Source organism: Pseudomonas sp. CFBP13508 (assembly GCF_005233515.1).
GTDB lineage: Bacteria > Pseudomonadota > Gammaproteobacteria > Pseudomonadales > Pseudomonadaceae > Aquipseudomonas > Aquipseudomonas mercuritolerans.
On record NZ_QFZZ01000009.1, the window covers coordinates 228,253 to 272,489 of the forward strand.

Consider the following 44,237-nt stretch of genomic DNA (forward strand, 5'->3'; position numbering starts at 1 on the left):
TTCTTGTCCAGGCCTGCCGCCAGCCCCACCGGGTTCGGGAACTCCAGCCCCATGACGGTCACCGGCATTTTCGCCGGCGCCTTGCACAGCAAGCCGTTGAGGCCCAAACGTCCACCCGCGCCGATCAGATCCAGCGACAGATCGTGGGAGGTTTCCGGGGAAAGTTTGAACAACAGCTGACGGGCCAGGGTGTACATGGGCGGCAATGACTCGGGCGGCGAAAAGAGGCGGCGATTATAGCCGGGCATCGTCCCCCGGCGCGAGGCGCCTGTACGAATCAGGCGACTGGCATATGCCTTGCACCACCCCGCTCATCAGTCTGCCGCCAATGACGGCGCGCAGGCCAGGACAATGGCGTCGTCCCCGGGTTTTGCCTGCGCAGAATCCGGGACGACGTTTTTTTTGAGGTAGCGTATGAACGAAACGTCCTTGGGGCCTCTGGCCTGGGTCAATGGCAGCGATGCGCCGGAAAAGGGCGCGATCGATCTCGGCTTCATGGCGCTGAGCGACTGCGCCTCGGTGGTGGTCGCCGCCACTCAGGGCTTCGCCCAGCCCTACGGCTTGACCCTGAACCTCAAGCGGCAGGCGTCATGGGCCAACCTGCGCGACAAACTGGTCAGCGGCGAACTGGATGCCGCGCACAGCCTGTACGGACTGATTTATGCGGTGCACCTGGGCATCGGCGGCGTCGCCCCGACCGACATGGCAGTGCTGATGGGCCTGAACCAGAATGGCCAGAGCCTGAACCTGTCCCATGGTTTGCAACAGGCTGGCGTGAACAGTCCTGAAGCGCTCGATCGGCGTGTGCACCAAAGCCGCGCAAAACTGACCTTCGCCCAAACCTTCCCCACCGGCACCCATGCGATGTGGCTTTATTACTGGCTGGCGAGCCAGGGCATTCATCCGTTGCAGGACGTCGACAGCGTGGTGGTGCCGCCGCCGCAAATGGTTGCGCACCTGCAAGCCGGGCGCATCGACGGTTTTTGCGTCGGCGAACCGTGGGCGGCCAGCGCCGTGCAGCAGGATCTCGGCTTCACCCTGGCGACCAGCCAGAGCATCTGGCCCGATCACCCGGAAAAAGTCCTCGGCTGCACCCGGGAATTCGTCGAGCAATACCCCAACACCGCGCGGGCGCTGGTCATGGCCATTCTTGAGGCCAGTCGCTTCATCGAAGAAAGCCCGGAAAACCGCCGCAGTACCGCGCAATTGCTCAGCGCCACCGAATACCTCGACACCCCCGCCGCGTGCATCGAGCCGCGTTTTATGGGTGACTACGCCGATGGCCTCGGCAATCGCTGGCAGGATCCGCATGCGCTGCGTTTTCATGGCGATGGCGAGGTCAATCTGCCCTACCTTTCCGACGGCATGTGGTTCATGACCCAGTTCCGTCGCTGGGGTCTGTTGCGCGAGGATCCGGATTATCTGGCCGTCGCCCGCCAGGTTCAGCGTCTGGATCTGTATCGCGAGGCAGCCAGCGCTGTCGGTATTGCGGCTTCGCACGCCGACCTGCGCAGCAGCCAGTTGCTCGACGGCAAGGTCTGGGACGGCAGCGATCCGGCGGGCTATGCGCGCAGTTTCAAACTGCATGCCCTGAACGACACCGCCCCGCTTCTCGCCCAGCGCTGACAGGAGACCGCGAACATGTTGCGCATTCTGCTGATCAACGACACCGCGAAAAAAGTCGGACGCCTGAAAGCGGCGCTGACCGAGGCCGGCTTCGAGGTAATCGACGAGTCCGGCCTGACCATCGACCTGCCGGCGCGCGTCGAAACGGTGCGCCCGGACGTGATCCTGATCGATACCGAGTCACCGAGCCGCGATGTCATGGAGCAAGTGGTGCTGGTCAGCCGCGACCAGCCCCGGCCGATCGTGATGTTTACCGACGAACATGACCCGGGGGTGATGCGTCAGGCGATCAAATCCGGGGTCAGTGCCTACATCGTCGAAGGCATTCACGCACAACGGTTGCAGCCGATTCTCGACGTGGCGATGGCGCGCTTCGAGAGTGACCAGGCCCTGCGCGCGCAATTGCAGGCCCGTGACCAGCAACTGGCCGAGCGCAAGCGCATTGAGCTGGCCAAGGGTTTGCTGATGAAGATGAAGGACTGCAACGAGGAAGAGGCCTATACGCTGATGCGCCGCCAGGCCATGAGCCGCCAGCAGAAGCTGATTCAGGTGGCGGAGCAGATCATTGCCATGAGTGAGTTGCTGGGCTGAAATTTTCGCTGCAAATCAAGAGCCCCTCACCCTAGCCCTCTCCCGGAGGGAGAGGGGACCGACCGCGTTGTCTTGCGCTGTCCGCCGACCTGAACGACCGAGTCGATTATGGATTCACTCGAAATCGTTCAGATCGGCAAATGATTCGGCCATCCCCCGCTCGGTTCCCTCTCCCTCTGGGAGAGGGCTAGGGTGAGGGGCTTTTGCTTTTCAGCTGTTGGCACAAATCTCGCTAAGTAAACCGCACAGGTAACCAACGGCGGTTGCCCCACCTACGACAAAGACGTCGCTCACCCCGTTCGCCCCTCGGCGAACCAGGTAGCGGCGTTTTTGCGTTTTGGCCCCACAGAGCGGGGCCGGTGGTGCGGCCGTGAGGCGCTCCACCTGCTGTGCATGACTCCTTTCGAGACTCTTTTCAGCCGAGGTGCGCGATGAATTCAAGCTTCTGGAAATCCGGCCATACCCCGACCCTGTTCGCGGCCTTCCTGTATTTCGACCTGAGCTTCATGGTCTGGTACCTGCTCGGCCCGCTGGCGGTGCAGATTGCCGCCGACCTGCACCTGACCACCCAGCAGCGCGGCCTCGTCGTTGCCACGCCAATTCTCGCCGGCGCGGTGTTGCGCTTCGCCATGGGCATGCTCGCTGATCGCTTGTCGCCGAAGACCGCCGGGCTGATCGGTCAGGTCATCGTCATCTGCGCACTGTTCGGCGCCTGGAAACTGGGTATCCACACTTATGAACAAGCGCTGATCCTCGGCCTGTTCCTCGGCATGGCCGGCGCGTCGTTCGCCGTGGCCCTGCCGCTGGCCTCGCAGTGGTACCCGCCAGAGCATCAGGGCAAAGCCATGGGCATCGCCGGTGCGGGCAATTCCGGCACCGTGTTCGCCGCGCTGCTGGCGCCAGTGATTGCCGCTGCTTTCGGCTGGAGCAATGTCTTCGGGTTCGCCCTGATCCCGCTGATCCTGACTTTGGTGTTGTTCGCCTTGTTGGCAAAAAACGCCCCGCAGCGGCCAAAACCGAAAGCCATGGCCGACTACTTCAAGGCCCTCGGTGATCGCGACAGCTGGTGGTTCATGTTTTTCTACAGCGTCACCTTCGGCGGTTTCATCGGCCTGGCCAGTGCCCTGCCCGGTTACTTCAACGATCAATACGGTCTGAGCCCGGTAACCGCCGGCTACTACACCGCTGCCTGCGTGTTCGGCGGCAGCTTGATGCGGCCGTTGGGTGGCGCGCTGGCCGATCGCTTCGGCGGCATCCGCACTTTGCTGGCGATGTACACCGTCGCCGCCATCTGCATCGCCGCCGTCGGCTTCAACCTGCCAAGTTCCTACGCGGCGCTGGCGCTTTTCGTTTGCACCATGCTCGGCCTGGGCGCAGGCAACGGTGCGGTTTTCCAACTGGTGCCGCAGCGTTTTCGTCTGGAGATCGGCGTGATGACCGGGCTGATCGGCATGGCCGGCGGGATCGGCGGCTTCGCTCTGGCGGCCGGAATGGGCGCGATCAAGCAAAGCACCGGCAGTTATCAACTGGCGCTGTGGTTGTTCGCCAGCCTCGGTGTGCTGGCGTGGTTTGGCCTGCACGGCGTCAAGCGTCGCTGGAGAACCACCTGGGGTTCGGCGGCGGTGACAGCGGCGCGGGTCTGAGGCCCCAATGGCGCTGCAACTGAGCTTCGCCGAAGCCAGTGCCACCGGCCCGCGCGTGGAGAATCAGGACGCCCTGCGTTCGGTGACACCGGCGCCGGCACTGGCGCTGAGCAAGGGCTTTCTATTCGCCATCGCCGACGGCGTCAGCCAGTGCGCCGATGGCGGCCTCGCCGCGCGTTCGACCTTGCAGGCGCTGGCGCTGGACTACTACGCGACGCCGGAAACCTGGAGCGTGGCCCAGGCGCTGGATCGCCTGCTGCTCGCGCAAAATCGCTGGCTGCAGGCCAACGGCGGTGGGCAACCGCTGCTGACCACGGTCAGCGCGCTGGTGATGCGCGGTCGACGCTTCACCCTCGCCCACGTCGGCGATTGCCGGGTCTATCGCTGGCACGCCGAGCGCTTGCAGCGCATCAGCGAGGATCACGTCTGGGAACAACCGGGCATGCAGCATGTGCTCAAGCGTGCGCTCGGGCTCGATCAACATCTGGTGCTGGATTTCCTCGACGGCGAACTGCGTGAGGGCGAAAGCTTCGTTCTGCTCAGCGACGGCGTCTGGTCGACCCTGGGCGATACCGCGATCGCCGCGATTCTGCGTGATCAAGCGGATCTGCCCAGCGCGGCGCAAACCTTGGTCAACGCCGCGCATCTGGCCGGCAGTCAGGACAACGCCAGTGCCCTGCTGGTGCGCGTCGATGCGCTGGGCGAAGCGAGCATTGGCGATGCGCTGGTGCAATTGCAGCAATGGCCACTGCCGCCAACGCTGAAACCCGGGCAAGCGTTTGAAGGCTGGCAGGTGCAAGGCATCATCGGCCAGAGCCAGCAATCATTGCTGTATCGCGTGCTCGATAGTCAGGGCCAGCCTTGGCTGTTGAAGACCTTGCCGACGCGCCTGGCCGACGATCCGCAAGCCGGGCAGGCGCTGCTGTCGGAAGAATGGTTCCTCAAGCGCGTGGCCGGCCGGCATTTTCCGCAAATCCATGCCTGCACTCAGCGTCAACATTTGTATTACGTCATGCGCGAATACGCCGGGACGACGCTGGCCGACGTGTTTCAACACAGCGGCCCGTTGCCTTTGGCGCAGTGGCAGGACATCGCCGAGCGCCTGTTGCGCGCGGTCGGGTTGCTGCATCGACGGCAAATTCTGCATCGCGACATCAAGCCGCAAAACCTGTTGCTGGGGGATGACGGCGAGCTGCGCCTGCTGGATTTCGGCTTGGCTTATTGCCCGGGACTGTCGGAGGACGCGCCGTCGACCCTGCCGGGAACGCCTAGTTTCATCGCCCCGGAAGCGTTTCGCGGCGAACCACCGAGTGCACAGCAGGATTTGTATTCTGTCGGTGTCACTCTCTATTACCTGCTCACCGGGCATTTTCCCTACGGCGAAATCGAAGCATTCCAGCGGCCCCGATTTGGCGTACCGGTGAATGCCAGTCGCTATCGCCCGGACCTGCCGGAATGGCTGGCGCAAAGTCTGGAACGCGGCGTCGCCGCCGATCCGCAGCAACGCTTTGAAACCGCTGAAGAGTGGCTGCTGGTGCTGGAACAGGGTGAGCGGCAAAGTTTGAGTGTGCGGCCCCGGCCTTTACTCGAGCGGGAGCCGTTGAAGGTCTGGCGGACCATGGCGTTGGTGGCGTTGCTGGGGAATGTGGTGCTGCTGGTTTTGTTGTTTCACAGTTAAACCGCGCCGCGCCATTCGCGAGCAGGCTCGCTCCCACAGGGAATTTGTGTCGTTCGCAGACACCTTGTGGAAGCGAGCCTGCTCGCGAAGGCATTCGGCGTCACACTGCATAACCCCAAGAATTAACGCGCCACGAACGAGCAACACGCCTCGATTCGGTGCAAAAAAACCTCCTGTCACAACCCCAATCCCCAATAAATCCGCGTCCACCCAAGTTGGCACAACCACTGCATTACCCTTTTCACCATACATAAAGCCCAACCTTCAACGACGAAGGCTGCGCTTCCCGAGAGAACGGGACAAGGACAAAGGCGTCCTCGCTAGGCAACTAGCGGGACGCCTTTTTTTGTTTGCGCAAAATTTGTCGAGCAAGGCCCGACGGCCCACCAGAGGCCAGCCGCAGCTCCCGGAGAACCTGATGAAAAAACTCAAACTGGTGATGATCGGCAATGGCATGGCCGGGGTGCGTACCCTGGAAGAACTGCTCAAGCTGAGCGACGAGCTCTACGACATCACCGTCTTCGGCGCCGAACCGCACACCAACTACAACCGCATCCTGCTGTCGCCGGTGCTGGCCGGCGAGCAGACTTTCGAAGAGATCGTGCTCAACGACCTCGACTGGTATCTGCAAAACAACATCAAGTTGCTGCTCAACCGCAAAGTGGTGGAGATCGACCGGGTCAAACGCCGAGTGATTGCCGAGGACGGCACCGAAGCCGAGTACGATCGCCTGCTGATCGCCACCGGCTCGACCCCGTTCATCCTGCCAATCCCCGGCAACACCTTGCAGGGTGTGATCGGTTATCGCGACATCGCCGACACCCAGGCCATGATCGACACCGCCAGGACCCACAGGCACGCCGTGGTCATCGGCGGCGGCCTGCTCGGCCTCGAAGCCGCCAATGGCCTGATGCTGCGAGGCATGCACGTGACCGTGGTGCACCTCGGCGAATGGCTGCTGGAGCGGCAACTGGACAAGACCAGCGGCCAGTTGCTGCAATCGGCGCTGGAATCCCGTGGCCTGCATTTCCGCCTGTGCGAACAGACCCAAGCCCTGCACGACGCCGGCAATGGCCGGGTCGGCTCGGTGCAGTTCAAGAACGGCGATATCATCCCTGCCGACCTGGTGGTGATGGCCGCCGGCATCCGCCCCAACACCGAACTGGCAGAAAAGGCCGGCATCCCGTGCAATCGCGGGATTCTGGTCAACGACACCCTGCAAACCTACGACCCGCGCATCTACGCGATCGGCGAATGCGCCAGCCATCGCGGCATCGCCTACGGTCTGGTTGCGCCGCTGTTCGAACAGGCCAAGGTCTGCGCCAACCACCTCGCGCAACTGGGTTTCGCTCGCTATCAGGGCTCGGTGACTTCGACCAAATTGAAAGTCACCGGCATCGACCTGTTCTCCGCCGGCGATTTCATGGGCGGCGAAGGCACCGAGACCATCACCCTCTCCGACCCGATCGGCGGCGTGTACAAAAAACTGGTGATCAAGGATGACGTGCTGGTCGGCGCGTGTCTGTACGGCGATACAGCAGATGGCGGTTGGTATTTCCGGCAGATTCGTGAGAATCACGCCATTGGTGAGATCCGCGATCACCTCATGTTCGGCGAAAACGCTCTGGGCGACGTAGGACATCAGGGCCAGGACAAAGCCATGGTCATGGCCGACAGCGCCGAAGTGTGTGGCTGCAACGGTGTGTGCAAGGGCACCATCGTCAAGGCGATTCAGGAACACGGCCTGTTCAGCGTCGATGAAGTCAAGAAACACACCAAGGCTGCCAGCTCCTGCGGTTCGTGCGCCGGCCTTGTTGAACAGATCCTGATCAATACGGTGGGTGGCGCGGCCGACGTCAAACCGAAAAGCGAAAAAGCCATCTGCGGTTGCAGCGACCTCAACCACGGGCAGATTCGTCAGGCGATCCGCCAGGAACACCTGCTGACCATCGCCGAGACCATGAGTTACCTGAACTGGCGCACGCCCAATGGCTGCGCGACCTGTCGCCCGGCGCTCAACTACTACCTGATTTCCACCTGGCCGGGCGAGGCCAAGGACGACCCGCAATCGCGTCTGATCAACGAACGCGCCCACGCCAACATCCAGAAGGACGGCACCTATTCGGTGGTGCCGCGCATGTGGGGCGGCGTGACCAACCCATCGGAACTGCGGCGGATCGCCGATGTGGCCGACAAGTACAACGTGCCGATGGTCAAGGTCACCGGCGGTCAGCGCATCGACTTGCTGGGGATCAAGAAGCAGGATCTGCCCGGTGTCTGGAAAGACCTCGACATGCCGTCCGGCCACGCCTACGGCAAATCCATCCGCACCGTGAAAACCTGCGTTGGCAGCGAGTTCTGCCGCTTCGGCACGCAGAACTCGACGCAACTGGGCATCGAACTCGAGCACGACCTGTTCAACATGTGGTCGCCGCACAAGGTGAAGCTGGCGGTGTCCGGTTGCCCACGCAACTGCTCGGAAGCGGGCATCAAGGACGTAGGAATTATCGGCGTCGACTCCGGCTGGGAGATGTACATCGGTGGCAACGGCGGGATCAAGACCGAAGTCGCCGAGTTCTTCGTCAAGCTCAAGACTGCCGAAGAAGTCCGTGAATATAACGGCGCGTTTCTGCAGCTCTACCGCGAAGAAGCCTTCTACCTCGAGCGCACCGTGCACTACCTGCAACGGGTCGGCATGGAGCACATCAAGAAGAACGTGCTCGAAGAAGCCGAGCGGCGCAAGGCCCTGAATGAGCGCCTGCAATTCTCCCTGTCGTTCGAACAGGACCCATGGAAAGAGCGCCTGGCGCAGCCGCAACTGAAGAAAGAATTCGACGTTATCCCCGTGAAAAACCTGGAGGTGCCGGCATGAACTGGCTCGATATCTGTGCGCTGGAAGAGATCAACGCCCTCGGTTCGCGGATCATTGCCGGGCCGAAAGGTGACATCGCGATTTTTCGTACAAGCGACGACGAGGTTTTCGCCCTCGATGACCGCTGCCCGCACAAGGGCGGCCCGCTGTCGCAGGGCCTGATCTATGGCAAGCGCGTGGCCTGCCCGCTGCACAACTGGCAGATCGACCTCGAAACCGGCGAAGCCCAGGCGCCGGACATCGGCTGTGCGCACCATCATCCGGCGCGGGTCGAGAATGGCCGGGTGCAACTGGCCCTGCGGGACGCCATCTGATGAACCGCCAGACGACCGCCTCGACCTGCTGCTACTGCGGGGTCGGCTGCGGCGTACTGATCGAGCATGACGGCGAGCGCATCCTCGGCGTCAGCGGCGATCCGGCGCACCCGGCCAACTTCGGCAAACTGTGCAGCAAAGGCTCGACGCTGCACCTGACCGGCGACGTCGCCGCCCGCGCCTTGTACCCGGAACTGCGCCTGGGCAAAGGCCTGGCGCGCAGCCGTACTGACTGGGATACCGCCCTCGACCACGCGACCAACGTGTTCGCCGAAACCATCGCCGAACACGGCCCGGACAGCGTGGCGTTCTACATCTCCGGGCAGTTGCTCACCGAGGACTACTACGCCTTCAACAAGCTGGCGCGGGCGCTGGTCGGCACCAACAACATCGACAGCAATTCGCGGCTGTGCATGTCCTCGGCGGTGGTCGGCTACAAACGCAGCCTCGGCGCCGATGCCCCGCCGTGCAGTTATGAGGATCTGGAGCTGAGCGACTGCGTGATGATCGTCGGCAGTAACATGGCCTACGCTCATCCGGTACTTTTCCGTCGACTTGAAGAAGCCAAATCCCGTCGCCCGCAGATGAAAGTCATCGTGATCGACCCACGTCGCACCGACACCTGCGATTTGGCTGACCTGCATCTGGCGATTCTTCCGGGCACCGATGTCGCGTTGTTCCATGGGATTTTGCATCTGCTGCTGTGGGAAGACTGGATCGATCGCGATTTCATCAAGGCGCACACCGACGGCCTCGCCGAGCTTAAAACGCTGGTACGCGATTACACCCCGCAGATGGTTTCGCAGCTGTGCGGCATCAGCATCGAACAACTGCAGCAATGCGCAGAATGGGTTGGCACTGCGCCGAGCTTCCTGTCGCTGTGGTGCATGGGCCTGAATCAGTCCAGCGCCGGCAGCGCAAAAAACAGCGCGCTGATCAATCTGCACCTGGCCACCGGGCAAATTGGCCGTCCCGGTGCAGGACCTTTCTCCCTGACCGGTCAGCCAAACGCCATGGGCGGGCGGGAAACCGGCAGTCTGTCGAATCTGCTGCCCGGTCACCGCGATGCCGCCAACCCCGAGCATCGCGCCGAGGTGGCGGCGTATTGGGGCGTGGAGAGCTTGCCCGAGGCGCCGGGCCTGAGCGCCATCGAGCTGTTCAAAAGCGTGAGAAGCGGCAAGATCAAGGCTTTGTGGATTGCCTGTACCAATCCGGCGCAATCGATGCCAGACCAGAGCGCAGTCCGCGCAGCGCTTGAGGCCTGCCCTTTTGTGGTGTTGCAGGAAGCCTTTCGCACCACCGAAACCGCAGCGTTTGCCGACCTGCTGTTGCCTGCCGCCAGTTGGGGCGAGAAGGAAGGTTCGGTGACCAACTCCGAGCGGCGCATTTCCCACGTGCGCAAAGCGGTTGTCGCACCGGGCGAAGCGCGGCCGGACTGGGCAATCACGGTGGATTTCGCACAGCGTCTGGAGAAACGTCTGCGCCCCAAGCAGCCAAGCCTGTTCGCTTTCGATCAACCTTCGCAGTTGTTTGATGAATTCAAAGCGCTGACCCGTGGGCGAGACCTGGATCTGTCCGGGATCAGTCATGCCTTGATCGACGAGCTCGGCCCGCAGCAATGGCCCTTCCCTGCCGGCGCCCGCCAAGGCACGCCACGCTTGTACGTCGACGGCATTTTTCCTACGGCCAATGGCCGCGCGCAGTTCATTGCCGATCCGTATCGCGCCGCCAAGGAACAACGCGACGCGCGCTTCCCGCTGACTTTGATCACCGGTCGCCTGCGTGACCAGTGGCACGGCATGAGCCGCACCGGCACCGCCGCGCAATTGTTCGGTCACGTCAGCGAAGCCGTGCTGAGCCTGCACCCGGACGAAATGCGCCGGCACCGCTTGCAGCCCGGCGATCTGGTCAATCTGAAAAGCCGCCGTGGCGCGGTGATTGTTGCGGTCGGCAGCGACGACAGCGTGCGTCCGGGCCAGGCGTTCCTGCCGATGCACTGGGGCGATCGCTATCTCAAGGGCGGCGTCAACACGCTGACCTTGCCGGCGTTTGATCCACTGTCCAAACAACCGGAGCTCAAGCACAGCGGCGTGCGTCTGGAGGCAGTCAACCTGCCGTGGCAGCTGTTCGCCTTGATCGAGGGTGATGTTCAACGGCATTTCGAGACGCTACGACCGCTGTGCGAGGCGTTTTCCTACGTCAGCCTCAGCCTTGTCGGTCGTGAGCGGCCAGCGCTGCTGATACGCGCTGCACACGGCCAGGCGCCGGATCCACAGCTGCTGGGCGAGATCGACCAATGCCTGTCACTGCTGGATGGCCCAGTTCTGGCCTATGACGATCCGCGTCGCGCTATCGGCAAGCGGGTGCGCATCGAAAACGGCCGTATCACTGCGATTCGCCTGGCCGGCGAAACCCTCGCGCAACATTGGTTGCAGAGCCTGTGGCTGGAGGGCCGCGCCGACCAACAACTGCGGCGCTGGCTGCTCGCGCCGATGAGCACGCCGCCGGGCGCTGTCGGCGCCATTGCGAGCGACAAGACCTTGTGCAATTGCGAAAACGTCAGCCTCAACGCAGTCTGCGCCGGCATTCGCCAGGGCCTGGATCTGCAGGGCCTGAAAAACAATCTCCGATGCGGTACGCAATGCGGTTCCTGCGTGCCGGAAATCAAGCGTCTGCTGGTTGCCGAAGCGCGGCCGGTCGCGGTCATTTAACGAGGACAACACCATGAATGCGAAAGTCTGGCTGGTGGGCGCAGGCCCTGGCGATCCGGAGTTGCTGACGCTCAAAGCGGTGCGCGCATTGCGCGAGGCCGATGTGGTGATGATCGATGATCTGGTCAACGACGCGGTGCTGGAGCACTGCCCGGCTGCGCGGGTTATCCCGGTGGGCAAACGCGGCGGCTGCCGTTCGACGCCGCAGGCATTCATTCATCGCCTGATGCTGCGTTACGCACGCCAGGGCAAATGCGTGGTGCGGCTCAAGGGCGGCGATCCGTGCATTTTCGGCCGCGGTGGCGAAGAAGCGCAGTGGTTGCGCGAGCGCGGGGTTGAAGTGGAATTGGTCAATGGCATCACCGCCGGTCTGGCCGGGGCGACCCAGTGCGATATTCCGCTGACGTTGCGGGGCGTGGCGCGCGGAGTAACGTTGGTGACTGCGCACACCCAGGATGACAGCCAGTTGAACTGGCAGGCGCTGGCGCAAGGCGGGACGACGCTGGTGATCTATATGGGGGTGGCCAAGCTGGGCGAGATTCGTGATCAGCTGCTGGCCGGAGGGATGGCGGCGGATACGCCGGTGGCGATGATCGAAAACGCCTCTTTGGCGCATCAGCGTGAGTGTCGCAGTGATTTGACTGCGATGGCTGAGGATGCCTCGGCGTTTGAATTGAAGAGCCCGGCGATTCTGGTGATTGGCGCGGTGGCGGCTGTTGCCGCAGTTGTTGAAGAGCAAAAGATCGCAGCCTGCGGCAGCTCCTACACGGCGTACGGCGTGCCAGCGCTTTAAGCTCCGTAGCCAAATCGCAGACAAAGAAAAGCCCGGCCTGAGCCGGGCTTTTCCATCAGCGGCAGCTAATTACTTAGCTTGAGCTTCAACCTGCGCTTCTACGCGACGGTTTACAGCGCGGCCAGCGTCAGTTTTGTTGTCAGCAACTGGGCGGGATTCGCCGTAGCCAACAGACTGAACGCGGGACGATTCAACACCGTACTGGTTGGTCAGAACTTGCTTAACGGCGTTTGCACGACGCTCGGACAGTTTCTGGTTGTAAGCGTCAGGACCGACGGAGTCAGTGTGACCTTCAACAGTAGTGGTGGTGGATGGGTACTGCTTCATGAAGTCAGCCAGGTTCTTGATGTCGCCGTAGCTGTTTGGCTTGACTACCGACTTGTCGAAGTCGAATTTCACGTCCAGCTCAACACGAACAACTTCAGCAACTGCTGGGCAGCCATCAGCGTCAACGGTTACGTTGGCTGGGGTGTCCGGGCACTTGTCAACGTTGTCGCAAACGCCATCGTTGTCGCTGTCGGAGCAGACTTCAGCAGGTGCTGGAACTGGAGCAGCAGCTGGCTTGGAGCCGCCACCGAAGTTCACACCGATACCGACGCTAGGAGCCCACTCGGTGTCGCCCTGGTCGATGTTGTACTGAGCTTCAACGCCGGCACGGGCGTAGAAGTTCTCGGTGAAGTACAGCTTGGCACCGCCGCCAACGTTGGCGAAGGTGGAACGGTTACGACCGTTCGAACCGTTCTGGTCGATGCTCTGGTCAGAGAAACCGGCCGAAACGTATGGACGAATCATGTCGCCTGGGTTGTTGAAGTGGTACAGAGCGTCCAGAGCGGTGTTAGCGCCTTTGACGTTCTTGCCATCGTCGGCACGTACGTTGTGCACTTCGTCGTAGCCCAGACGCAGTTCAACGTCGTCGGTCAGGAAGTAACCGATCGAACCGCCGAACAGGTTGCCGTTGTTCTTGAAGTTACGAGCGCTGTCGAATTGTTCTTTCTTAGCGAAGCCTTCGATTTCAACTGCGCCTTGGCCTTGTGCCAGAGCGCCGAACGAAGTGGCGGCAATCAGAGAACCAATGGCCAAGCCCAAGGTGTTTTTCAGTTTCATCCGTTAAATCCCCATCTGGTGATTGTGAAGCAGTCCCGCAAACCGGGGGACAACTCGGCGGCAAGTCTATCAGAACTTGCCTACACGTAAGAGATATTTGCGCTGAACTAAGTTTCAGCAATGCCTGCAAATTTCTCACGCAATTTATCTAGAGCGCGTTTGTAACGCATTTTTGTCGCACTCAAACCCATGTGCATGATGTCTGCGATCTCCTGAAACTCCAGCTCTGCGACAAATCGTAGCACCAGAATTTCGCGGTCAATCGGATTCACATACACCAGCCAGCGATCAAGCCCACCCTTCTCCTCCGGCTTCGGCGCCTTTTCTTCAGACGCTTCTTCAAGAGGGTCCAGACTGAGAGCGTCCATCAAGCGACGCTTACGCCGTTCCTTCCGATACTGCGTGATGCATTCGTTGTAAGTGATGCTGTAAAGCCAGGTTTTGAACTTCGATTTCCCCTCGAAGTTCTTCAGGCCGTACAGCACCTTCAGCATCACTTCCTGACAGACATCGTCTGCGTCGCGATCGTTCCCAAGATATCTCGCGCAGACGTTAAATAATGTTCGCTGGTAACGCCGCATCAACTCTTCGTAGGCGCGCGTTACGTGAAACAGCTCGGTATGCGAGCGCGCGACCAACTCCTCATCAGAGAGCTCGCGGGGGTCGTAGCGCGTGGATAGCGGTTGGGCTTTATTCAAAACAAGTCGTGCCGACAGTCAGGTCAATGTCCGCCACAACCAGCCTCGGCTGGCATTTTGCGGCGGCATACATTAGCAGGGTTTGCCGGTTTAGCGGCTACTCACATGCTGTTCCAGCAGGATCCGATTGGAGAGAGAGACTAGCTCACCCTCATCGGTCAGCAATGTGGTTTTAACCGTGCCGATCTCTTCAATCTGGCCTTCGACCTCGCCAACACGCACTTGTTGCCCAACCTCATACAGCTCACGCACATAGATTCCCGCAAGAATCTGACCGGCGATTTCCCGGCTTCCCAAACCCATGGCCAGCGCAACTGCCAGACCAACGGTAATCAATACGATGACAATCACATGGTTCAGCAGGTCGGTCTTGACCTCGAGCTGGCTGATCGCAACCGAGATGCTGATGATGATCACCAGCCCCTGCGCGATCCGTCCCAACCCCGAAGCGTAGTCCAGGCCTACGCCTTCTGCTGCGCCGCGAACCAGCCCGTTGGCCAGTTGCGCCAGCAGGACACCGACCAGCAGCACCAGCGCGGCGCCGAATACTTTCGGCAGATACAACGCCAGCATGTCCAGCGTAGCTGAAACTCGCTCGAGGCCAAGGGATTCTGCCGCAGATACCAGAAAAATCAGCAGAACGAACCAGTAGACGATTTTACCGATCAGCGTCGAGATCGGCACTTGCAGCCCGGCGCGCGACATCAGCTTGGTCAGCCCGGTGCCGCCCATCAGGCGATCGAGGCCCAGTTTGGCGAGCAATTTGGAGAGCAAGGTGTCGAGCAGCTTGGCCACGACGAAACCCAACAGCAGCACAACCAGTGCGCCGAACAGGTTCGGAATGAAATTAGCGACTTTGGTCCACAACGCAGTCATTGCAGTGACGAGGCTCTGAGTCCAGAGATCAAGTTCCATATTCAATCAGCCTTATCAGCAGTGCGAGCAGTGGTTTTACGAAGACGGGAAACCGGCGAGACATGCGCCGAGCCATTGTTCAGGGCGATCATCAGCGCGGGCAGCCAGCGGCCCAGCAGGCTGAATAGATCACCGGCGCCGACCTGGCGGTTGGCGGTTTTGAGTACGCGGCCAAGGCACGCATCGTCGTCGCGGCTGGACGGCGAAGCGTTGAGCATGTCGCGCAAAGACTGTTCAAACGGATCGTGCATACGCACCTCTCGTGATGTCTGTGAAAGACGCGGGCAGATTTGCTCGGGTCACATGCGTCATGTTCACACCCAGTGCAATCGACGGAACAACCACCACTGGCCGAACGCCAGGGCGAGCACCGTCAGACAGGCAATAAGAAAACCATACGGGCTTTCGGCGAAAGGAATACCGCCGACATTTATCCCGAGCAGACCGGTGATGAAACTCATCGGCAAAAAGATGCAAGTAATGATGCCGAAGCGGTACATGGTGCGGTTCATGTGCACGCTCAAACGCCGGTCTTCGGTCTCCAGCACAAGCCCCACGCGCTCTCGGGTCAATTCGAGCTCTTCCAGATAACGGGTGAGGCTGTTGTTCAGTTCGTTCCAGTAGTCGGCGTCGTCTTCGACGAACCACGGCAGTTTTATCCGCGTCAGCTGTCCGAAAATATCCCGCTGTGGGGCGAGAAAACGCTTCAGCCCGGCCGCTCTGCGGCGGATGTGCAAAATGGCCCCATGCTCGGGGGTATACCGTTCGTCGGCGTCGAGTTTTTCTTCTTCTTCATCGACCACTTCCGACAGGCAAGTGACCAGATCCTGCACTTTATTGGTGAGGAACTGCGCCAGATACAGCATCAATTCCGAGGAAGTTCTCGGCCCTTTGCCCTCACCCAGCAGCGCCAGCAACTCATCCGTAGCTCGCAACGGACGCAAGCGCAGGGAAATCACTCGCTGAGCGGCGGCGAAAATCCGCACCGAGACCATATCTTCCGGCTCGGCCCCGGGGTTGAGATTGACCCCGCGCAGAAACAGCAGCAGCTCGGAGTCGGGTAATGGCAAAAGACGCGGGCGGGTATTCTCTTCCAGCAACAGATCGCAGGTGAATTCATTGAGCCCGCTGGATTTGCGCAGCCAGGTACGGGTCTGCGGATGGCTGCGATCCCAGTGCAGCCACAGGCTTTCATGGGCCTGCAACTGCAAATCGTCGAGCTCAGTCCGGGCTATCGAACGCGCACCGCCCTTGCCGTCCAGCACCAGGGCATGCACCAGCCCCCATTGCGCGTTTTCTTCCTCGAACATCCGCATCCCTTGTCGAAAAGCTTATTCAGGCATTTTCAGCGGGCTCGGCGACACGATCACGCCGTTGTTGTCCGCATAAATGTATTGGCCTGGGTGGAACGTCACGCCGGCGAAAGTCACCGGAACGTTGAGGTCGCCGATGCCGCGCTTGTCGGTTTTCATCGGGTGGCTGGCCAGCGCCTGCACGCCGAGATCGGTCTGGGCGATGACGTCGACGTCACGGATGCAACCGTAGATCACCAACCCTTCCCAGCCGTTCTGCGCGGCCTTGGCGGCGATCATGTCGCCCAGCAGGGCGCGGCGCAGCGAACCGCCGCCATCAACCACCAACACCTTGCCCTTGCCATTGAGTTCGGCCTGCTCCTTGACCAGCGAATTGTCTTCGAAGCACTTGATGGTCACGATTTCGCCGCCGAAGGAATCCCGGCCGCCGAAATTGCTGAACATCGGTTCCAGCACCTGCACCAGCTCCGGGTAGGCGTCGCACAGGTCAGGCGTAAGGTAATGTTCCATCGAAAAACTCCTGTAACAAGGAAGACGATCAAGGATGCCGCATTCTGATGAGACGAGTTCCGGCGGTCGCTGTTTACCTTAGTCCATGCCATGGTCGCTGAGCGAACCTGAACCGCGGCTGAAACGTTATCGCTAAACAGTCACGAAATATGACCGGAACCGCACAATGCGTCATATCTTAGCCGCAAGCCAGGCTGAACGGAACGCCCCTCACACTGCAGCGGCCAGATCCGTCGTCTGCGCCAGCAATGGCGTCTGCTGATCGTTCAACCAGCGCGCCACCAGCGGCCACACCTCAGCCTGCGCTGCTTTGCTCACCAGCATTTCGACATGGCCGAAATTATCCGAGAAGCCCTGCTCGCGCCCCAGATTGATGAACTGCTTGTGCTCGGAGCCGATCTGCTCGAACAGCTTGCGGCAGGCCCACGCCGGATCCTGATGATCGCCCGCTGCGGTCACGGCCAGCACCGGCAGCTGAACCTCGGCAAGTCCGGCCCACCAGTCCTTGTCCTTGTCGCCGAAGCGGCCGAACAAGCCGTACCAGCGCATGCTTTCGATGGCTAGGCCGATCGGTTCGTCTTCCGGACCGCGTTTGAGGCGTGAGCCGGACAACTGCGCGAACCGCTTGAGAATAAAGCGCCCGCCCCACTCCACCGGTGGAATCTTCAGTGGCCAATAGGTACGGCTGACTTGGGTGCCGAAAAACGCCGCCGAGGCCACGGCCGGTTCGCCGAGATATTCGCCACCGAGCGCCGCCGCCAGGGTAATGCCGCCGAGCGAATGGCCGATCCAGTGCGGGATCTGTCCACTTTGCTCACGCACGAACGCGGCAATCGCCGGCAGATCGTAACGGGCGTAGTCGGCCACGCGGTTGCGCCGATAGTCTTCGTTGCGCTGGGACAAGCCGTGACCACGCATTTCCGGGATCCACACGTCGAAGCCCAGCCGGGTCAGATACGCGCCGAGCCCGAGGCCTTTGGGGGAAAACCAGAAGCGCCGATTGGAAAAGCTGCCGTGCAACAGAATCACCGGCACGCCGCGTGGCGCCGTGTCATCGGCCATGCCCAGGCGGGTGACGGCGATCTCCACGGACCAGTCCGGGCTGTTGCCGGGTTTCAATCGATAGACGTCTTCGCTCAGATCGCCGCGCCGCTCGGCGCTGATCAGCGCGACAGGAAACAGGTTGCTGCTGCTTTGCATAATGCTCTTGCACAAAAAAGGGCGGCATCCGCTGGAGCCCGCCCTACTTAAATCTCAAGGCCCGCTCCCACATGGGGGGCGGGCCAATTACATACTGATCAAGCCTGACCTTCGGCGAGGAAGAACCAGGTTTCCAGCACGGTGTCCGGGTTCAGCGACACGCTTTCGATGCCCTGTTCCATCAGCCACTTGGCCAGATCCGGGTGGTCGGAAGGACCCTGACCGCAGATGCCGATGTACTTGCCGGCCTTGTTGCAGGCCTGAATGGCGTTGGCCAACAGCTTCTTCACCGCTGGATTCCGCTCGTCGAACAAGTGCGCGATGATCCCGGAGTCACGGTCCAGACCCAGCGTCAGTTGGGTCAGGTCGTTGGAGCCGATCGAGAAGCCGTCGAAGAATTCGAGGAATTCCTCGGCCAGAATCGCGTTGGATGGCAGCTCGCACATCATGATCACGCGCAGACCGTTCTCGCCGCGCTTCAAGCCGTTCTCGGCGAGCAGATCGACCACCTGGCTGGCTTCGCCGAGAGTACGGACGAACGGCACCATGATTTCAACGTTGGTCAGGCCCATCTCGTTGCGCACGCGTTTCAGCGCGCGGCATTCGAGTTCGAAGCAGTCGCGGAACGATTCGCTGATGTAACGCGAAGCACCACGGAAACCCAGCATCGGGTTTTCTTCTTCCGGCTCGTAGAGCTTGCCGCCGATCAGGTTGGCGTATTCGTTGGACTTGAAGTCCGACAAACGCACGATGACTTTTTTCGGCGTGAACGCTGCAGCCAGGGTGCTGATGCCTTCCACCAGTTTGTCGACGTAGAAATCGACCGGGTCGCTGTAACCGGCAATACGCTTGTCGACGCTGTCCTTGATTTCCTGCGGCAGACCGTCGTAGTTCAACAGCGCTTTCGGGTGCACGCCGATCATGCGGTTGATGATGAATTCCAGACGCGCCAGACCAACGCCGGCGTTCGGCAATTGGGCGAAGTCGAAGGCGCGATCCGGGTTGCCGACGTTCATCATGATCTTGAACGGCAGCTCCGGCATGGCGTCGACGGAGTTCTTCTTGATGTCGAAGCCCAGTTCGCCTTCGAAGATGTAACCGGTGTCGCCTTCGGCGCAGGACACGGTCACGCCCTGGCCATCCTTCAGCAGCTGGGTAGCGTTGCCGCAACCGACCACCGCCGGGATGCCCAGCTCACGGGCGATGATCGCCGCGTGGCAGGTACGCCCGCCACGGTTGGTGACAATGGCGCTGGCGCGCTTCATCACCGGTTCCCAGTCCGGGTCGGTCATGTCGGAAACCAGCACGTCGCCCGGCTGGACTTTGTCCATTTCCGAGACGTCTTTGATGATGCGCACTTTGCCGGCGCCGATGCGCTGGCCGATCGCCCGACCTTCCACCAGCACGGTGCCGGTCTCTTTCAGCAGGTAACGTTCCATGACGTTGGCCTGGGTGCGGCTTTTCACGGTTTCCGGACGCGCCTGAACGATGTACAGCTTGCCGTCGTCACCGTCCTTGGCCCACTCGATGTCCATCGGGCAGCCGTAGTGCTTCTCGATGATCATCGCCTGCTTGGCCAGCTCGCTGACTTCGGCGTCGGTCAGGCAGAAACGCGCGCGTTCGGCCTTGTCGACATCGACAGTCTTGACCGAACGACCGGCCTTGGCCTCGTCGCCGTAGATCATCTTGATGGCTTTGCTGCCCAGGTTGCGACGCAGGATGGCCGGACGACCGGCTTCCAGGGTGCCTTTGTGTACGTAGAACTCATCCGGGTTGACCGCGCCTTGTACAACGGTTTCGCCCAGGCCATAAGCGCCGGTGATGAACACCACGTCACGGAAACCCGATTCGGTATCGAGGGTGAACATCACGCCGGCGGTGCCGGTTTCCGAACGCACCATGCGCTGCACGCCAGCCGACAGGGCGACCAGTTTGTGGTCGAAGCCCTGGTGCACGCGGTAGGAAATCGCGCGGTCGTTGAACAGCGAAGCGAACACCTCTTTGGCGGCGCGGATAACGTTTTCCACACCACGGATGTTCAGGAAAGTTTCCTGCTGGCCGGCGAAGGAGGCGTCCGGCAGGTCTTCGGCGGTGGCGGAAGAACGCACGGCCACGGCCACGTCAGGGTTGCCGGCCGACAGCGCGGCGAACGCGGTGCGGATCTCGGTGTTGAGCTTTTCAGGGAATTCGGCGTCCATGATCCATTGGCGGATCTGCGCGCCGGTCTTGGCCAGGGCATTGACGTCGTCGACGTCGAGCGCGTCGAGGGCCTTGTGGATCTGATCGTTCAGGCCGCTCAGTTCGAGGAAGTCACGATAGGCCTGAGCCGTCGTGGCGAAGCCGCCGGGGACCGAAACACCGGCGCCTGCCAGGTTACTGATCATCTCGCCCAGGGATGCGTTCTTGCCCCCCACATGCTCAACATCGTGTTTGCCGAGCTTATCGAGGGAAACTACGTACTCTACCAAGGTGATCTCTCCACTAACTGTGTTGGAAAAGCTCAGAAACCGGCGGCCCGGGGGAGCCTCGGCCGGTTGTATGGCCTGGACCTGGAAAATAAGTGAGAATGCGGGCCAATGGCGGCCGGCAAATCGCGCCTATCATATCCAAGATTCGTTACTAGCTTAAGGCCCAAGGTGCAAATGAAACGATCTGCTTTCTTCATCTCCGATGGCACCGGCATTACCGCCGAAACCCTGGGTCAAAGCCTGCTGGCGCAGTTCGAAAACATTACCTTCAGCAAATTCACGCGGCCCTACATCGACAGCGTGGAAAAAGCGCGGGCCATGGTACAACAAATCAACAAAGCCGCTGAAACCGACGGCTTTCGGCCGATCATCTTCGACACCATCGTCAATCAGGACATTCGTGAGATTCTCGCAACGTCCAATGGTTTCATGATCGACATTTTCTCGACCTTCCTCGCGCCGCTCGAACAGGAGCTCACCGAGCATTCTTCCTATACCGTGGGCAAGTCCCATTCCATCGGGCACAACTCCAATTACATGGAGCGCATCGAGGCGGTCAACTTCGCCCTCGACAACGACGACGGCGCGCGCACCCACTATTACGACAAAGCCGATCTGATACTAGTGGGCGTGTCGCGATGCGGCAAAACGCCGACGTGTCTGTACATGGCCATGCAGTTCGGTATCCGCGCAGCCAACTATCCGCTGACCGAAGACGACATGGAACGCCTGACCCTGCCGACGGCTCTGCGCGCCCATCAGCACAAGCTGTTCGGCCTGACCATCGACCCCGACCGCCTCACTGCGATCCGCAATGAGCGCAAGCCCAACAGCCGTTATTCGAGTTATGCCCAGTGCGAATTCGAAGTGCGCGAAGTGGAGAACCTGTTCCGCCGCGAAAACATTCCGCACATCAATTCCACGCATTTCTCCGTGGAAGAGATTTCGGCGAAGATTCTCGTGGAAAAAGGCGTTGAGCGGCGGTTCAAGTAGTCCGGCGTCGCCTGATCTGGCGCCTTCGCGAGCAGGCTCGCTCCCACAGTAGACCTGCATCGTAACGACTGTGGGAGCGAGCCTGCTCGCGAAGAACGATAACGCGGTCTGTCAGAGCACAAACAGATCGATGAATCGATTCACCGCTGTGGCTTCCAGCCGCGCCTGATCCTCGCACAGCGCAAATATCTCAGCGCAACGTTGGCCGGCAAACCGCGTGGCCAGGTTGGCCTTGAACTTGTCCTCCAGCAACGGAATGCCCTCGGCGCGGCGGCGGCGATGGCCGATCGGGTACTCCACCACGACGTTGTCGGTGCTGCTGCCGTCCTTGAAAAACACCTGCACGGCGTTGGCAATCGAGCGTTTGTCGGGCTCAAGGTATTCACGGGTGAAGCGCGGTTCTTCAACGATGAGCATTTTTTCGCGCAGCACATCGATGATCGGATGCGCCTTGTGGAAGTCGTCTTCGTAGTGCTCAGCCACCAGATTGCCGAATGCCAGCGGCACGGCGGTCATGTATTGCAGGCAATGATCGCGGTCGGCGGCGTTGGCCAGCGGGCCGACCTTGGAAATAATGCGGATCGCCGATTCATGGGTGGTGATGACGATGCGGTCGATCTCATGCAGCCGATTGCGAACCAGCGGATGCAAGGTCACCGCCGCCTCGCATGCCGTCTGCGCATGGAATTCGGCGGGGAAACTGATCTTGAACAGCACGTTTTCCATCACGTAACTGCCGAACGGCCGGGAGAAGCTGAAAGCGCGTTTGTCCTCGGGCTTGAGCGCCAGATCGTTGTTGGTGTGGCTGAACAGCACGTCATAAAAGCCCCACTGCTTCGCGCTCAACACACCAGGAATGCCCATCTCGCCGCGCATGGCGATGTCGGCCAGACGCACGCCACGACTCGCCGCATCCCCCGCCGCCCAGGATTTGCGTGAGCCGGCGTTGGGAGCGTGGCGATAGGTGCGCAGCGCCTGACCGTCGGCGAAGGCGTGGGACAGCGCCGACAGCAACTGCTCGCGATTGGCGCCCATCAGTCGGGCGCTGACGGCAGCTGAAGCGATTTTCACCAGAATGACGTGGTCGAGTCCAACCCGGTTGAAGGAGTTTTCCAGAGCGATCACGCCTTGAATCTCGTGGGCCATGATCATTGCTTCCAGCACATCGCGGACCGTCAGCGGCGCTTCGCCGTTGGCGACGCGTTTCTGCGACAGGTGATCAGCAACGGCGAGGATGGCGCCGAGGTTGTCCGATGGATGCCCCCATTCGGCGGCGAGCCAGGTGTCGTTGTAGTCGAGCCAGCGGACGATGCAGCCGATATCCCAAGCGGCTTTGACCGGATCGAGGCGATAACTGGTGCCTGGCACCCGTGCGCCGAACGGCACAACCGTGCCCTCGACGATCGGGCCGAGGTGTTTCGTGCATTCGGGGAAACGCAGGGCCAGCAGACCGCAGCCCAGCGTGTCGATCAGGCAATTGCGCGCGGTGTCCAGCGCTTCGGCGGATTCGGGCTTGAAGGTGAGAACGTAGTCGGCGATGTCCTGCAGGACTGCGTCGTAATCGGGGCGGTTGTTCAGGTCGACGTTGGCGCTCATGTTCGATTCACTCCTGTAGGAGCTGCCGAAGGCTGCGATCTTTTGATTTTGTTTTTCGCGATCAAGATCAAAAGATCGCAGCCTTCGGCAGCTCCTACCTGGTTTTGTGTTAAGTCAGAAAGAATCTCCGGGCACTCGGACGTAACCTTCCATGAGCACCCGCGCACTGCGGCTCATGATGGCTTTCTTCACCACCCACTCGCCATTCTCCAGCGTCGCCTCAGCGCCCACGCGCAACGTCCCGGACGGATGCCCGAAACGCACCGCATTGCGCTCAATCCCACCCGCCGCAAGATTGACCAACGTCCCGGAAATCGCTGCCGCCGTGCCGATCGCCACCGCTGCCGTGCCCATCATCGCGTGGTGCAGCTTGCCCATCGACAACGCGCGCACCAGCAGATCCACATCACCCGCGGCAATCGCTTTGCCACTCGACGCCACGTAATCCGAAGGCTTGGCGACAAACGCCACTTTCGGCGTGTGCTGCCGCTTGGCGGCTTCTTCCAGATTGGCGATCAGGCCCATGCGCAACGCACCGTAGGCACGAATCGTCTCGAACATCAGCAGCGCTTGCGGATCGCCGTTGATCGCACCTTGCAGTTCGGTGCCGGTGTAGCCGATGTCTTCGGCGTTGACGAAAATCGTCGGGATCCCGGCGTTGATCATGGTCGCCTTGAACGTGCCGACACCCGGCACTTCCAGCTCATCGACCAGATTGCCGGTGGGGAACATCGAGCCACCACCGCCCTCTTCTTCCGCCGCCGGATCCATGAATTCGACCTGCACTTCGGCCGCTGGAAAGGTCACGCCGTCGAGTTCGAAATCACCGGTTTCCTGCACTTCGCCGTTGGTGATCGGCACGTGGGCAATGATGGTCTTGCCAATGTTGGCCTGCCACACGCGCACCACCGCCACGCCGTTGTGCGGGATGCGATCAGCGTCGACCAGACCGTTGCTGATGGCGAACGAACCGACCGCCGCCGAGAGATTGCCGCAGTTGCCGCTCCAGTCGACGAACGGCTTGTCGATCGACACCTGGCCGAACAGGTAATCGACGTCGTGATCGGCGCGGGTGCTTTTCGACAGGATTACGGTTTTGCTGGTGCTCGACGTCGCGCCGCCCATGCCGTCGATCTGCTTGTCGTAGGGATCGGGGCTGCCGATCACCCGCAGCAGCAACGCGTCGCGCGCCGGTCCTGGGACCTGCGCTGCTTCGGGCAGATCCTTGAGGCTGAAGAACACGCCTTTGCTGGTGCCGCCGCGCATGTAGGTGGCAGCGATTCTGATTTGTGGTGCGTGAGCCATGGTGCTCCTTACCGAAGGCATGGGACTTGAAATCCCATGCCCACACGTTGATTTAAACGGCTACCGCCGATCCTTCGAGGAAGTCCTGAGCAAAGCGCTGCAACACGCCGCCCGCCTCGTAGATCGACACTTCTTCAGCGGTATCGAGACGGCAGGTCACCGGCACTTCGACGCGCTCGCCGTTCTTGCGATTGATCACCAGCGTCAGATCCGCGCGGGGTTTGCGTTCGCCGATCACGTCGTAGGTTTCGCTGCCGTCGATGGCCAGGGTGTGGCGGTTGGTGCCGGGTTTGAATTCCAGCGGCAACACGCCCATGCCCACCAGGTTGGTGCGGTGAATGCGCTCGAAACCTTCAGCGGCAATCGCCTCGACGCCGGCCAGGCGCACGCCTTTCGCCGCCCAGTCGCGGGACGAACCCTGACCGTAGTCAGCGCCAGCGATGATGATCAGCGGCTGCTTGCGCTGCATGTAGGTTTCGATGGCTTCCCACATACGCATGACCTGGCCTTCCGGCTCGACGCGCGCCAGCGAACCCTGCTTGACCTTGCCGTTTTCCACGACCATTTCGTTGAACAGCTTCGGATTGGCGAACGTTGCGCGCTGGGCCGTCAAGTGGTCGCCACGGTGGGTGGCGTAGGAGTTGAAGTCCTCTTCCGGCAGGCCCATTTTTGCCAGGTATTCGCCGGCGGCGCTGTCGAGCATGATCGCGTTCGATGGCGACAGGTGATCAGTGGTGATGTTGTCCGGCAGCACCGCCAGCGGGCGCATGCCCTTCAGCGGACGGGCGCCGGCCAGTGCGCCTTCCCAGTACGGCGGACGGCGGATGTAGGTGCTCATCTCGCGCCAGTCGTACAGCGGCGCGACTTTCGGCCCGGTGTCTTCATGCACGGCGAACATCGGAATATAGACCTGACGGAACTGCTCAGGCTTGACCGACGACTTCACCACCGCATCGATTTCTTCGTCGCTCGGCCAGATGTCTTTCAGGCGGATTTCCCGACCATCGACCACGCCCAGCACATCCTTTTCGATGTCGAAACGGATGGTCCCGGCGATCGCGTAGGCAACCACCAGCGGCGGCGAGGCGAGGAATGCCTGTTTGGCATACGGGTGAATGCGGCCGTCGAAGTTGCGGTTGCCGGAAAGCACCGCGGTCGCGTACAGATCGCGGTCAATGATCTCTTGCTGGATCACCGGATCAAGCGCGCCGGACATGCCGTTGCAGGTGGTGCAGGCAAACGCGACGACGCCGAAACCCAGCTGTTCCAGCTCAGTGGTCAGCCCCGCTTCATCGAGGTACAGCGCCACGGTTTTCGAGCCCGGCGCCAGCGAGGATTTGACCCACGGCTTGCGGGTCAGGCCGAGCTTGTTGGCATTGCGCGCCAAGAGCCCTGCGGCGATGACGTTGCGCGGGTTGCTGGTGTTGGTGCAACTGGTGATCGCGGCGATGATCACCGCGCCGTCGGGCATTTGCCCCGGCACGTCATCCCACTGCCCGGAAATGCCATTGGCTGCCAGATCCGATACCGCGACGCGGGCGTGCGGGTTGCTCGGGCCGGCCATGTTGCGCACCACCGACGACAAGTCGAAGGTCAGGCCACGCTCGTATCGCGCACCCTTTAAGCTGTCAGCCCACAGGCCGGTGAGTTTGGCGTACTGCTCGACCAATTGAACCTGCTGGTCTTCACGACCGGTCAGTTTCAGGTAATCGATGGTCTGCTGGTCGATGTAGAACATCGCCGCCGTGGCGCCGTATTCCGGGGCCATGTTGGAGATGGTCGCGCGGTCGCCGAGGGTCAGCGCCGCCGCGCCTTCGCCAAAGAATTCCAGCCACGCGCCGACGACTTTCTGTTTGCGCAGGTACTCGGTCAGGGCCAGGACCATGTCGGTAGCGGTGATGCCCGGTTGCAGCTTGCCGGTCAGTTCGACGCCAACGCTTTCCGGCAAACGCATCCACGACGCACGGCCGAGCATCACGCTCTCGGCTTCGAGGCCGCCAACGCCGATGGCGATCACGCCCAGCGCATCAACGTGCGGCGTGTGGCTGTCGGTGCCGACGCAAGTGTCCGGGAACGCCACGCCTTCGCGCACCTGAATCACCGGCGACATTTTCTCCAGGTTGATCTGGTGCATGATGCCGTTGCCCGGCGGGATCACGTCGACGTTCTTGAAGGCCTTTTTGGTCCAGTTGATGAAGTGGAAACGGTCTTCGTTGCGGCGGTCTTCGATGGCGCGGTTCTTCTCGAAGGCCTGGGCATCGAAACCGCCCGCCTCGACGGCCAGCGAGTGGTCGACGATCAATTGCGTCGGCACCACCGGGTTGACCTGCGCCGGGTCGCCGCCCTGCAAAGCGATGGCATCGCGCAGGCCAGCGAGGTCGACCAGCGCGGTCTGGCCGAGGATGTCATGGCAGACCACCCGCGCCGGGAACCACGGGAAATCAAGATCGCGCTTGCGCTCGATCAGTTGCTTGAGCGAATCGGTGAGCGTGGCCGGGTCACAGCGACGCACGAGGTTTTCCGCCAGCACGCGGGAGGTGTACGGCAGGGTGTCGTAGCTGCCAGGCGCAATCGCCTCGACCGCCGCGCGGGTGTCGAAGTAATCCAGCGGCGTGCCGGGCAGGTTCTTGCGGAATTCTGTGTTCATCGGGTCAGGACTCGGGTCACGGTGATTTCAAAGGGTGAGGCCAGACACCTGAGTTGCACACCGTCCACTGTGGGAGCGAGCCTGCTCGCGAAAGCGGTAGATCAGTCGACATCCTTGTTGGATGCCAGTCCGTCTTCGCGAGCAGGCTCGCTCCCACAGGGTCTAGCGGGGTTCTCTGGTTCCGGCTCAGCTCACCATTCAGCGACGTTCGATTGGCACGAACTTGCGCTGTTCGACGCCGGTGTATTCGGCGCTTGGGCGGATGATGCGGTTGTTGGCGCGCTGTTCGAACACGTGCGCGGCCCAGCCGGTCAGGCGCGAGCAGACGAAGATCGGCGTGAACAGCTTGGTCGGGATGCCCATGAAGTGGTATGCCGAGGCGTGATAGAAGTCGGCATTCGGGAACAGCTTCTTCTGCTCCCACATGGTCTTGTCGATGGCCTCGGAAACCGGGAACAGCACCTTGTCGCCGACCTCGTCCGCGAGTTTTTTCGCCCAGCCCTTGATCACCTCGTTGCGCGGGTCGCTGTCCTTATAGATCGCGTGGCCGAAGCCCATGATCTTGTCCTTGCGCTCGAGCATGCCGAGGGTGCCTTTGATCGCCTCTTCCGGCGACGAGAAGCGCTCGATCATTTCCATCGCCGCTTCGTTGGCGCCGCCGTGCAATGGACCGCGCAGCGAACCGATGGCCGCTGTTACGCAGGAATACAGATCGGAAAGGGTCGAGGCGCAAACGCGCGCGGTGAAGGTCGAGGCATTGAATTCGTGTTCGGCGTAGAGGATCAGCGACACGTTCATCACTTTGACGTGCAGTTCGCTTGGCTTCTTGTCGTGCAGCAGGTGCAGGAAGTGGCCGCCGATGGTCGGTTCGTCGCTGACGCAGTCGATGCGCTTGCCGTCGTGGCTGAAGCGATACCAGTAGCACATGATCGCCGGGAACGCGGCGAGCAGACGGTCGGTCTTGTCGCGCTGTTCAGAGAAGTCTTTCTCCGGTTCGATGTTGCCGAGGAATGAGCAACCGGTGCGCATGACGTCCATCGGATGCGCGTCGGCGGGAATGCGTTCAAGCACTTCTTTAAGCGCCTGCGGCAGGTCGCGCAGCTTGCTCAGTTTGCTTTGATAGTCGGCCAGTTGCGCTTTGGTCGGCAGTTCGCCGTACAGCAGCAGATAGGCGACTTCTTCAAATTGCGCGTCGGCGGCCAGTTCACGCACGTCGTAGCCGCGATAGGTCAGCCCGGCACCGGCCTGGCCCACGGTGGACAATGCGGTTTGCCCGGCAACCTGGCCACGGAGCCCGGCGCCACTGAGTACTTTTGCTTCGGCCATTGTGTTCTCCAATCTTCTTGAATTTGTATGGGGAAACTTGTGGGAGCGAGCCTGCTCGCGAAAGCGCTGGATCAGTCGACATCAATCTTGGATGTCAGTCCGTCTTCGCGAGCAGGCTCGCTCCCACAGGGTTTTGTTCAGCCTTTCTTCTGTGCAAACAACGCATCGAGCTTCTGCTCGAACGTGTGGTAATCGATACGATCGTAGAGCTCCATGCGAGTCTGCATGGTGTCGATGACATTCTGTTGCGTGCCATCGCGGCGGATCGCCGTGTAGACGTTTTCCGCTGCCTTGTTCATCGCGCGGAACGCCGACAGCGGATACAGCACCAACGAGACGTCGGCGCCGGCCAGTTGTTCGGTGGTGTACAGCGGCGTTGCGCCGAACTCGGTGATGTTGGCCAGGATCGGCGCTTTCACACGATTGGCGAACAACTTGTACATGTCCAGTTCGGTAATCGCCTCCGGGAAGATCATGTCGGCGCCGGCCTCGATGCACGCTGCCGCGCGATCAAGTGCCGATTCCAGACCTTCCACCGCCAGCGCATCGGTGCGCGCCATGATCACGAAGCTGTCATCGGTACGGGCATCGACGGCGGCTTTGATGCGATCGACCATTTCCTGCTGGCTGACGATTTCTTTATTGGGACGATGGCCGCAGCGCTTGGCGCCGACCTGATCCTCAATGTGAATCGCCGCCGCGCCGAACTTGATCATCGACTTGACGGTGCGCGCGACGTTGAACGCCGACGAACCGAAACCGGTATCCACATCCACCAGCAGCGGCAGGTCGCAAACGTCAGTGATACGGCGCACGTCGGTCAGCACATCATCCAGCCCGGTGATGCCCAGGTCCGGCACGCCAAGCGAGCCTGCAGCCACGCCGCCGCCGGACAGGTAGATCGCCTTGAAACCGGCGCGCTTGGCCAGCAGCGCGTGGTTGGCGTTGATCGCGCCGACCACTTGCAAAGGATGCTCGCTGGCGACCGCATCGCGGAAGCGCTGGCCCGGCGTGTTCAGGTTGGAAGTCATGCATCACCTCGTTCAGTGGCTGTCTGGTTGTGGGCGCCGTCCTCGTAGTGACGGGCGATGTTGCGTTTCGAGGCGCCAATGTGGCGGCGCATCAACAATTCCGCGAGCTCGCCGTCACGGTCGGCGATGGCATCGAGAATGCGGTGGTGTTCGGCGAAGGCCTGGTGCGGGCGGTTCGGCGTGGTGGAAAACTGGATGCGGTACATGCGCACCAGTTGATACAGCTCGCCGCAGAGCATCTGCGTCAGCGTGCGATTGCCGCTGCCCTGGATGATCCGGTAATGAAAGTCGAAATCGCCTTCCTGCTGGTAGTAACCGACGCCGGCCTGAAACGCCGCATCGCGCTCGTGGGTTTCCAGCACCCGGCGCAGTTCGTCGATTTCCGCGACGCTCATGCGCTCGGCGGCGAGGCGGCAGGCCATGCCTTCGAGGGATTCACGGATTTCATAGAGTTCGATCAATTCGGCATGGCTGAGCGAGACCACCCGCGCACCGACGTGCGGCACGCGCACCAGCAGGCGCTGCCCTTCCAGACGATGGATCGCCTCACGCAGCGGACCCCGACTGATGCCATAAGTACGCGCCAGTTCCGGCTCGGAGATCTTGCTGCCCGGGGCGATCTCGCCTTTGACGATAGCCGCCTGGATGCGGCGGAAGACGTTTTCCGACAGCGTCTCGGAATCGTCGCCATTGATGACCGGGGGATCGAGTTGATCCAGCATGATTGTCGACACCTTCAAATCCAATGCGGCAAAAACTAGCCAATAAGACCGCATCAGTCAAAGGATAAATAGGTATTGTCGACAATCGTCTAATAAGCGCAGCCAATCGTTCATCTATTAATGTGGGAGCGAGCCTGCTCGCGAAGGCGGCAGGTCAGTCGGTTTCTGCATCGAATGACACAGCGCTTTCGCGAGCAGGCTCGCTCCCACAAGAGTGGCATCCCTTGCAGCTCATGGGTCGGCGCAAGCGCTGGCGCCATAAAACCACCGTGCTAGAATGCCGTCCGCATTTGCGGGTCTTTAGTACGGCTTGCCATAAAAAGCTGCCAGGCACACGCAGGGGCTTGCGCACGGTTGTGCGGGCACCTGAACCGATAACGGAACGCTGCGCACCAGGATTTATGAGACTCAAGCCTTTCCCCACCTTTTTTGCTCTGTTTTGCCTGCCCGGCCTCGCCGCCGCGGGGGAAAAAACCGTGTATGGCCTCAACGAATACGCTTCGCTTGACGGCATCAATCTCGAAGTCGCGGCCAAACTCGACACCGGGGCGAAAACCGCCTCGCTGAGTGCCCGCGACATCAAACGCTTCAAACGCAACGGTGAATCCTGGGTACGTTTCTACCTGGCCATCGACACCGCGCATTCGCACCCCATCGAACGGCCGCTGGCGCGGGTCAGCAAGATCAAGCGCCGTGCCGGCGACTACGATCCGGAAGAAGGCAAGCAGTACACCGCCCGTCCGGTGATCGAGCTGGATATCTGCATGGGTTCGGCATTGCGCAGCATCGAAGTGAACCTCACCGACCGAAGTGCGTTCCAATACCCGCTTTTGATCGGCTCCGAGGCGCTGAAACGCTTCGACGCGCTGGTCGACCCCAGTCTTAAATACGCTGCCGGCAAACCTGCCTGCACCATCGCCGCTCACACCGCCGAGTAATTTCCATGCGTTCTCTAACCTTCCACCTGAAAATCCTGATCGCCGTGCTGGTGCTGCTGGGCGTTTCGGTTACGGCCTATCAGATTTTCGTGCTCGGCATCCCGGTGACCGAAGACGCTACCGACGATTTGTGGAACATCGACGCCAAGGTCGAGTTCGTCGCCAGCACCAAGGATCCAGTGAAGATCCAGATGTTCGTGCCGCCGTTGAGCCGCGATTACGTGAGCCTCAACGAAAGCTTCATCTCCAATAACTACGGCGTAGCGGTGAACCGCATCGACGGCAACCGCAAGGTGACCTGGTCGGCCCGTCGCGCCAAGGGCAACCAGACGCTGTATTACCGTCTGGTGCTGACCAAGCGCTACACCGCGGAAAAATCCAAGGTCAAAGGCCCGACCTTCCGTGACAGCATGGTCATCGAAGGCCCGGAAAAAATCGCCGCCGAAGCCCTGCTCGCGCCGATCCGCCAACACTCGGCCGACGTCGAAACCTTTATTGGCGAGGCGATCAAGCGCGTCAACAATGTCAACGACGATAACGTCAAATTGCTGCTGGCCGGCGATCCGTCGACTTCGCACAAAGCCAAGATCGTCGAACTGCTGCTGTCCATCGCCCACGTCCCGGTGGAAAAAGTCCACACCATCCGCCTCGTCGCCGATCAGCCACAGACACCCGAACTGTGGCTGCGCAGCTTCAACGGCAACGACTGGCTGTACTTCAACCCGGAAACCGGTGAGCAAGGCCTGCCGACCGACCGCCTGCTGTGGTGGACCGGCGACGAAAACCTGATTACCGTCGACGGTGGCAAGAAAGCCAACGTGACCTTCAGCTTGAACAACAGCGAGATGAACGCGATTCGTCTGGCCAAGCTGACCGACGAAAACACTGACGCCAACTTCCTCGATTACTCGCTGTACGGCTTGCCGCTGCAAACCCAGCAGACCTTCATGATCATGGTGATGATCCCGATCGGCGTGCTGGTGATTTTGATCCTGCGCAACCTGATCGGCCTGCAAACGCTGGGCACATTTACCCCGGTGCTGATCGCCCTCGCCTTCCGCGAAACGCAGCTGGGCTTCGGCATTCTGCTGTTCACGGTGATCACCGCGCTGGGCCTGTCGCTGCGCTCGTATCTCGAACATCTGAAGCTGCAAATGCTGCCGCGCCTGTCGGTGGTGCTGACGTTCGTGGTGGTGTTGATTGCGGCAATCAGTCTGTTCAGCCACAAGCTTGGCCTTGAGCGTGGCTTGTCGGTGGCGCTGTTCCCGATGGTGATTCTGACCATGACCATCGAACGCCTGTCGATTACTTGGGAAGAACGCGGCGCCAACCATGCGCTGAAAGTCGCGATCGGCACGCTGTTCGCCGCCTCCCTGGCGCACCTGATCATGACCGTGCCGGAGTTGGTGTACTTCGTGTTTACCTTCCCGGCGATCCTGCTGATTCTGGTCGGTTTCATGCTGGCGATGGGTCGCTATCGCGGCTACCGCTTGACCGAATTGGTGCGTTTCAAGGCCTTCCTGAAGAAGGCTGACGCCTGATGTTCGGTTTCTGGAAGACCTGGAAGGCCCTCGAGGCGCGCGGCATCATGGGCATCAACCGCCGCAACGCGGACTACGTGCTCAAGTACAACAAGCGCAGCCTGTACCCGATCGTCGATGACAAGATCCTTACCAAGGAACGCGCCATTGCCGCCGGCATTCACGTGCCGGAGCTGTACGGGGTGATCTCCACCGAGAAGGAAATCGACAAGCTCGACGAGATCATCGGCGGGCGCAGCGACTTCGTGATCAAACCGGCGCAGGGCGCGGGTGGCGATGGCATCATCGTCATCGCCGACCGCTTCGAAGGCCGTTATCGCACGGTGTCGGGCAAGATCCTCGCCCACGAAGAGCTGGAGCATCACATCTCCAGCATCCTCACCGGCCTGTACTCGCTGGGCGGCCACCGCGACCGCGCGCTGATCGAATACCGTGTGACCCCGGACCAGATATTCAAGAGCATCAGTTACGAAGGCGTGCCGGACATCCGCATCATCGTGCTGATGGGTTACCCGGTGATGGCGATGTTGCGTCTGCCGACCCGTCAGTCCGGCGGCAAGGCCAACCTGCACCAGGGCGCCATTGGCGTCGGAGTCGATCTCGCCACCGGCCTTACGCTGCGCGGCACCTGGCTGAACAACATCATCACCAAACACCCCGACACCACCAACGCGGTGGATGGCGTGCAACTGCCCTACTGGGACGGTTTCATGAAACTCGCCGCCGGCTGCTATGAGCTGTGCGGGCTGGGTTATATCGGTGTGGACATGGTGCTCGATCAGGAAAAGGGTCCGTTGATTCTCGAACTGAATGCGCGGCCGGGGCTGAACATCCAGATCGCCAACGATTGCGGCCTGACCTTGCGTACCCATGCGGTTGAAGCGCGGCTGGAAGAGCTGAAGGCGCGTGGCGTTAAGGAATCGGTAGAAGAGCGGGTGGCGTTTACTCAGGAAATGTTTGGGCATATTCCTGCGGTCGAGGGCTGATCCAGAATCGAGTCGCGGCCTTCGCGAGCAGGCTCGCTCCCACATTGGAATGCAATCCCCTGTGGGAGCGAGCCTGCTCGCGAAAGCGGACTTGCTGCCAACACGAGCCTCAAGCCTGCCGCCCATCTGCCAATCGCCGACATCCCCTCTAGGAGCAATTCCCGCAGAGGACTACAATCCCCACCCCGCCTCAACGGCCGATCTGCCCCGCCCATGTTGACCTGCTCCGTACACCCACTGCCCTACCGCGCCAATCCCGCCGACTATTTCGCGGCCATTCGCAATGCCCCCGGCGCCGTGCTGCTCGACAGTGGCCGGCCGAGCGCTGAACGCGGCCGATATGACTTGCTCAGCGCCTGGCCGCTGGAACAACTGGCGGTGTTGCCGGAGGAAAGCGGCGCGCACCTTCTGCAGCGCCTGCGTGACCACCTCAGCCGCTTGGGCGAAGCGCAGTTGCCCGCCGGATCCGAATTGCCGTTCGCCGGCGGATTGATCGGCTATTTGAGCTACGACTTCGGCCGGCATCTGGAAAACCTGCCAAGTCAGGCGCTGGATGACCTGCAACTGCCCGATGCGCGTTTTGGCCTGTACGACTGGGCGCTGATCAGCGATCACCACGGGCAAACCAGCCAATTGGTCTTTCATCCAACGCTTGTCGACAGTGAACGGCAGCGATTGGTCGCGCTGTTCACTCAGCCTCAAGTTAACGCGCTGGCGCCCTTCAAACTCAACGCCCCCATGGCCGCTGATCTCTCGGCCGACGATTACCGTCAGGCCTTCGAACGCATTCAGGACTACATCCAGGCCGGCGACTGCTATCAGGTCAACTTCGCGCAACGCTTTCGTGCTGAATGCCAAGGCGATCCGTGGCTGGCTTACTGCGCTTTGCGTCAGGCCTGCCCGACGCCGTTCTCCGGCTTTCAGAGCCTGCCCGATGGAGGCGCAGTGCTGAGCCTGTCACCGGAACGTTTCGTCAGAGTCAGCCAGCGCCAAGTCGAAACCCGTCCGATCAAGGGCACCCGCCCCCGTGGCGTCACCCCAGCCGAGGACGCCGCCAACGCCGCCGAACTGCTGGCCAGCCCCAAGGATCGCGCGGAAAACCTGATGATCGTCGACCTGCTGCGCAACGATCTCGGGCGCACCTGCCGCATCGGCTCGGTGCGGGTGCCGGAGTTGTTCAGTCTGGAGAGTTATCCGAACGTGCATCACCTGGTCAGCAGCGTGACCGGTGAACTGGCGACGGATCGTGATGCGCTCGACCTGATCGCTGGCAGTTTCCCCGGCGGCTCGATCACCGGCGCACCGAAGATTCGGGCGATGCAGATCATCGACGAGCTGGAGCCAACCCGGCGCGGTCTGTATTGCGGCTCGTTGCTGTATCTGGACGTGCGCGGCGAGATGGACAGCTCCATCGCCATTCGCAGTCTGCTGGTCAAGGATGGCCAGGTGTGCTGCTGGGGCGGCGGCGGGATCGTCGCCGATTCGGACTGGCAGGCGGAGTATCAGGAGTCGATGACCAAAGTGCGGATCCTGCTCGATACCCTGCAGAACCTCTAAAAACTTCGCGAGCAGGCTCGCTCCCACAGGGAAATGCATTCCAATGTGGGAGCGAGCCTGCTCGCGAAGACGTCCTTCCAGGCGACTACAAACTCAACTCTCTATTAGAGGCCTTGAGAAATTCCTGCTTCAGCTCTTCAAACGTATGCACCGCCGGGAACTGCGGAAACTCGCGAATCACGTTATCCGGCGCATGGAACAGAATCCCCGCATCCGCCTCGCCGAGCATGGTCGTGTCGTTGTACGAATCCCCCGCCGCGATCACCCGGTAGTACAGACTCTTGAACGCCAGCACCGACTGGCGCTTGGGATCTTTCTGACGCAGTTGATAGCCGGTCACCCGACCGCTTTCGTCAGTGATCAAGCGATGGCAGAGCAAGGTCGGGAAGCCCAGCTGGCGCATCAGCGGCTGCGAGAATTCATAAAAAGTGTCCGAGAGAATCACCACCTGAAAGCGCTCGCGCAGCCAGTTGACGAACTCCACCGCGCCGTCCAGCGGTTTCAGTGTGGCGATCACTTCCTGAATATCCGAGAGCTTGAGGCCGTGCTCATCGAGGATGCGCAGACGCTGCTTCATCAATACGTCGTAATCGGGAATGTCCCGAGTGGTGGCCTTGAGGGCGTCGATTCCGGTTTTTTCGGCGAAGGCGATCCAGATTTCCGGTACCAGTACCCCTTCAAGATCCAGGCAAGCAATTTCCACAAGACACTCCCGTTTGTAGTGATTATTGAATCGAGCGAGGCCGAACTCTAGCGTCTGCACCAGACGCGCGCAACGCAGAGGACGCCCCGGGCGCGGCAGCTTTTTGTTACCATCGGCCCCCTATAGAGCGCCCGAGCGCCATTGACCTGTAGGAAGCCGCCCTGATGAGCCCATCGTTCGACGTCGTGGAACTCGCCACGACCTATGCCAACAAATCCGCCCAGGACATCCTCAAGCTCGCCTTCGCCGAGTTCGGCGATGACTTGTGGATATCTTTCAGCGGCGCCGAGGACGTGGTGCTGGTGGACATGGCGTGGAAGCTGAACAAGAACGTCAAAGTGTTCAGCCTCGACACCGGCCGCCTGCATCCGGAGACCTACCGTTTCATCGAGCAGGTGCGCGAGCATTACAAGATCGATATTGAAATCGTCTCGCCGGACTACACGAAACTCGAACCGTTCGTGAAGGAAAAAGGCTTGTTCAGTTTCTACAAAGATGGCCACGGCGAATGCTGCGGCATCCGCAAGATCGAACCGCTGCGGCGCAAGCTGTCCGACGTCAAAGCCTGGGCCACCGGCCAGCGCCGCGATCAGAGCCCGGGCACCCGCAGCGCTGTGGCGGTGCTGGAAATCGACACAGCCTTCTCGACACCGGAACGCACCCTGTACAAGTTCAACCCGCTGGCGCAGATGACCAGCGAGGAGATCTGGGGCTACATTCGCATGCTCGAACTACCGTACAACAGCCTGCACGAGCGCGGTTTCATCAGCATCGGCTGCGAACCCTGCACCCGCCCGGTGCTGCCGAACCAGCACGAGCGCGAAGGCCGCTGGTGGTGGGAAGAAGCCACGCAGAAAGAATGCGGGCTACATGCCGGGAATATCATCAGCAAGAGCAAGGTTTGATCCCCCATTTATAGAAAGACCTGTGGGAGCGAGCCTGCTCGCGAAAGCGCAGTTCCAGTCAACGTTTCAGTTGCCTGATCCACCGCATTCGCGAGCAGGCTCGCTCCCACATTGATATGTGCCAGGCACATAAAAGGTGTACACAAGGTTGTCACCATCGGTGCCATTTATGTGTGCATGTTCAGTTCTGACGCCCTGAAAAGTTACACTCTCCAGCAGAATCCCCATCTGCTCGCCCCTCTGCAAAATCCCTCCCCTGAAAAAAATTCCTGCCCGATCGATCAATTTATATCGCCGGTTTTTCAGCGACTTATGTTGCATCGATAACTATTCGAAATGAGCCCTTCCACTTATAGATTCTCAACTGGCACAAATCTGGCTTTATCGCATACATGTTTTGTATACAAAACTGCAAAACATGCACACTTTCGATCCGCAAGCCTGAAGCGCCCTATCCCGTACAGGCTGCAGATGCCCCGTAACCAGTGATGTTTTCACCGCCGCGACGAAGATTTGTCGAGCCTGAGCGCTCATGCACAGTCATCTCGGTGGCGAACGTCAGGAGCCTGCCGGAATGCGTACAAGTCTTTCAAATAACATCGCGCTGAATCTGCCCTCCTCCACGCTCGATCAACCGTTGCCCGATGACGGGCTGAGCGAGCCGCTGCAACTGAGCCCGCGTCTGCACAACAGCGATCTGGCGCCGACCAAAGCCGAAGGTCGGCGCTGGGGCCAGTACAGCATCTTCGCCCTGTGGACGAATGATGTGCACAACATCGCCAACTACTCGTTCGCCATCGGCCTGTATGCGTTGGGCCTGGGCGGCTGGCAGATTCTGTTGTCGCTGGGGATCGGCGCGGCGCTGGTGTACTTTTTCATGAATCTGTCGGGTTACATGGGGCAAAAAACCGGGGTGCCGTTTCCGGTGATCAGCCGGATCAGTTTCGGCATTCACGGTGCGCAAATTCCTGCATTGATCAGGGCGGTTATCGCCATCGCCTGGTTCGGTATTCAGACGTATCTCGCCTCGGTGGTATTCCGCGTCTTGCTGACTGCCGTGCATCCGGGCTTCGCTGAATACGATCACAACTCGATTCTGGGACTGTCGAGCCTGGGCTGGGTGTGCTTTGTAGCAATCTGGCTGGTGCAACTGGCGATTCTCGCCTACGGCATGGAGATGGTGCGCCGTTACGAGGCGTTTGCCGGGCCGGTGATTCTGCTGACCGTTGCCGCTCTCGCCGGGTGGATGTACTTCCAGGCCAACGCGACCATTGCCTGGTCGATCCGCGAGCCGCTGACCGGTGGCGAGATGTGGCGCAACATCTTCGCCGGCGGCGCGTTGTGGCTGGCGATCTACGGCACGCTGATCCTCAACTTCTGCGACTTCGCCCGTTCTTCGCCGTGCCGCAAAACCATCAAGGTAGGAAATTTCTGGGGCTTGCCGGTGAACATTCTGGTATTCGCCGCGATTACCGTGCTGCTGTGTGGCGCGCAGTTCCAGATCAACGGGCGAATCATCGAAAGCCCGACCGAGATCATCGCCTCGATCCCCAACACATTCTTCCTGGTGCTCGGCTGCCTGGCTTTTCTGATCGTCACCGTCGCAGTGAACATCATGGCCAACTTCGTCGCCCCGGCGTTCGTTCTCAGCAACCTCGCGCCGAAGTACCTGACCTTCCGCCGCGCCGGACTGATCAGCGCGACCATCGCTGTGCTGATCCTGCCGTGGAATCTCTACAACAGCCCGCTGGTGATCGTGTATTTCCTGTCGGGCCTCGGCGCCCTGCTCGGCCCGCTGTACGGAGTGATCATGGTCGACTACTGGCTGATCCGCAAAGGCCGGATCAATGTGCCGCAGCTCTACAGCGAAGATCCCAACGGCGCTTATTACTACAGCCGTGGCATCAATTTCCGCGCGGTGGCGGCGTTTATTCCGGCAGCGCTGATCGCCATCGTCCTGGCCCTGGTACCCGGTTTCCACAGTGTTTCGCCGTTCTCCTGGCTGATCGGTGCCGGTATCGCCGGCATGCTTTACCTGATCATCGCCAAACGCCAGACGCATTACGCCGAAGTCAGCGGCGAATGCATCGCTGTGGATAACGTCAGCCACTGATCCCTTCGCGGCCCGGTTTTCGGGCCGCACCACTGCCCGCAATAAGGATTTTCCATGCGTATTCTCGTGGTCAACGTCAACACCACCGAATCCATCACCGACGCCATCGCCCGCTCGGCGCAGGCCGTCGCTTCACCCGGCACCGAAATCGTCGGCCTGACCCCGTACTTCGGCGCCGAATCGATTGAAGGCAATTTCGAAAGCTACCTGGCCGCCATCGCCGTTATGGATCGGGTGATGGCCTACGATCAACCGTTCGATGCGGTGATCCAGGCGGGTTACGGCGAGCACGGCCGCGAGGGTTTGCAGGAATTGCTCAACGTGCCGGTGGTGGACATCACCGATGCGGCGGCCAGCACCGCGATGTTCCTCGGCCATGCCTACTCGGTGGTGACCACACTGGATCGCACCGTGCCGCTGATCGAGGATCGGCTGAAATTGTCCGGTCTGTGGGATCGCTGCGCCTCGGTGCGCGCCAGTGGTCTGGCGGTTCTGGAGCTTGAACACGAACCGCAGCGCGCACTGGAAGCGATTGTGCAGCAGGCCGAACTGGCGGTGACCCAGGACAAGGCCGAGGTGATTTGCCTGGGCTGCGGCGGCATGGCCGGGCTGGATGAACAGATCCGTCGGCGCACCGGCGTGCCGGTGGTGGATGGCGTGACGGCGGCGGTGACGATTGCCGAATCGCTGGTGCGCTTGAAGTTGTCGACGTCGAAGGTGCGGACTTATGCGACGCCACGGCCGAAGAATATTGTTGGCTGGGCGCAGCGCTTTTCTCGATAGACCGAGTTGCCTTTTTCGCGAGCAGGCTCGCTCCCACATTTGCACCGCGTCTCCCTGTGGGAGCGAGCCTGCTCGCGAATGCATACGACTCGGTCCCAAGCCTTACTTAGATGGCACTAAACCGCCGCCCCAGTCCCTGCTCAGCAAACTGTTCAATCACGAAATCCACAAACGCCCGCGTCTTGCCCGGCAACAATTTGTGCTCGGCGTAATAGATCGAAATGTTGCCGTCATCGACAAACCAGTCCGGCAGCACTCGCTGTAACGTCCCTGTTTGAAGATACGGGACCGCAAACGGCATGCTCACCAGCGCAATGCCCAAACCTTGCATCGCCGTCGCGCACGCCGCCTCGGAATCACTCATGGTCATCCTCGCCCGCAACGTTAGCGGACTGTGTTGCTGATCGCGATGAGTCAGTTGCCAGGAACGCACGCGCCCGGTCTGCGGTGAGCGAATCAGAATGCCGTCGTGTTGCCTGAGGTCATCGGGATGGCTGATCGGCGCATTTTTTTGCAGATAATCCTCCGATGCCACCAACACCCGATGTGCCGGCGTCAGCCTGCGCGCAACCACGCCTTGTGGCAGTTCAAAGCCGCCGCCAATCGCCGCGTCGAAGCCCTGCCCGATCAGGTCGACCTGACGGTTATCGAAATTCCAGTCCGGGTTGATCGCCGGATAGCGCCGCAGAAACTCACCGAGCAGCGGCACGATATACAGACGACCGAACACCGTGCCCATGCTGACTTTCAGCGTGCCGGCCGGTTGCCCACCGGCACTGGCCAGATTGGCCACGGCATTCTGGATGGTGGTCAGGCTGGCGCTGACTTCACTCAAAAACAGCTGCCCCGCTTCGGTCAGGGTCAGGCTGCGTGTACTACGCTGGAACAGCCGCACGCCGAGCCGCGCCTCCAGTTTCGCCACGCTTTTGCCCACCGCGGCCGGGGTCAGGCTCAAGCGTCGCGCAGCTTCGGCAAAGCTGCCGACTTCGGCGCTGCGCACAAAGCATTCGATACTGCTGAACGTTTCCATGATCGCCACTATAAACTTCTGGTTTACACAGACTATAGCAATCATGGTCTACCCGGTTGTCGATGCCACGCCGATACTCGGCACCAACACCAAGGCATTCCGCCTTGAACACTTGGAGATCGAACATGACCACTCAACACCTCAGCGGCAAAGTCGCTCTGATTCAAGGCGGTTCGCGCGGCATCGGCGCGGCCATCGTCAAACGTCTGGCCGCTGAAGGCGCCGCCGTCGCTTTCACTTACGTCAGCTCCGCCGCCAAAGCCGAAGAACTGCAGAACAGCATCACTGGCAACGGCGGCAAAGCCCTGGCGATCAAGGCTGACAGCGCCGATGCCGGCGCGATTCGCCACGCCGTCAGCGCCACCGTCGAAGCGTTTGGCCGGCTGGACATTCTGGTCAACAACGCCGGCGTGCTGGCCATCGCGCCGCTGGAAGATTTCAAACTCGAAGATTTCGATCAGACTTTGGCCATCAACGTGCGCAGCGTGTTCATTGCTTCGCAGGAAGCGGCGAAACACATGGGCGAAGGCTCGCGGATCATCAACATCGGCAGCACCAACGCCGACCGCATGCCCTTCGGCGGTGGCGGCGTGTACGCGATGAGCAAGTCGGCACTGGTCGGCCTGACCAAAGGGCTGGCCCGCGACCTCGGCCCACGCGGCATCACCATCAACAACGTACAACCTGGCCCGGTCGACACCGACATGAACCCGGCCCATGGCGAATTCGCCGACAGCCTGATCCCGCTGATGGCCGTCGGTCGTTACGGCACCGCCGATGAAATCGCCAGCTTCGTCGCCTACCTGGCCGGGCCGGAAGCCGGTTACATCACCGGTGCCAGCCTGACCATCGACGGTGGTTTCGGCGCCTGACAGACCGGCAAGAAAAAACGCCGCCCTTCTTTATAGGAAGGGCGGCGTTTTGTGTGGACGGTCAAGCCAGTTCCAGCGTCGGCAGGCCAAAGGCGCTGGGCATAAATGCTTTCAGCGAACGAATAATGCCGTCAGCGTGAGCATATTTCTCATCGGCCATCGCTGCGTCGGGGATAGCGATTGCGGTCATGCCTGCCGCTTTCGCCGCAGTGACGCCAAACGGCGAGTCCTCGAACACCAGACAATCCGAGGGCGCGACGCCCAGACGCCTGGCAGCGGTGAGAAAGATATCCGGCGCCGGTTTGGCGGCGCCGACTTCCGGATCGTCTGCCGTGACGATGAAATCGAACAGCGCAAACCACTCACGGTGCAAGGTGGTTTTCTGCCCGAACGACTGGCGCGACGAACTGGTGCCGACTGCGATCGGGATGTTGTGCGCCTTGAGGTGACGCACCAGCGCTTCGGCCCCCGGCATCGCCTGCGCCTTGGGGAAACGCTCGCGCATCAGCGGCTCGCGGATCTGCAGAAATTCTTCCGGAGTGATCGGTAACTCCAGCGCCTGCACCACGTAATTGGCCAGGTCATTGGCACCGCGACCAATGATGTTTTGTTTGACGCTCCAGTCGAAGGTTTTCCCGTAGCGCCCGGCAATCAGCGAGGTGACCTCGGTGTAAATGCCCTCGGTATCGAGCAGCAAACCGTCCATATCGAAAATCACGGCCTTGATCGGGCCGAACGTCTTCAGCGGTGCATTCATCATCGGATCCGTTAACAAAGACATCCCGGGCGACAGGCAACGTGCCGCAACGCGGATCTGATTAATGGGTTCAGCAGCATAGCGAGGCCGATGGACATTGAGCAACGGGCAATGCCATCGACGCCTTTTCGCATTTAGCGAAAACTCCTACAGACACTGCCTACTTCCCCGACTTCTTTCCTTTTTGATCCCCCGCAAAGTCCGCGCTCCCGTTTTTTCACATGCGCGAGCGACTGCGAATGTTTCAACCCGATCGGCTCCTGGCCCTGAACAACAGCATCGGACTGCTGGTGGTGGCCGCCCTGAATCCGAAGCAGCCAAATTTCGAAGCGCTGATCGACGAGTTCCGCCTGTGCCTGAACAACTACGACGCCTGGGCCGAGCAGTTCTGGACCGGGACCGCGCTGGACATCGAGCAGGTGTTCAAGGTTGGCAATGACGTGCAACTGAGCGCGCCCATCACCTCGCGCGCCCCCATCAGTTCATCGGTGGTCATGTGTTCGGCCAGCGGTCCGTTGACCTTGGTGCACATGTTTGAAGCGGCGCGCTTTGTGCCGATCGGCGACACCCCGGTGACCCTCGAACCGCTGCTCAGCGAAGTCGACGGCGTACAGACCTTCGGCCAGCCGCTGCGCCACACCATCGGCCCGAGCGGGATCCTCGAGGTGACCGATTGCATGCGCGGCCAGCGCTACCGCGTCACTTTCTTTCCCGATGTTTCTACCGACCATGTCCGCACCCTGTATGCCTCATATGAAGGCGTCATTGCCGGTCTTGAAGGTTGGCTGCGCGGCGAATGGACGGGCTTTCAGCCGCAATGGACGGAGTTTTCCAGCGCCGGTTTTCTTGATCGTTACGGGCAGTTGCAGCGGGCCGATTGGCGCGGTCTGGAAAAAGCTTTGAACGGGGTTTGGGACGACATCCAGCAACTGTTTGCCCTCCTCGCCGATCTGCAGGAACACAGCGCAAAGCTTCTGGAATACCTGAGCGAAGTCGAACTTGAGGCGCTGCTTGCCGCTTCAAACGAGGCGATTGCCAACGCCTTGTTGATGCTCAGCGACGAGCCGTTGCTGTTCATTCATCTGGCTGCTTTCACCAGTTGGCTGAAGATGCTGCCGCCGCAATACCTCGCCGAAGTGGTGGCCGAAGTTCGCACCGAGTTGCTCATCAGCTTTCTGTTGATGCGCGTGGCGGGCGGTGCCGGCGTATCGCTACGTTTGAGCAGCAAGGTCCTGGCGAAAATCAAGTCGCCACGGGCGCGGGAATGGCTGGCCGCGTCAGCCTTGCGTCTGGCTGAGCTGACTTCAACGCCGGAACTCAAGCAGCACGCGAGCACGCTGAAGCCGCTGATGTTTCATGCGCGCGAGGTGGAGCTGAAGCCGACACCGTCGATTCCACTGAACATTCGCCAGGCCGACGCGGTGGTGCTCAGCGTGCCGAATCCGGCGCCACTCGCGCGGGAAAAATCCCGAGGCATGGCCCGTCTTGAGCGCCACGAGCCCCACGACGACGCGCCCGACCAGGCAAAAAACCCCAACGGCGATGCCGCCGATTGCGTGCCCAACACCTGTACCAATGGCTGCCCGGTGTCGATGGTCACCGGCGAAGAACTGCTGACCCTGACCGACACGGTGCTCGACGGCGTGCTGCCCTTCGAGTTCACCCGCTTGTACCGCAGCAGCGCGGTCGAGATCGACATCGGCCTGGGTTTCGGCTGGAGCCATACGCTCGCGCATCGCCTGGCCTTCGACGGCGATGGCGTGATCTGGATCGACCACGAGAACCGCCGCACCCGCTTTCCCCTGCCCAACGTCGCGCGCCCGGCGATCCACAACAGCCTGTCGCGGGCGGCGATCTTTCTCGGCGATGAGCCGGAAGAACTGATCCTCGCCCTGGCCGGGGAAACCGCACGGTTCTATCACTTTCGCGCCGGCCGGCTGACCGCAATCAGCGATGTCTACGGCAATCGTCTGACCCTGCAACGCGATCGCTCCGA

At 60.9% G+C, this 44,237-nt stretch carries 36 protein-coding genes (1 of these 36 running past the window's edge); 18 read left to right on the forward strand and 18 right to left on the reverse strand.

Features of this window, described 5'->3' with window-relative positions; all coding sequences use genetic code 11:
• A protein-coding gene (locus PspCFBP13508_RS23400) for a quinone-dependent dihydroorotate dehydrogenase (protein ID WP_071171588.1) crosses the window boundary here: on the reverse strand, positions 1 to 197 show its 5' portion. It extends 823 nt beyond the left edge of the window; the window shows 197 of its 1,020 coding nt (coding positions 1-197); its start codon is at positions 195 to 197; the stop codon falls past the left edge of the window.
• Positions 198 to 414: 217 nt separating this feature from the next.
• Between PspCFBP13508_RS23400 and PspCFBP13508_RS23405 the strand changes: the two genes are divergently transcribed.
• The 8 genes from PspCFBP13508_RS23405 to cobA all read left to right on the forward strand — a co-directional run bounded on the left by PspCFBP13508_RS23405 (position 415) and on the right by cobA (position 12,228).
• Positions 415 to 1,626 (forward strand): CmpA/NrtA family ABC transporter substrate-binding protein, encoded by a 1,212-nt coding sequence (locus tag PspCFBP13508_RS23405; protein WP_137215822.1) that lies wholly within the window; start codon positions 415 to 417, stop codon positions 1,624 to 1,626.
• Positions 1,627 to 1,641: 15 nt separating this feature from the next.
• Entirely contained in the window at positions 1,642 to 2,217 is a 576-nt protein-coding gene (locus tag PspCFBP13508_RS23410; RefSeq protein ID WP_007916390.1) for an ANTAR domain-containing protein, read from the forward strand.
• A gap of 431 nt (positions 2,218 to 2,648) precedes the next feature.
• Entirely contained in the window at positions 2,649 to 3,860 is a 1,212-nt protein-coding gene (locus PspCFBP13508_RS23415; RefSeq protein WP_137215823.1) for a nitrate/nitrite transporter, read from the forward strand.
• 7 nt (positions 3,861 to 3,867) lie between these two features.
• Entirely contained in the window at positions 3,868 to 5,538 is a 1,671-nt protein-coding gene (locus tag PspCFBP13508_RS23420) for a bifunctional protein-serine/threonine kinase/phosphatase (protein ID WP_137215824.1), read from the forward strand.
• A gap of 418 nt (positions 5,539 to 5,956) precedes the next feature.
• Positions 5,957 to 8,410 carry a nitrite reductase large subunit NirB gene (gene nirB, locus PspCFBP13508_RS23425; RefSeq protein ID WP_137215825.1) on the forward strand — a complete coding sequence of 818 codons (2,454 nt, stop codon included), beginning with the start codon at positions 5,957 to 5,959 and terminating at the stop codon, positions 8,408 to 8,410.
• Positions 8,407 to 8,724: a nitrite reductase small subunit NirD gene (gene nirD / locus PspCFBP13508_RS23430; RefSeq protein WP_016773836.1), complete on the forward strand. Its 318-nt coding sequence runs from the start codon at positions 8,407 to 8,409 to the stop codon at positions 8,722 to 8,724. The genes nirB and nirD overlap by 4 nt, the downstream gene beginning before the upstream one ends.
• On the forward strand, positions 8,724 to 11,435 hold the full coding sequence (locus PspCFBP13508_RS23435) for a nitrate reductase (RefSeq protein ID WP_137215826.1): 2,712 nt from the start codon (positions 8,724 to 8,726) through the stop codon (positions 11,433 to 11,435). The genes nirD and PspCFBP13508_RS23435 overlap by 1 nt, the downstream gene beginning before the upstream one ends.
• Before the next feature lie 13 nt (positions 11,436 to 11,448).
• Positions 11,449 to 12,228: a uroporphyrinogen-III C-methyltransferase gene (gene cobA / locus PspCFBP13508_RS23440; protein ID WP_137215827.1), complete on the forward strand. Its 780-nt coding sequence runs from the start codon at positions 11,449 to 11,451 to the stop codon at positions 12,226 to 12,228.
• Positions 12,229 to 12,297: 69 nt separating this feature from the next.
• Here the strand turns inward: cobA and PspCFBP13508_RS23445 are convergent, their stop codons facing one another.
• From PspCFBP13508_RS23445 to ppsA, 8 genes are all read right to left on the reverse strand, one after another.
• Positions 12,298 to 13,332: an OmpA family protein gene (locus PspCFBP13508_RS23445; protein WP_016773833.1), complete on the reverse strand. Its 1,035-nt coding sequence runs from the start codon at positions 13,330 to 13,332 to the stop codon at positions 12,298 to 12,300.
• Between the two features lie 107 nt (positions 13,333 to 13,439).
• On the reverse strand, positions 13,440 to 14,030 hold the full coding sequence (sigX, locus tag PspCFBP13508_RS23450) for an RNA polymerase sigma factor SigX (protein WP_016773832.1): 591 nt from the start codon (positions 14,028 to 14,030) through the stop codon (positions 13,440 to 13,442).
• Between the two features lie 90 nt (positions 14,031 to 14,120).
• Entirely contained in the window at positions 14,121 to 14,945 is an 825-nt protein-coding gene (locus PspCFBP13508_RS23455) for a mechanosensitive ion channel domain-containing protein (RefSeq protein ID WP_016773831.1), read from the reverse strand.
• 2 nt (positions 14,946 to 14,947) lie between these two features.
• Positions 14,948 to 15,196: a hypothetical protein gene (locus tag PspCFBP13508_RS23460; RefSeq protein ID WP_003223293.1), complete on the reverse strand. Its 249-nt coding sequence runs from the start codon at positions 15,194 to 15,196 to the stop codon at positions 14,948 to 14,950.
• Between the two features lie 63 nt (positions 15,197 to 15,259).
• Positions 15,260 to 16,255: a zinc transporter ZntB gene (locus PspCFBP13508_RS23465; protein WP_137215828.1), complete on the reverse strand. Its 996-nt coding sequence runs from the start codon at positions 16,253 to 16,255 to the stop codon at positions 15,260 to 15,262.
• Between the two features lie 21 nt (positions 16,256 to 16,276).
• Positions 16,277 to 16,768, reverse strand: a complete 492-nt coding sequence (rraA, locus tag PspCFBP13508_RS23470) for a ribonuclease E activity regulator RraA (RefSeq protein ID WP_016773829.1) — start codon at positions 16,766 to 16,768, stop codon at positions 16,277 to 16,279.
• A 210-nt stretch (positions 16,769 to 16,978) separates the two neighbouring features.
• The gene (locus tag PspCFBP13508_RS23475) at positions 16,979 to 17,968 is read right to left on the reverse strand and encodes an alpha/beta fold hydrolase (RefSeq protein WP_137215829.1); all 990 of its coding nucleotides are present in this window, start codon (positions 17,966 to 17,968) and stop codon (positions 16,979 to 16,981) included.
• A gap of 98 nt (positions 17,969 to 18,066) precedes the next feature.
• Entirely contained in the window at positions 18,067 to 20,436 is a 2,370-nt protein-coding gene (ppsA, locus tag PspCFBP13508_RS23480; RefSeq protein ID WP_051600403.1) for a phosphoenolpyruvate synthase, read from the reverse strand.
• 174 nt (positions 20,437 to 20,610) lie between these two features.
• Here ppsA and PspCFBP13508_RS23485 point away from each other — a divergent pair, with 174 nt between their 5' ends.
• The gene (locus tag PspCFBP13508_RS23485; protein ID WP_016773826.1) at positions 20,611 to 21,429 is read left to right on the forward strand and encodes a pyruvate, water dikinase regulatory protein; all 819 of its coding nucleotides are present in this window, start codon (positions 20,611 to 20,613) and stop codon (positions 21,427 to 21,429) included.
• A gap of 111 nt (positions 21,430 to 21,540) precedes the next feature.
• On the opposite strand, the gene prpD is transcribed toward PspCFBP13508_RS23485, so the two are convergent.
• The 6 genes from prpD to PspCFBP13508_RS23520 all read right to left on the reverse strand — a co-directional run bounded on the left by prpD (position 21,541) and on the right by PspCFBP13508_RS23520 (position 30,053).
• Positions 21,541 to 23,025 carry a 2-methylcitrate dehydratase gene (prpD, locus tag PspCFBP13508_RS23490; RefSeq protein WP_137215830.1) on the reverse strand — a complete coding sequence of 495 codons (1,485 nt, stop codon included), beginning with the start codon at positions 23,023 to 23,025 and terminating at the stop codon, positions 21,541 to 21,543.
• A gap of 114 nt (positions 23,026 to 23,139) precedes the next feature.
• Positions 23,140 to 24,330 (reverse strand): 2-methylaconitate cis-trans isomerase PrpF, encoded by a 1,191-nt coding sequence (prpF, locus tag PspCFBP13508_RS23500; RefSeq protein ID WP_137215831.1) that lies wholly within the window; start codon positions 24,328 to 24,330, stop codon positions 23,140 to 23,142.
• 52 nt (positions 24,331 to 24,382) lie between these two features.
• Positions 24,383 to 26,977 carry a Fe/S-dependent 2-methylisocitrate dehydratase AcnD gene (gene acnD, locus PspCFBP13508_RS23505; RefSeq protein ID WP_137215832.1) on the reverse strand — a complete coding sequence of 865 codons (2,595 nt, stop codon included), beginning with the start codon at positions 26,975 to 26,977 and terminating at the stop codon, positions 24,383 to 24,385.
• Between the two features lie 198 nt (positions 26,978 to 27,175).
• The gene (gene prpC, locus PspCFBP13508_RS23510) at positions 27,176 to 28,303 is read right to left on the reverse strand and encodes a 2-methylcitrate synthase (protein WP_130911978.1); all 1,128 of its coding nucleotides are present in this window, start codon (positions 28,301 to 28,303) and stop codon (positions 27,176 to 27,178) included.
• A gap of 137 nt (positions 28,304 to 28,440) precedes the next feature.
• Entirely contained in the window at positions 28,441 to 29,334 is an 894-nt protein-coding gene (gene prpB / locus PspCFBP13508_RS23515; RefSeq protein WP_024012298.1) for a methylisocitrate lyase, read from the reverse strand.
• On the reverse strand, positions 29,331 to 30,053 hold the full coding sequence (locus PspCFBP13508_RS23520; RefSeq protein WP_178084508.1) for a GntR family transcriptional regulator: 723 nt from the start codon (positions 30,051 to 30,053) through the stop codon (positions 29,331 to 29,333). Before PspCFBP13508_RS23520 ends, prpB begins: the two co-directional genes overlap by 4 nt.
• Before the next feature lie 404 nt (positions 30,054 to 30,457).
• Here PspCFBP13508_RS23520 and PspCFBP13508_RS23525 point away from each other — a divergent pair, with 404 nt between their 5' ends.
• The 4 genes from PspCFBP13508_RS23525 (at position 30,458) to pabB (ending at position 35,078) form a co-directional block, all read left to right on the forward strand.
• Positions 30,458 to 30,994, forward strand: coding sequence for an ATP-dependent zinc protease (locus PspCFBP13508_RS23525; protein ID WP_041479149.1), 537 nt, complete (start codon positions 30,458 to 30,460; stop codon positions 30,992 to 30,994).
• Positions 30,995 to 30,999: 5 nt separating this feature from the next.
• Positions 31,000 to 32,535 carry an inactive transglutaminase family protein gene (locus PspCFBP13508_RS23530; protein ID WP_016773818.1) on the forward strand — a complete coding sequence of 512 codons (1,536 nt, stop codon included), beginning with the start codon at positions 31,000 to 31,002 and terminating at the stop codon, positions 32,533 to 32,535.
• Positions 32,535 to 33,521: an alpha-L-glutamate ligase-like protein gene (locus tag PspCFBP13508_RS23535; RefSeq protein WP_016773817.1), complete on the forward strand. Its 987-nt coding sequence runs from the start codon at positions 32,535 to 32,537 to the stop codon at positions 33,519 to 33,521. Before PspCFBP13508_RS23530 ends, PspCFBP13508_RS23535 begins: the two co-directional genes overlap by 1 nt.
• A gap of 213 nt (positions 33,522 to 33,734) precedes the next feature.
• Complete coding sequence (gene pabB / locus PspCFBP13508_RS23540; RefSeq protein WP_137215834.1) at positions 33,735 to 35,078, forward strand: aminodeoxychorismate synthase component I; 1,344 nt, start codon at positions 33,735 to 33,737, stop codon at positions 35,076 to 35,078.
• Positions 35,079 to 35,163: 85 nt separating this feature from the next.
• On the opposite strand, the gene thrH is transcribed toward pabB, so the two are convergent.
• On the reverse strand, positions 35,164 to 35,781 hold the full coding sequence (thrH, locus tag PspCFBP13508_RS23545; RefSeq protein ID WP_130911550.1) for a bifunctional phosphoserine phosphatase/homoserine phosphotransferase ThrH: 618 nt from the start codon (positions 35,779 to 35,781) through the stop codon (positions 35,164 to 35,166).
• A 164-nt stretch (positions 35,782 to 35,945) separates the two neighbouring features.
• Between thrH and PspCFBP13508_RS23550 the strand changes: the two genes are divergently transcribed.
• From PspCFBP13508_RS23550 to PspCFBP13508_RS23560, 3 genes are all read left to right on the forward strand, one after another.
• The gene (locus PspCFBP13508_RS23550; RefSeq protein WP_123443111.1) at positions 35,946 to 36,686 is read left to right on the forward strand and encodes a phosphoadenylyl-sulfate reductase; all 741 of its coding nucleotides are present in this window, start codon (positions 35,946 to 35,948) and stop codon (positions 36,684 to 36,686) included.
• Positions 36,687 to 37,260: 574 nt separating this feature from the next.
• Positions 37,261 to 38,799, forward strand: coding sequence for an NCS1 family nucleobase:cation symporter-1 (locus PspCFBP13508_RS23555; RefSeq protein WP_137215835.1), 1,539 nt, complete (start codon positions 37,261 to 37,263; stop codon positions 38,797 to 38,799).
• Positions 38,800 to 38,853: 54 nt separating this feature from the next.
• On the forward strand, positions 38,854 to 39,582 hold the full coding sequence (locus PspCFBP13508_RS23560; RefSeq protein WP_137215836.1) for an aspartate/glutamate racemase family protein: 729 nt from the start codon (positions 38,854 to 38,856) through the stop codon (positions 39,580 to 39,582).
• Positions 39,583 to 39,688: 106 nt separating this feature from the next.
• Here the strand turns inward: PspCFBP13508_RS23560 and PspCFBP13508_RS23565 are convergent, their stop codons facing one another.
• Positions 39,689 to 40,612: a LysR family transcriptional regulator gene (locus PspCFBP13508_RS23565; RefSeq protein ID WP_137215837.1), complete on the reverse strand. Its 924-nt coding sequence runs from the start codon at positions 40,610 to 40,612 to the stop codon at positions 39,689 to 39,691.
• 125 nt (positions 40,613 to 40,737) lie between these two features.
• Here PspCFBP13508_RS23565 and PspCFBP13508_RS23570 point away from each other — a divergent pair, with 125 nt between their 5' ends.
• Entirely contained in the window at positions 40,738 to 41,484 is a 747-nt protein-coding gene (locus PspCFBP13508_RS23570; RefSeq protein ID WP_016773811.1) for a 3-oxoacyl-ACP reductase family protein, read from the forward strand.
• A gap of 61 nt (positions 41,485 to 41,545) precedes the next feature.
• Here PspCFBP13508_RS23570 and PspCFBP13508_RS23575 read toward each other — a convergent pair whose 3' ends face one another.
• Entirely contained in the window at positions 41,546 to 42,241 is a 696-nt protein-coding gene (locus PspCFBP13508_RS23575) for an HAD-IA family hydrolase (protein WP_137215838.1), read from the reverse strand.
• Positions 42,242 to 42,480: 239 nt separating this feature from the next.
• Between PspCFBP13508_RS23575 and PspCFBP13508_RS23580 the strand changes: the two genes are divergently transcribed.
• Positions 42,481 to 44,237, forward strand: a 1,757-nt coding sequence (locus tag PspCFBP13508_RS23580) for a DUF6531 domain-containing protein (protein ID WP_241669543.1), incomplete at its 3' end; no start/stop codon positions are given.

What these genes read in the sequence shown, in the direction of transcription:
- nirD (WP_016773836.1), top strand. Translation starts at nt 8,407, where the DNA reads ATGAACTGGCTCGATATCTGTGCGCTGGAAGAGATCAACGCCCTCGGT.
- PspCFBP13508_RS23525 (WP_041479149.1), top strand. Translation starts at nt 30,458, where the DNA reads ATGAGACTCAAGCCTTTCCCCACCTTTTTTGCTCTGTTTTGCCTGCCC.
- PspCFBP13508_RS23420 (WP_137215824.1), top strand. Translation starts at nt 3,868, where the DNA reads ATGGCGCTGCAACTGAGCTTCGCCGAAGCCAGTGCCACCGGCCCGCGC.
- PspCFBP13508_RS23410 (WP_007916390.1), top strand. Translation starts at nt 1,642, where the DNA reads ATGTTGCGCATTCTGCTGATCAACGACACCGCGAAAAAAGTCGGACGC.
- prpB (WP_024012298.1), bottom strand. Translation starts at nt 29,334, where the DNA reads ATGACTTCCAACCTGAACACGCCGGGCCAGCGCTTCCGCGATGCGGTC.
- PspCFBP13508_RS23485 (WP_016773826.1), top strand. Translation starts at nt 20,611, where the DNA reads ATGAAACGATCTGCTTTCTTCATCTCCGATGGCACCGGCATTACCGCC.
- pabB (WP_137215834.1), top strand. Translation starts at nt 33,735, where the DNA reads ATGTTGACCTGCTCCGTACACCCACTGCCCTACCGCGCCAATCCCGCC.
- PspCFBP13508_RS23575 (WP_137215838.1), bottom strand. Translation starts at nt 42,241, where the DNA reads ATGAATGCACCGCTGAAGACGTTCGGCCCGATCAAGGCCGTGATTTTC.
- PspCFBP13508_RS23570 (WP_016773811.1), top strand. Translation starts at nt 40,738, where the DNA reads ATGACCACTCAACACCTCAGCGGCAAAGTCGCTCTGATTCAAGGCGGT.
- PspCFBP13508_RS23560 (WP_137215836.1), top strand. Translation starts at nt 38,854, where the DNA reads ATGCGTATTCTCGTGGTCAACGTCAACACCACCGAATCCATCACCGAC.
- nirB (WP_137215825.1), top strand. Translation starts at nt 5,957, where the DNA reads ATGAAAAAACTCAAACTGGTGATGATCGGCAATGGCATGGCCGGGGTG.
- cobA (WP_137215827.1), top strand. Translation starts at nt 11,449, where the DNA reads ATGAATGCGAAAGTCTGGCTGGTGGGCGCAGGCCCTGGCGATCCGGAG.
- PspCFBP13508_RS23460 (WP_003223293.1), bottom strand. Translation starts at nt 15,196, where the DNA reads ATGCACGATCCGTTTGAACAGTCTTTGCGCGACATGCTCAACGCTTCG.
- PspCFBP13508_RS23475 (WP_137215829.1), bottom strand. Translation starts at nt 17,968, where the DNA reads ATGCAAAGCAGCAGCAACCTGTTTCCTGTCGCGCTGATCAGCGCCGAG.
- PspCFBP13508_RS23435 (WP_137215826.1), top strand. Translation starts at nt 8,724, where the DNA reads ATGAACCGCCAGACGACCGCCTCGACCTGCTGCTACTGCGGGGTCGGC.
- acnD (WP_137215832.1), bottom strand. Translation starts at nt 26,977, where the DNA reads ATGAACACAGAATTCCGCAAGAACCTGCCCGGCACGCCGCTGGATTAC.
- PspCFBP13508_RS23445 (WP_016773833.1), bottom strand. Translation starts at nt 13,332, where the DNA reads ATGAAACTGAAAAACACCTTGGGCTTGGCCATTGGTTCTCTGATTGCC.
- PspCFBP13508_RS23550 (WP_123443111.1), top strand. Translation starts at nt 35,946, where the DNA reads ATGAGCCCATCGTTCGACGTCGTGGAACTCGCCACGACCTATGCCAAC.
- prpF (WP_137215831.1), bottom strand. Translation starts at nt 24,330, where the DNA reads ATGGCTCACGCACCACAAATCAGAATCGCTGCCACCTACATGCGCGGC.
- rraA (WP_016773829.1), bottom strand. Translation starts at nt 16,768, where the DNA reads ATGGAACATTACCTTACGCCTGACCTGTGCGACGCCTACCCGGAGCTG.
- PspCFBP13508_RS23535 (WP_016773817.1), top strand. Translation starts at nt 32,535, where the DNA reads ATGTTCGGTTTCTGGAAGACCTGGAAGGCCCTCGAGGCGCGCGGCATC.
- PspCFBP13508_RS23555 (WP_137215835.1), top strand. Translation starts at nt 37,261, where the DNA reads ATGCGTACAAGTCTTTCAAATAACATCGCGCTGAATCTGCCCTCCTCC.
- PspCFBP13508_RS23565 (WP_137215837.1), bottom strand. Translation starts at nt 40,612, where the DNA reads ATGGAAACGTTCAGCAGTATCGAATGCTTTGTGCGCAGCGCCGAAGTC.
- PspCFBP13508_RS23455 (WP_016773831.1), bottom strand. Translation starts at nt 14,945, where the DNA reads ATGGAACTTGATCTCTGGACTCAGAGCCTCGTCACTGCAATGACTGCG.
- PspCFBP13508_RS23405 (WP_137215822.1), top strand. Translation starts at nt 415, where the DNA reads ATGAACGAAACGTCCTTGGGGCCTCTGGCCTGGGTCAATGGCAGCGAT.
- prpC (WP_130911978.1), bottom strand. Translation starts at nt 28,303, where the DNA reads ATGGCCGAAGCAAAAGTACTCAGTGGCGCCGGGCTCCGTGGCCAGGTT.
- PspCFBP13508_RS23530 (WP_016773818.1), top strand. Translation starts at nt 31,000, where the DNA reads ATGCGTTCTCTAACCTTCCACCTGAAAATCCTGATCGCCGTGCTGGTG.
- PspCFBP13508_RS23415 (WP_137215823.1), top strand. Translation starts at nt 2,649, where the DNA reads ATGAATTCAAGCTTCTGGAAATCCGGCCATACCCCGACCCTGTTCGCG.
- PspCFBP13508_RS23465 (WP_137215828.1), bottom strand. Translation starts at nt 16,255, where the DNA reads ATGTTCGAGGAAGAAAACGCGCAATGGGGGCTGGTGCATGCCCTGGTG.
- prpD (WP_137215830.1), bottom strand. Translation starts at nt 23,025, where the DNA reads ATGAGCGCCAACGTCGACCTGAACAACCGCCCCGATTACGACGCAGTC.